We start from the raw sequence: 55,866 nt of genomic DNA on the forward strand, positions 1-55,866 counted from the left end.
AGCTTAATTTACCCGGTCGTCATAACGCGCTAAACGCACTAGCTGCTATTGCTGTTTCAATGGACAGTGGCATTAGCGATAGTGATATTTCCGCTGCATTTAGTCAATTTGAAGGTATTGGCCGTCGCTTTGAACAGCTTGGCGAGTTTGATACTGGCAGCGGACAGGTGATGTTAATTGATGATTATGGCCATCACCCGACTGAAGTGTTAGCAACCATTAAGGCCGCCCGAGCTGGCTGGCCTGATAAGCGTTTAACCATGGTATACCAGCCGCACCGTTATACTCGAACGCGCGATCTGTACGAAGACTTTGTTGACGTTTTATCGCAAGTTGATGGTTTAATTTTATTGGAAGTCTATAGCGCTGGTGAAGAGCCAATTGCAGGCGCCGATAGCCGGGCGTTATGTCGCAGCATCCGCGCGCGCGGTAATTTCGAACCAGTTTATGTCGCAAGCCCAGAGTTGTTGCCACCACGTTTAGCGCAATTTATGCAAGACGGTGATTTATTGCTGACTCAAGGAGCCGGTAACATTGGGGTCGTGGCGAAAAATCTTGCTGCGATGGCCTTGAACATTGAAAAAATGGCGCAAGTAGGGGCTGCTGATGAATAATTTTGGCAAAGTAGCAGTGATGTTTGGTGGCACTAGTGCCGAACGTGAAGTTTCGCTTAACTCAGGACAAGCGGTGCTTAATGCGCTGGTTGGCGCTGGTGTTGATGCGCATGCGTTTGACCCGAGTGAACGGGCTTTATCGCAATTGGTTAGTGAGAATTTTTCACGGGTCTTTATCGTATTACACGGTCGTGGTGGTGAAGATGGCACCATGCAGGGGGCGCTAGAGTTACTTGGCATACCTTATACCGGCTCTGGCGTGCTGGGCGCAGCATTAGCGATGGATAAGATCAAAACCAAACAAATTTGGCAGGCAATGGGTTTGCCAACGGCTAAGTATCACGTGGTAAAAGCCCAGCATAGCGCGAAACTTGATTACGCGAACATGTTAGCGGAACTAAATGGCATGGCGATGGTCAAGCCATCACACGAAGGTTCAAGCATTGGCATGGCTAAAGTGACCAATGCCGCGCAGCTCGAGCAAGCAATAACTAACGCCTTTGAATTCGATAGCGAAGTCTTAATTGAGCAATGGATAACCGGCAGTGAATACACGGTCGCGGTATTAGATCAACAGGCTTTACCTGCGATTAGCATGACCACGCCGAATGATTTTTATGATTATGAAGCAAAATATCAAACCAATACAACTCAGTATCATTGTCCTTGTGGTTTGGATAATGTTGAGGAACAAAAGTTAGGTCAATTAGCCTTTGAAGCATTTAATGCGGTTAATGCCAAGGGCTGGGGCCGGGTCGATTTTATGCGCGACGAGCAAGGAAACTGGTATTTATTAGAAGTAAATACGGTGCCCGGCATGACCGAGAAAAGTTTAGTGCCTAAGGCAGCAGAGCAGGCGGGCATTAGTTTTGAGCAGTTAGTGCTTAATATTTTAGCCCAGAGCAAAGTGTAGCAATATGGTTAAAGCTAAACTGACACGAATAAAAGGCCGAGTCCAGCAAGCCGATCATGGTTTTTGGGCGGGCGTATTCTTTTTCTTGTTGGTATTAGCGGGCATTAGTTATTTGGCCAATCAAATGTATGGACATTTGATGAGTACTCGGCAAATGCCACTGTCGTCGTTAACCTTAAGTGGGGAGCGACAATACAGCCGAGATCAGGAAGTGCAGCAAGTATTAGCAACACTGAGCAACCAAGAGAGCTTTTTTTCACTCAACGTTGATCAGGTTAAAACCTTGGTTGAACAGATCCCGTGGATAGCGAAAGCTTCAGTGCGGCGTCAATGGCCCAATGGCTTGCAAATACATGTGGTTGATCAAGTTCCAGTAGCGTATTGGAATGATCGGTCATTACTTAATATTAAAGGTGAAATTTTTAACGCTGATCAAGCACGGCTTAAGCTTAAATTACCGCGCTTTTACGGCTCAGATGAAGAAGCCGCGACGGTATTGGCTGGCTATCGGGCGCTTTATCCGTTGCTGAGCAGTGAAGGGATTTCATTACGTACTATCACTTTGTCACCACGTCAGTCGTGGCAAGTAACAATTAATAACGATCTTAACTTAGTGTTAGGACGCGTTAATACGGTGATCCGCAATGTGCGGGTTGAGCGTTTTTTAAAAGTATATAAACACATGATCAACAAGAAGCGGTTAATCAATTATGTCGATTTAAGATACGACACAGGGTTTGCTGTTAATTGGAAAGTCGTTCCAGGAGAAAAAGCGAATAATGAGCAAGGCTAACGAAAGAGATTTAATTGTTGGACTAGATATCGGTACCTCGAAGGTCGCTGTAATTATTGGCGAAATACTCGATGATGGCGGTTTAAGCATTGTTGGCCTTGGCTCACAACCATCGCGCGGGATGGAAAAAGCTGGGGTTAACGATCTCGACTCGGTGGTTAAATCGGTGCAACGTGCGCTCGATGAAGCAGAGCTAATGGCTGACTGTAAGGTGACCTCGGTTAACTTGAGTATTTCTGGCAAACATATTTCTTGTCAGAATGAAAAAGGTATGGTGTCGATTAACGATGAAGAAGTAACGCAATACGATGTTGATAGCGTTATTCATACGGCGCGCTCGGTTAAAATATCGGACGAGCGACGGATCTTACATGTGATGCCACAAGAATATGCCATTGATGTACAAGAGGGCATCAGGTCGCCGATTGGCATGTCAGGCATGCGGATGGAAGCCAAGGTTCATATGGTGACCTGTGCGAGCGACATGGCTAAGAATATTGAAAAGTGTGTTGAGCGTTGTGGACTTAAAGTTGATGAGCTGGTGTTTTCGGCGATTGCCTCGAGCTATAGCGTGTTAACCGATGACGAAAAAGATCTTGGCGTGTGTTTGGTCGATATGGGCGGCGGTACGATGGATCTGGCAGTTTACACCAATGGTTCATTGCGTCATTGCGCAGTGATTCCGGTGGCGGGATCACAAGTGACTAATGACATCGCCAAAATTTTTAGAACGCCATTAACCCATGCTGAAGCGATAAAAACCCAACATGCCTGTGCGTTAAGCCAGTTAGTTGGTCAAGAAGATAACATCGAGGTGCCTTCGGTTGGAGGGCGACCAATGCGTACTATGTCGCGCCACACGCTAGCTGAAGTGGTTGAACCCCGATATCAAGAATTATATGAGTTAGTGCTAACCGAACTCAAAAATGCCGGTTATGAAGATCAAATCTCCGCTGGCATTGTGATTACGGGTGGCACGTCAAAAATTGAGGGTGCGGTTGAGTTTGCTGAAGCATGTTTTGGCATGCCAGTACGATTAGCGACTCCGCTACCCGTAAAAGGTTTAAATGATTACATTCAAGACCCAAGTTATGCAACGGGTGTTGGTTTATTAAAATTCGGCAGTATAATGCGCGTCAAAGCGCGTGAAGACGGTGCTCAACAAAAAGGCATCGGATTTTTAGGCCGTATTCAAAGTTGGATTAAAGGTGAGCTCTAACTTACATCATACCTAGTGAGTTAGTGTTCAGAGTAAAGCGAAATGGAGAGTAAATATGTTTGAATTAATGCCCGATCATAGTGAAGAAGCAGTTATAAAAGTAATTGGTGTTGGTGGCGGTGGCGGTAACGCGATTGAGCACATGGTGTCACGCTCGATTGAAGGCGTGGAATTTGTGGTCGCTAATACCGACTCGCAAGCGCTGCGTAATTCATCAGCAGAAACAACGATTCAAATTGGTAAAGAAACTACCAAAGGACTAGGTGCCGGTGCTAATCCACAAGTGGGTCGTGAAGCGGCGATTGAAGATAAAGAAACAATCAAAGCAGCACTTGAAGGTGCTGATATGGTCTTTATTGCGGCAGGCATGGGCGGTGGTACGGGGACTGGTGCTGCACCAGTCGTTGCTGAAATAGCGAAAGAAATGGGGATTTTGACGGTTGCGGTAGTGACTAAGCCATTTAGCTTTGAAGGCAAAAAACGTCTTAACTACGCTGAGCAAGGCATTAAAATGCTTGAAGAGCATGTTGATTCGTTGATTACCATTCCAAACGATAAGTTACTTAAAGTCTTAGGCAAAGGCACCGGTTTGCTTAAAGCGTTCGAAGAAGCCAACGATGTCTTGCTTGGCGCGGTTCAAGGTATTGCAGAATTGATTACCCGTCCGGGTCTAATCAATGTCGATTTCGCCGATGTTAAAACAGTTATGGCCGAAATGGGTACTGCGATGATGGGCACTGGCGTTGCTGTTGGCGAAGATCGTGCTGAAGAAGCCGCTGAATTAGCGATTTCTAGCCCGTTACTTGAAGATGTCGATTTAGCTGGTGCGCGTGGTATTTTAGTTAACATTACCGCTGGCATGGATATTAGCATTGATGAATTTGAAACTGTCGGTAATGCGGTTAAAGACTTCGCGTCTGAAAATGCCACCGTCGTTGTCGGCGCGGTTATTGATCCTGAAATGACTGAAGAGTTGCGAGTTACTGTGGTAGCAACTGGCATCGGCGGCGAAGTACAGCCTGACATTAAGTTAGTTAAACCTGAAGAAGTCAAAGTGTCGGCTCCTGTTCATCACGAATCGGCGTTAAGTGATGAACCAATGGCGGCAGCAGCTAATGGTCAGTCTGCAAGCGGTGCTAATGGTGGCTTAGATTACCTAGATATCCCGGCATTTTTACGTAAACAAGCTGATTAATTACTGACGCAATAATAAATTATCCGTATTTAGAATAACTAAAATACGTGGTTGGTAATATTGAGTTTTGTCGGCTGGATCACTGTCTATTTATGCGTCAACTTGGACGTGGATCTATTAGGCAGCGGGGTTATATGGTATGATCTCCGGCTGAAAATTGAACCGAACGAACATAAGGTTGCTAATGTTATGATTAAGCAAAGAACTTTACGTAAAGAAATCAGCATGGTGGGCATTGGCTTGCACTCTGGTAAAAAAGTCAATATGACATTTTTACCAGCGCCAGTTAACACGGGCATTATTTATCGCCGCGTTGACTTGACCCCTAGTGTTGATATTCCTGCCGATGCTAAGTTGGTACGTGAAACAACTCTTTGTACATGCTTGATCGACGATCAGGGCAATAAAATCTCGACGGTGGAGCATATCTCTGCGGCGTTGGCAGGTTTTGGCATTGATAATGCCATTATCGAAGTCGACGCACCTGAGATCCCGATTATGGACGGCAGTGCTAGTCCATTCGTATTCTTATTGCAATCTGCTGGTGTGCAAGAGCAAAACTCTCCAAAGCGCTTTATTCGGATTAAAAGTAAGGTCCGGATTGAAGATGGTGATAAGTGGGCGGAATTTGTCCCTTATAATGGCTTTAAAGTCGATTATGCCATCGATTTTGCGCATCCAGAGATCATCAATACTCAGCAACACTTAATAATGGATTTTTCAAATTCATCGTTCGTTCATGAAATATCACGTGCCCGTACCTTTGGTTTTATGCGTGACATTGAATTATTGCGTGCCAATAATCTTGCCTTAGGCGGCAGCATGGAAAATGCGGTAGTGCTTGACGAATATCGTATTTTGAACCCAGATGGTCTGCGGGTTGAAAACGAGTTCGTTAAACACAAGGTGCTTGACGCGTTAGGTGATTTGTATTTAGCTGGTCATGGTATTATCGGCGAGTTTAGAGCCTATAAGGCCGGCCATGCGATCAATAACATGCTAGTACGAGAGTTACTTGCTCAAACATCCGCCTATGAAATTATCACCTTTGAAGGTGAAGCTAAGTCACCAATTTGTTATGGTGAATTAGCGCTGGCATAATTAACCCAAGGTTAATTATTTGCTTGTTATTTACGCCTGGCTAATTTAGCCAGGCGTAATAGTTTCTCCGCCAGTTCAGGTGGTGCTAGCTCGGCTAATGCTGTTAAATGTTCCGCCGTTTGCGGTGATATTTTACGTGGATTTGGTTTGGGCGGCTGCTCGACAATAAACAATTGTGGGTTAACCTTAATTTCGATACTGATTAAGGCCGATGACACCTGAGTTCGTAATTGATTTAATAAATTAATTCGCATCGATTGCAGCCTTGTGAGCCACGCTCCTGAGGCAACTTCCAGGACTAAAATTCCCCGTCGTAAGTTCGCTACTCGGCAGTACTCTTCGCTGCCAGGCAATAGTTCTTGGGTTAAGATCTGATTGATAACTTGTAATTGGTGCGCTTTTTGTTGTATTTTTGCTAGCTTGTTAGGGCCTTGGTTGAGCAAGTCACTTAACGAATTGGGTACGTGTCGCTGATTCATAAAGCGCCTGACCATCTATGATAGAGAATAATTAAATGAGTGTAACAACTAACAGTAACGGTGACAAAGTAAAACACCAAATCACCCTTACTGGCCGGCGGCTATTGAGCTTGGCTGCGTTGCAAGGGCTGTTATTAGGCGCTTGCGGCTTTTTAACTTACCACTTTGCTGTCGTGCCGACGCAATTGGCCAATTCTATCGCTGCCAAATCTTTTGTGATGGCTAAGCAGCAGCAACAAGTTGAGGCAATCGCTGGCCAAGCACGCGGCCAAATGTCGGTGTTAGCTCAGCGGATGGGTATTTTAACGGCCCGGATGAACAGAATCGACGCATTAGGTCAGCGTTTAGCAACAACTGCAAAATTTGATGAGTTTGATTTTTCGGCGATTCCGAGTGTTGGCGGACCCGAACAATATAGCGCGATGCCCGACAATTCGGAGTTTACGGCCTTGTTTAACCAGATGGATCAGCTATTAGTTCACCTCGATGATCAACAGCAGCAACTGTCGGTACTTGAAACTGTGATGTTAAGTCACCATATAGAAGAAGACAGTCGCATTACTGGGCGTCCGGTCCAAAAAGGCTGGTTGTCTTCTTATTATGGTATGCGAAGCGATCCGTTCACCGGAAGAAGCTCGATGCACAAGGGTGTTGATTTTGCCAGTAAGGAAGGTTCCGCTGTTATTGCAACGGGCGCTGGCGTGGTTAGCTGGGCCAGTAAGCGTGCAGGTTACGGTTTGCTGGTTGAAATAGATCACGGCGCTGGCTTGAAAACCCGTTACGGTCACTCTAAGCAACTATTAGTTAAAGTGGGTGATGTGGTGACTAAGGGTGAGGAAATTGCGTTAGTAGGCAATACAGGGCGCTCTACCGGTCCACATGTTCACTATGAAGTGTTAAAACGAGATCAGACGATTGATCCCCGTAAGTATATTTATCGCTAATAACAAATGCAGAGTTAATTTATTGAAAGATAGTGATTAAGGCTATCAAATCGAGATTAAATCTATAATAATGAGCGTCGAATATATTCATTATAACCGCAGGATGCTGCACAGATTAAATGGCCAATTAGATGTTTACAAAGATCTTCACTTCAATATTTGGTAGTAAGAACGATCGTACTATCAAACAAATGCGTAAAGTTGTCGCATTAGTTAATCAATTAGAGCAAGAAATAGAAGCACTTTCGGATGATGAACTAAAACAAAAATCGGTCTATTTCAGGGAGCAGCTAGACGCTGGTAAAAGCTTAGATGACATTCTGCCAGAAGCATTCGCTGTTGTACGCGCAGCGAGCAAGCGGGTGTTCGAAATGCGCCACTTTGATGTTCAGATTATCGGTGGCATAGTATTACAATCTGGGCGCATTGCTGAAATGCGGACCGGTGAAGGTAAAACCTTAACCGCGACTTTACCCGCTTACCTTAATGGTATCAGCGGTAAAGGCGTGCACGTCATTACAGTTAATGACTACCTAGCAGCCCGTGATGCCGAATGGAATCGTCCGTTGTTTGAATTCTTAGGCATGACGGTTGGTGTTGCTGTATCTGGTTTATCACACGAGCAAAAGAAAGCGGCTTATGATTGTGATGTCACTTACGGGACCAATAATGAATTTGGTTTTGATTATTTACGTGACAACATGGCCTTTTCACCGCAAGAGCGGGTTCAGCGTCCATTGCATTATGCGATTATCGATGAAGTAGATTCAATCTTAATTGATGAAGCGCGCACGCCATTAATTATTTCTGGTGCGGCCGAAGACAGTTCAGAATTATACCGCAAAATCGACAAAATTATTCCGCTGTTAAACAAACAAGAAGAAGAAGATACGGAAGATTTTACCGGTAGTGAACACTACACGGTCGATGAAAAAGGCAAGCAGGTTCATTTAACTGAAACTGGTCAAATTTATGTTGAGCAAGTCCTGCAAGAGCGCGAGCTGCTTGATCCGATGGACTCGTTATTCTCAGCAACCAACATCAGTCTGTTGCACCATGTCAACGCCGCATTGCGTGCACATGTGCTGTTTGAACGCGATGTTGATTATATCGTTAATAACGGTGAAATCGTTATTGTTGATGAGCATACTGGGCGCACGATGCCTGGGCGTCGCTGGTCTGAAGGTTTGCATCAGGCGATTGAAGCGCGCGAAGGGGTTAACATTCAAAATGAGAACCAGACGCTAGCTTCTATTACTTTCCAAAACTATTTCCGCTTATACGAAAAACTATCAGGTATGACCGGTACTGCTGATACTGAAGCGTTCGAATTCCAGTCTATTTACGGCTTAGACACTGTGGTATTACCGACCAATAAAGAAATGCTCAGAAATGACATGGCCGATTTAATCTATCTGTCGACTGCTGAAAAATATGAAGCGATTATTGCTGATATTAAAGCGTGTCAGGAACGTGGGCAGCCCTCATTGGTTGGCACAATTTCGATTGAATCGTCTGAGTATCTTTCAACCTTGCTAACCAAAGAAAAAATTAAACACCAAGTGCTTAATGCTAAGTTTCATGAAAAAGAAGCCGACATTATTGCTAACGCTGGTGTTGCTGGCACGGTGACCATTGCCACTAACATGGCTGGTCGTGGTACTGATATTGTATTAGGTGGCAACTGGCAAGCTCAGATCGATAAGTTAGACAATCCAAGTGAGCAACAAATCGAGCAGATTAAGCAAGATTGGCTAGTAGCGCATGACAAAGTGTTAGCTGCTGGTGGTTTGTATATTTTAGGCACCGAACGCCATGAGTCGCGCCGGATTGATAACCAGTTGCGTGGTCGTGCGGGTCGTCAGGGTGACGCGGGTGCATCACGTTTCTATTTGTCGATGGAAGATAGTCTGATGCGAATTTTTGCCTCAGAACGCATGACCGGCATGATGAAAAAGCTGGGCATGGAAGAAGGCGAAGCGATTGAGCATCCGTGGGTAAATCGCGCGATAGAAAACGCTCAACGTAAAGTAGAAGGTCGTAACTTCGATATTCGTAAGCAATTGCTAGAATATGATGATGTCGCCAATGATCAACGTAAAGTTATTTATGAACAACGTAATGATTTAATGGAAACGGATGATATTTCAGAAACTATCAGTCATATCCGCACCGATGTTGTTGATATTATGATTAGCCAATACATTCCAATGCAGTCGTTAGAAGAGCAATGGGACGTACCAGGGTTAGAGCAATGTTTACGTGACGATTACTTACTGGATTTACCTGTAGCTCAGTGGTTAAAAGACGATGAAAAGCTGCACGAAGAAAATCTACGTGAAAAGTTACAGCAATCAATTACCGATGCTTATAGCCTTAAAGAAGAACTAGTTGGTAGCGATGTGTTACGTCAATTTGAAAAAGCGGTCATGTTGCAGACACTTGATAGTCTGTGGAAAGAACATTTAGCCGCGATGGATCATTTGCGCCAAGGCATTCATTTACGTGGTTACGCGCAAAAGAATCCAAAGCAGGAATTTAAGCGTGAATCATTTGAATTGTTCCAAGGTTTACTTGATGTGCTTAAAAGCGATGTTATTTCACTGCTCAGCAAGGTCCAAATTCAAGCTCAGTCCGATGTTGACGAAATGGAAGAACAACGACGTCAGTCAGCGCCTGCACAGCATAGCTATCAGCATGATGATGTTGAAGCTATCGGCGGCGACGCTCCGGCCCATGACGAGCCAGCCGTTAGAACTGAAGCTAAAGTGGGTCGAAATGAACCTTGCCCATGTGGTTCAGGTAAAAAATACAAGCAGTGCCATGGCAAGTTAGTTTAAACTCAACTTGGTGTAACTGAAAAATCCGCTGAGTGCAAACTCGGCGGATTTTTTTTTGCTAAATTTTAGTCTTGTAAATTCGTTTCATTTGGCTTCTAAAAGTCAAAGACTCTTGCGAGTAGATTAACAAAAAGGCGATAGCGACCATGCCCATAGCGTGACGGCGCGGGACTAAAGTCGACATGTCTTGTTCAGCCTCTGGAGTGAGTAAAGCAAACTGATGTATCACATTCAATTGGGCCCATTGGTCAGGCATAACTTCAATCATCGAATTTAGTTCTTGAGCAAACCTAGCCACTATTTCTTGACCAAACGGCCCCTTAGCGTTGACCACTAATATTGAGCCCTCCAGCATTATTTGGTATTAACAACATTTCACACACTCCTTGATTGCACTTGCACCTGATAGACCAGTAAAGCCAGTACAACTAAAACAATCTTACCAGTAACCGATTTATTATTAGCGATGTATTGCGCAAATGATCACGCATTATCGATATTACCTTGCATATCCCCAAAGTCCAAAATAGAACATTCCATTAACATGTCGCACCGTAATGGTGCTTTTTTAGTGTTCAAATTAATGTCAGTATAACTTAAACGTATATTAAACAATCTGTTGAGATGTGTGGCATGACAATTGAAACAGTTGGCTTAATACTACATTTAGGGGAATGCAAGATGAAAATGATTCATGCGATTATTAAGCCGTTTAAACTTGATAGTGTCCGCGAAGCTGTATCTGAAGTCGGAGTTGACGGTTTGACCGTTTCTGAAATACGCGGCTTTGGTCGGCAAAAAGGCCACACGGAACTTTATCGTGGTGCTGAGTATCAAGTAGATTTTTTACCAAAAATTAAAATTGAAATTGCCTGTAAGGCCGAAGATGTTGATCGCATTATTGATGCGATCACTAGCGCGGCACACACCGGAAAAATTGGTGATGGCAAAATATTTGTATTTGATCTTGAGCGGGCGCTGCGTATTCGCACCGGCGAAACTGATTTTGAAGCGCTGTAATTAAGAGAGTAGGAGAGAAAAAATGGAACAAATAGCGAGTTTAACTACCACCGTATCAGAGCTTAGGTTTGCGCTTGATACTTTTTATTTTTTGATTTCGGGCGCCTTGGTGATGTGGATGGCTGCCGGTTTTGCAATGCTTGAAGCAGGTTTAGTCCGTTCTAAAAATACCACTGAAATATTAACCAAAAATATCTGTTTGTATGCCATTGCTTGTACCATGTTCTTGTTGGTTGGTTATAACATTATGTATGTTGATAATGTTGAAGGTGGCTGGTTGCCAACTATTGCTGGTTTCATTGGTGAGCAGGCTAGTGACGCTGACCATGCCTTAGAATCAGATTTCTTCTTTCAGGTAGTATTTGTTGCTACTGCGATGTCAATCGTGTCTGGTGCGGTTGCTGAGCGAATGAAATTATGGTCATTCTTACTGTTCTCTGTGGTACTGACTGGATTTATTTATCCGGTTGAAGGTTACTGGACTTGGGGCGGCGGTTTTATTTCTAAGTTAGGCTTTGTTGACTTTGCCGGCTCTGGCATCGTGCATATGGCTGGTGCAGCTGCCGCAGTTGCTGGCGTCTTATTGCTAGGTGCTCGTAAAGGTAAATACGGTAAAAATGGTCAGATTAATCCAATTCCTGGTTCAAACTTGCCAATGGCAACTTTGGGTACCTTTATTCTATGGTTAGGCTGGTTTGGCTTTAACGGTGGCTCGCAGTTGTTAATTTCAGATGCAGAAAACGCATCAGCGGTTGCTAAAATATTTGTTAATACCAATACCGCAGCAGCTACTGGCGCACTAAGTGCATTATTAGTTTGTCGATTTGTTTGGGGCAAAGCTGATTTAACCATGATCCTTAATGGTGCATTAGCTGGTTTGGTAGCGATTACTGCTGACCCATTATCACCTTCATTACAGTTTACCGCGATTATTGGTTTGCTTGCGGGTGGTTTAGTGGTGTTGTCTATCGTGATTTTAGATAAAGTTAAATTCGATGATCCTGTTGGTGCAGTTTCGGTTCACGGTGTTGCAGGTTTCTTTGGCTTGATGGCGGTACCATTTAGTAACGGTGACGCGACCTTCTTTGGTCAGCTGCAAGGTGCAGCGATTATCTTTGCTTGGGTATTTTCTACGAGTTTTGTTGTTTGGTTTGCGTTGAAAAAGACCATAGGTATTCGAGTAACCGAAGAAGAAGAATATTTAGGAATGGATATCGCTGATTGTGGTGTCGATGCTTATCCTGAGTTTGTGAGCGTTAAAAGTAATTAAACGACATTAATTAACTGACCAGCAAAGGGCTACTTTATGTAGCCCTTTTTGCGTTTAGTCTAAAATGCTCGTGAGCTGGCAAAGAGTGACTATATTCAGGATGATTGGTATGTAACGATGCTACGGATGGCAAAGAGTGACGAGGGTTATCTTAGCTGGTAAGATATTTCCGATTTCAGTTCTCTGGGATATCTAGGCCCATTGTTTAAAAAGAGTAAAATAAATAGATGAAAACACAGGTAATTAAAGTCGTTGTCGGTTCTCGAAATCCGGTTAAAATTAATGCTGTACGCTTGGCACTGACGACCTTATTGGTCGGTGAGCAAACTGATGTTTCACTCGAATGCCTCGGCATTGACGCCCCATCTAATGTGGCAGATCAGCCGATGACCGCTGATGAAACTCGTTTGGGCGCGATAAACCGGGTTAACTATTGTCAGCAGCATCATCAAGCCGATTATTACGTGGCGATTGAGGGTGGAGTTGATAACTTTAGTGATGGGCCGGCAACGTTCGCTTATATTGTGATTGCCGACAAGCTAAAGCGGTCAATTGGTCGCAGTGCAATTTTGCCGCTACCGCCAGTGGTTTATCAGGCCTTGCAAGCTGGAGAGGAGCTAGGACATGTGATGGACCGTTTGTTCAATACCTTAAATATTAAACAAAAAGGTGGCGCAATCGGCCTGTTAACTCAGGGCGCAGCAACCCGTCAGAGTAATTACACCGAGGCATTGCTGCTGGCGATGGCACCGTTTATTTATCCTGAGCTTTATAGCGATTAGCTGAACCAATTAATTTTACTCAACAGATTAGTCTATGCAATCAACATTAGATATTAGCTGGTGGCAATTAGCCGGCTTTATGCTGGTGCTGTTTATACCAGTAATGATCAATCAACGCTTCAAATTAGCCTTGGGCCCCGACATCGCCATGGCTGTCGTGCGAATGACTTGCCAGTTAATTTTGGTGGGGCTTTATCTGCAGTATTTATTCGAACTTAATAATCCGTTAGTGACCTGCTTGTGGTTGCTTGTGATGTTATTGGTTGGCGCTAGCTCGATTTTAGGTAGCGCGAAATTACCAAAAAAGCGGCTTTATTTACCGGTACTTGCTGGGTTGGTGATCGGGCTATTGCCGTTGTTGCTGATTCTTCTGCTTGTTTTGCTGCGACCTAGCCCCGTATATAGCGCTCAATACCTCATCCCATTGGCTGGCATGTTATTAGGCAATAGTCTGAGTGGAAATATTGTGGCGCTCACTCGACTCTTTAGTAGTTTTAGTGATAAAAAGCCACAATACGAGGGGGCTTTAGCGTTGGGGGCGACCCCGGTGCAAGCAGCAGCACCTTTCGTACAGTCGGCATTGCAGCAATCATTAGCCCCGATTTTGGCGTCGATGACAACAACAGGATTAGTGACTTTGCCGGGCATGATGACTGGGCAAATACTTGGCGGTACCGACCCTATGATCGCGATAAAATATCAGTTGGTTATTATGGTCGCTATTTTTGTGATGCTTAGTCTTTCGGTTGTGACTACATTGGTGCTGGCGACCCGTCATGCGATTAATGATGCCGGACTCATTTTGATTCAGATCAGACCTTAGCATAAAGAAAAAATATTTTGTGGCACAGCTGGCGATAACCTTTGCTATGATGTTAATAGTCTTAATAAATTATAGAATTTCACATGAAACACATTCATATTTTAGGTATTTGCGGCACCTTTATGGGCGGCATTGCGATTTTAGCCCGAGAGTTAGGCTTTCGGGTTACTGGCAGTGATGCCAATGTTTATCCGCCAATGAGCACCCAGCTTGAGCAAAGTGGCATTGAATTGGTTGAAGGTTATGATCCTTCTCAGCTTGATCCTGCGCCTGATTTAGTGGTGGTTGGTAATGCAATGAGCCGGGGTAATGAATGTGTCGAATATATGCTTAATCGCAATATTCCTTATACCTCGGGTCCGCAATGGTTACTGGAAAACTTGCTCAAAGATCGGTGGGTGATTGCCCTTTCAGGTACGCACGGTAAAACCACCACCGCCAGCATGGTGGCATGGATCTTAGATCAAAATAATCAGCAGCCAGGCTTTTTAATTGGCGGTGTGCCACAGTGCTTAGGGGTCTCTGCTCGATTGGGTGAGGCGCCATTTTTTGTGATTGAAGCCGATGAATACGACACGGCCTTTTTTGATAAACGTTCTAAATTTGTCCATTACCGTCCCCGCACTTTAGTGATCAATAATCTTGAGTATGATCATGCCGATATATTTCCTGATCTGGCGGCTATTCAGCGCCAATTTCATCACTTAATTCGGATGGTGCCAGCAAACGGTTTAGTGATTTCTGAGCAAGGCGATAAGGCTGTTAGCGAAGTGTTAGAGCAGGGTTGTTGGAGTGAGCAGCAGTATTTGCAGGGCAAACACGGTGAAGACACCAGCCAATGGTCTTCTAAATTAGTCAAACTAGACGGCTCTGAGTTTGAGGTCTATTTCGAGGGGCAGTTGCAAGGCGCAGTTAAATGGTCGCAAATTGGTCAGCATAATGTCCACAATGCTTTAATGGCGATTGCTGCCGCGCGCCACGTCGGTATTTTACCCAAAGATGCGATTAAAACTTTAGCCAGTTTTGAGAATGCCAAACGTCGCTTGGAGCTAAAAGGCCAGGTCAACGAGGTGGTTGTTTATGACGATTTTGCCCACCACCCAACCGCGATCCATACTACGATTGCTGGTTTACGGGCCAACGTAGGCCAGCAGCGAATTTTTGCTATTTTAGAGCCCCGTTCGAACACCATGAAACAAGGAGTGCACCAACATACCTTGTTTAATTCGATGAGTGAGGCCGACGCAATATTTTTATACCAGCCCGATGATATAGGTTGGGATATGCACGCGGCTGTTAATGGTAGTCAACTGCCAGTGCGAATTGAACATGAGTTAGACGTATTGATTAAACATGTGGTTGAGCAGGCGCGGCCTGGCGACCAGCTATTGGTGATGAGCAATGGCGGTTTTGGTGGTATTCACCAAAAATTACTCGATGCTCTGGCAATCAAATTTAAGGCGCAATCATGACTGATACAAGTCTGAAATCAGATAATGACTTTGAACAAGCGGTGACCTTAGCGCTTACTGGCGCCTCGGGCGCGCCATATGGGTTAAGATTATTGCAACAGCTAGTTGCGGCAAATTGCCAAGTGGTGTTGTTACTGTCCGATGCCGCAAAGATCGTGCTGGCGACCGAAGTGGATATAAAATTGCCAGATAGCTTAGAAGATTGCCAGCAGTTTTTAAGCCAGCGTTTTAACGCCAAACCTAACCAAATTCAACTGCATAGTCAATATGATTGGTTTTCAACTCCAGCATCGGGTTCGTCTTCACCCAAGAAAATGGTGATTTGTCCCTGCTCAATGGGCACCTTGTCATCAATTCGTCATGGCGCCAGTAATAACCTAATTGAACGGGCTGCCGATGTTATTTTAAAAGAGCGTGGTCAGTTGATTATTGCTTGGCGTGAAAGCCCACTATCAACTATTCACCTTGAGAATATGCTGGGCTTGTCACAAATGGGGGTAACCCTAATGCCGTTAGCACCGGGGTTTTATCATAAGCCAACAGAAATACATGAGTTAATCGACTTTATGGTGGCGCGGGTTTTGGATCATTTACAAATTAAGCAATCGTTAGTATTGCCGTGGATGAAATAAAAATTGTGACGATGATCATATTGTTGTTGGCTTGAATTAGCATCTGACCGGTTTAATGACTAGGATCGCAGCCAGTTTACTCTTAGTTACTGCCTAAACGGATACGTTATGAAACATACCACTGAAATTATGATCTCACAGCAAGAAATTGCCGATAAAGTTGCTGAACTTGGCCAGCAGATCCAAAGCCATTATCAAGACTCGGACAGTTTAATTCTGGTGACGCTATTGCGTGGTTCGGTAATCTTTATGGCTGATTTATGCCGAGTAATTGATGTGCCAATGTCATTAGATTTTATGACGGTATCTAGCTATGGCTCGAGCATGGAAAGTACCCGCGATGTTAGAATTTTAAGCGACTTAAGAGACGATATTAAAGGGCGTGATGTCTTAATCGTTGAAGATATTATTGATACGGGCAATACCTTATCGAAAATTGTTGAAATACTGGCATTGCGCGGCCCGAGCTCGCTAAAAATCTGTACTTTGCTTGATAAACCATCGCGCCGTGAAGTTGAAGTTAAGGTTGACTGGGTTGGTTTTGGTATTCCTGATGAGTTTGTAGTGGGTTATGGCATTGATTACGCACAGAAGTATCGTAATTTGCCATATATTGCTAAAGTTGTCCCACTAGATTAATTTTCTATCTAAATTACAGTATCTTAATCAACGCCTAGGTGAGTAGCCTGAGGCGTTTTTTTATATTCAAGATGAACGCAATACGCCAATGCTGCTCACGCACGAGCGCGGAGTGGTTTTTATAGTAAAAATCTTGTGATTATCATTTGATCGAAACGCCATTCTAATAGACAATATGCGCCCATAAAATTTATCCTAAAACAAGACCTAGTAGTCAGGAGTTTGTATGCCGTCACGTAAAGATTTAGCCAATGCGATCCGCGCCTTGAGTATGGATGCTGTTCAGCAAGCCAACTCAGGTCACCCGGGTGCACCGATGGGAATGGCTGATATTGCCGAAGTATTATGGCGTGATTTCTTAAAGCACAATCCAGCGAACCCTAATTGGGCCGATCGCGACCGTTTCATTTTGTCTAATGGCCACGGTTCAATGCTGTTGTATTCTCTATTACATCTTTCTGGTTACGAACTATCAATTGACGATTTGAAGAACTTCCGTCAAATGGATTCTAAAACACCGGGTCACCCTGAATACGGTTATGCACCGGGTGTTGAAACAACGACTGGACCTTTAGGTCAAGGCCTAACCAATGCGGTAGGTATGGCTATTGCTGAGAAGACACTAGCAGCGCAGTTTAACCGCGCGGGTCACGATGTTGTTGATCACTTCACTTATACCTTTATGGGTGACGGTTGTTTAATGGAAGGTATTTCTCACGAAGCCTGTTCACTAGCCGGTACTTTAGGTCTAGGTAAGCTAGTTGCATTTTGGGATGACAACGGTATTTCTATCGACGGTAACGTTGAAGGTTGGTTTACCGACGACACCGTTAAGCGTTTTGAAGCATACGGCTGGCATGTAATTAGCGATGTTGACGGTCACGATAGTGCCGCGATTAAAGCCGCTATTGAAGCCGCGCAGCAAGATACTAAGCGTCCAACGCTAATTTGTTGTAAAACGACCATCGGTTACGGGTCACCAAACAAAGGCGGGACTCATGACTGTCACGGTGCCCCATTAGGTAAAGACGAAATCGCCGCAACCCGCGAATTCCTTAACTGGCCACACGCGGCGTTTGAAATTCCAACCGATATTCAAAACGATTGGAATGCTAAAGAGCAAGGTGCAAACCTTGAAGCGAGCTGGAATGACAAGTTTGCAGCTTATCAAGCGGCACATCCTGAACTGGCTGCTGAATTACAGCGTCGTTTAAGCGGTGAATTACCAGCTAACTGGTCACAAGAAATGGATGCTTACATTAGCGATTTACAAGCTAATCAAGGCAACATTGCGTCGCGTAAAGCGTCACTAAATACCTTAAACAAAATTGGTCCAATGTTACCAGAACTACTTGGTGGCAGTGCCGATTTAGCACCGTCTAACCTGACTATGTGGTCAGACACTAAAGCGATTACAGCTGACGATGCATCAGGTAACTACTTACACTACGGTGTTCGTGAGTTTGGTATGTCTGCAATTATGAACGGCTTAGTATTGCACGGTGGCTTTAAGCCATACGGCGCTACATTCCTAATGTTTATGGAATACGCTCGTAACGCGCTACGCATGGCTGCATTGATGGGCCAACCATCAATCTTTGTTTATACTCACGACTCAATTGGTCTGGGTGAAGATGGTCCTACGCACCAGCCAGTAGAGCAAATAGCATCATTGCGCTTAACACCTAACATGTCGACTTGGCGTCCATGTGATGAAGTGGAATCTGCGATTGCTTGGCGTCATGCGGTTGAACGTACCGATGGTCCAACCACGCTAATTTTCTCGCGTCAAAACTTAGCACCACAAGCACGTGATGCCCAGCAGGTTAAAAATGCTGCGCGCGGCGGTTACATCTTAAAAGATTGTGAAGGTACGCCTGAGCTAATCTTAATCGCAACAGGTTCTGAAGTCGGTCTAGCTCATGATGCACTTAATGAATTAGTTGCGGCTGGTCATAAGGTTCGTTTGGTTTCTATGCCTGCAACTGACGTGTTTGAAAAGCAAGACGCTGCTTACAAAGAATCAGTGTTACCTGCGAGCGTTGCAGCTCGTGTTGCTGTAGAAGCCGGCATCGCTGATTATTGGTACAAGTACGTTGGCCTAAACGGTAAAGTTGTTGGTATGACTACATTTGGTGAGTCGGCTCCAGCAGGTGACTTGTTTAAGCACTTTGGCTTTACGGTCGAAAATGTTGTCGCTACCGCGAAATCGGTAATGTAATCTCCCGAGGCCGCATTTAGCGGCCTTTTTTTTCGTGGGTGCTCAGGAAAAAGTCCGATGTCAAAATTAAGAGTCGCAATTAACGGCTATGGTCGAATTGGTCGTAGTATCTTGCGCGCTTATTATGAATCCTGCTGCACGGCAGGCATTCATGTTAATAACCAACCTTGTTTTAGCGATCTCATTGAAATTGTCGCGATCAATGAATTGGCTGGGTCAGAGGGCATTGCTCATTTGACCCAATTTGATAGTAGCCATGGTCGGTTTATTCATCCGGTTGCTGTTGATAATGAAACGCTGTGTATTCTCGATGACCGTATTGAGCTACTGCATATTGCAGACCCTGCATTGTTACCTTGGCAAGCGCTGAATATTGATGTGGTGTTAGAGTGCAGTGGCGTATTTAGTTCGCGCAGCGACGCCCAAAAGCATCTCGATGCTGGTGCAGGCAAGGTATTATTTAGCCACCCAGCCGATCCGGATGTTGATCGCACGGTAATTTTTGGAATTAACGATCATTTGCTCGAACCTTCGGATCTTATTGTGTCCAACGGCTCATGCACCACCAACTGCGTAGTGCCAGTGATTGAAGCGCTAGATCGTCATTTTTGTGTCCGTAGTGGCACTATAACGACAATTCACTCATCGATGAATGATCAGCAAGTAATTGATGCTTATCACCCCGATTTACGCCGAACTCGCGCCGCTAGCCAATCAATTATTCCGGTTGATACCAAGTTAGCGCAAGGTATAGAGCGGATTTTGCCAACATTGAAAGGTAAAATGGAAGCCATTTCAGTTCGCGTGCCGACCATTAATGTCACGGCAATGGATTTGAGCGTAACGCTTGAACGGCGGGTTGAAATAAACGATGTCAATCAGATGTTAAAGCAGGAAGCAACAAGCAGGCTGGCGGCTATTTTGGATTACACCGAAATGCCATTAGTGTCTTGTGATTTTAATCATGACCCTCATTCGAGCATTGTCGATGGCACGCAAACAAGGGTCAGCGATGGCCACTTAGTTAAGCTGCTGTTGTGGTGCGATAACGAGTGGGGATTTGCCAATAGAATGTTAGATACCTGTTTAGCCATGAGCAAGTCGGGTAACCATTAAAAATTAAGGAAAGGTAATGTCTGTAATCAAAATGACCGATTTAGAATTAAGCGCACAACGTGTCCTAATTCGTGAAGATTTAAATGTGCCAGTCAAAGATGGCAAAGTAACATCTGACGCGCGACTACGCGCGGCATTACCGACCATTAAACTGGCTTTGGCACAGGGCGCTGCTGTGATGGTTATGTCACATTTAGGTCGCCCGACTGAAGGTGAGTTTAATAGTGACTACAGCCTTAAACCCGTCGCTGATTACCTTAATGAGGCGCTTGATGTCAACGTGCGTTTAGTGACTGACTACCTTGACGGCGTCGAAGCCGTTGCTGGTGAAGTGGTGATCTTTGAAAATGTCCGCTTTAACATTGGCGAAAAAAGTAACAGCGACGAGCTAGCTAAAAAAATGGCTGCTTTGTGTGATGTCTTTGTAATGGACGCTTTTGGTACCGCGCATCGCGCACAGGCATCAACCCACGGCATTGCTAAATTTGCACCTATCGCTTGTGCTGGGCCTTTATTGTCAGGTGAGTTAGAAGCCTTAGGTAAGGCATTAGATAATCCAGCGCGGCCGATGGTTGCAATTGTTGGCGGCTCAAAGGTATCGACTAAGTTAACGGTATTAGAAAGCTTGTCAAAAATTGTTGATCAATTAGTGGTCGGTGGTGGCATCGCCAATACATTTATTGCTGCGGCAGGCCATCAAGTTGGCAAATCACTTTATGAAGCCGATTTAGTCGGTGATGCCAAAACATTAACCGCTAATGCCCTGGCCAATAATGGTGATATTCCGGTACCGACCGATGTCGTGGTGGCAACTGAGTTTGCTGAAACGGCAACCGCAACGTTGAAGCCCGTTAGTGAAGTACAAGACCACGAAATGATTTTTGATATTGGCCCTGATTCAGCCGCCGCGTTATGCGAAATCATTAAAAACGCTGGTACCATCGTCTGGAACGGCCCCGTTGGCGTATTCGAATTTGACCAGTTTGGTCAGGGTACCGAGACTATCGCGCGTGCGATTGCCGACAGTGATGCATTCTCAATTGCTGGTGGCGGCGATACGCTAGCCGCAGTTGATAAGTATGATATTGCCGATAAAATTTCGTATATCTCAACCGGTGGTGGTGCGTTTTTGGAGTTCCTTGAAGGTAAAAAACTACCCGCAGTTGAAATATTAGAGCAACGCGCAAAGTAATAAGAAACTGCCTAGCTGGTTAATCAGCTGTGCAGATTAGTATAACATTCTACATCGGGATAAATTCGGCTATAATTTAGCCAAGCATCCCTTTATTTTATGGCAAAAGTTTTTTTTGCCCAACTATTTAGACAGGAATAGTAAAAATGGCCTTAATTTCATTGCGTCAGCTATTAGATCATGCAGCAGAATACAACTACGGTATTCCAGCGTTTAACGTCAACAACCTTGAACAAATGCGTGCAATTATGGAAGCTGCTGACAGAACTGACAGCCCGGTGATTGTGCAGGCTTCTGCCGGAGCACGTAAGTATGCTGGTGCGCCATTCTTAAAAGCAATGATGGCGGCGGCGATTGAAGAGTTCCCACATATTCCTGTGTGTATTCATCAAGATCACGGCACATCACCTGATATTTGTCAGCGCTCAATCCAGCTGGGTTTCTCATCAGTAATGATGGACGGTTCGTTGAAAGCCGATGGTAAAACGCCATCAGATTACGATTACAACGTTGATGTTACTAAAACTACCGTTGGATTTTCGCACGCTTGTGGTGTTTCTGTTGAAGGTGAAATCGGTTGTCTCGGTTCACTTGAAACGGGCATGGCTGGCGAAGAAGACGGTGTTGGCGCTGAAGGCGTTTTAACTCAAGAGCAAATGTTAACCAGCCCAGAAGAAGCAGCGAGCTTTGTTAAGGCGACTAATTGTGACGCTTTAGCGATTGCAATCGGTACTTCACACGGCGCTTACAAGTTTACGCGTAAACCAACGGGCGACATTTTAGCGATTGACCGCATTAAAGAAATTCATGCCCGTATTCCTAATACCCACTTAGTAATGCATGGTTCTTCATCGGTGCCACAAGAGTGGTTAGCGGTGATTAATGAGTTTGGCGGTGAAATTCCTGAAACTTACGGTGTGCCAGTAGAAGAGATTGTTAAAGGCATTAAGTTTGGTGTGCGTAAGATTAACATCGATACCGATTTACGTTTAGCTTCAACCGGTGCGATTCGTCGTTTCTTAAGCCAGAACCCTTCAGAATTTGACCCGCGTAAATTCTTTACCGTGGCGCAAAAAGCGATGGAAGCTATTTGTATTGACCGTTACGAAGCTTTCGGTTGTGTTGGCATGGCCAGCAAAATTCAGCCATTAACGCTTGACCAAATGCATCAGCGTTACCTGACTGGTGAATTGGACGCTAAGGTACTTTAATTAAGCTACTTTAATTAAGGTATGTTAAATAAAGCAGTTTAAATCAAGTACAGTAAGTAATAGATTATGAATGCTTTATTGGTTATAAATTGGTTGTTTTCTCCTGTAATAAAATGAACGATAACTGAATTTAATAGTTTAAAGGCGCCTTTTGTGAGCGCCTTTTTTTATTTGTAAAAAATCATTTTTTTTGCTGTTTGCTACGCCAGTTTTTGCGTATCCTAACTGCCACTTGCACATTTTTACCGCTGTGAACTTTCGTTTATCTCATGACTTTCGCCGTTGATGGCTGACTTGAACAACGATAATTTGGACTTAATAAGGAAATACAATGGAAATGATCCAAAACTGGTATGACTCAAATGCTGACATATTTATTAATTACGCGATTGCACTGGCGCTTGCGGTATTAATTTATCTGGTTGGCTCTAAAATCGCTAAGGGCATTAGCAAAATCATTGGCAAGCTAATGGAGCGACGTAAATTAGATCCAATTATCGTGTCTTTTGTTTCAAGCTTAAGTTATGGCTTGTTAATGGCTTTTGTCATTATCGCTGCACTAAGTCAACTTGGGGTGCAAACCGCTTCATTTATCGCCGTCATTGGTGCGGCTGGTTTAGCGGTTGGGCTGGCCCTGCAAGGCTCGTTATCTAACTTTGCTTCTGGTATTTTGATTATTGCCTTTCGTCCGTTTAAAGCTGGCGATTTCATTGAAGCGGGTGGCGTTGCTGGTGTAGTAGAATCGATTAAGTTGTTTTCAACCATTATTCGCTCGCCTGACAATAAAGAAATTATCATTCCTAACTCTGGCGTGGTTGGTTCGGCTATTGTTAATTATTCTTCTAAACCAACGCGCCGGATTGATCTAGTGGTTGGTGTTAGTTATGACGCCGATGTGAGACACGCCAAAAGAGTATTAGAAGAAATTGTTAATAATACTGACTTGGTGCTCGACAACCCTGAGCCATTAGTCGCGGTGCATGAATTGGCCGATTCATCGGTTAACTTTGTGGTGCGTCCTTGGGTTAAAACCAATGATTACTGGCCGGTTTATTTCGAATTAATGGAAAACATTAAAATTCGTCTTGATGAAGAAAATATTGGTATTCCTTACCCGCAGATGGATCTTCATATTATGAAAGACCAAGCACAGGATTAATTGCTAGTCTGTTATTCCTAAGGATTTTATAAAGCCAGTCATTTGACTGGCTTTTTTTATATAAAAAATTCGCTTATCCGGTACTCAGGTTATTTAAGTTTAACTCTTAGTGATGATTGATTTTTAGACGCTATACTTGATCTAGCGACTATAGGAAATGACTAAGAGGGAACTACAAATGACAATTCTTGTGACCGGTGGAGCAGGTTATATTGGCAGTCACACGGTGGTGGAGCTGCACCAGCAAGGGCTTGATGTACTTATATTAGACAACCTGTCTAATTCAAAGATTATGGTGTTAGACAGGATTGAAACAATCAGTGGCAAGCGACCGCGGTTTGTCGAAGGAGATATTCGCGACAGCGCTATTTTAACCGAGATTTTTACTGAGCATCAGATTAGTGCCGTTATTCATTTTGCCGGTTTAAAAGCGGTTGGCGAATCGGTGGCACAGCCATTGTCATATTATGATAACAATGTTGTCGGCAGTTTGCGCTTATTAGAAGCGATGACAGTTGCTGGTGTTTACAATATTATTTTTAGCTCCTCAGCAACAGTCTATGGTGCCCCTGAGCGCCTGCCTATTGATGAAGACTGCGCGCTGCGCACCACCAATCCATATGGCGCCAATAAGCTGCAAATAGAGCAGATGATGGCCGACCTTTGCCATTCTGATCCGTTGTGGTCAGTGGTTGCCTTGCGTTACTTTAATCCAGTTGGTGCCCATCAGTCAGGATTGATCGGAGAAGATCCTCAAGGTATTCCTAATAACCTGATGCCATTTATTACCCAAGTTGCCTCGGGGCTGCGTGAGCAGTTAAATGTGTTTGGCGATGACTACGACACCCCGGATGGCTCCGGTGTCCGTGATTATATTCATGTGGTTGATTTAGCACAGGGGCACGTAAAGGCGCTGGCCCTGCTAGATAGCCCAATCGGCTTTAATCCGATTAACTTGGGCACCGGCAATGGTTACTCTGTTTTAGAGATGGTTGAAAGCTTCGAACGCGTTAATCACGTTAAGATCCCTTACAGTATTTCACCGCGACGCCCCGGTGATATTGCCGCTTGTTATGCTCAGCCTGATAAAGCCTTAAAAATAATGGGCTGGCAGGCTGAAAAAGGGCTCGATCAAATGATGAAAGATGCTTGGCACTGGCAATCTCAAAATCCTCAAGGTTATCAATAACTCTGGGGTAGGTTTTTGGCTTATGTAAGCGCTGTCTAACACCCTGTTCGCTAGCGCTTATCTCGGTTTGACCTCTCACTCCTAAAATCTTTACTATCAACAACTGATTTTTGGTTGCTATGACTATATAATATACGGAAAAAAATAACGTATTAATCATTAATTATTGAGCATAGTCATATCATGAACCAACCCCAGATCTTCGATCCTAAAGCACCACAAGCATTGCCAGTTGCCCCCGAGTCTAGATTGTTAGTGCCGATTGAAGTGGCGTCTAATAAAATAGAATTGCTAGCGCCGGCTAAAAATGTGGAATATGGTAAGCAAGCGATTCTCCATGGTGCCGACGCCGTTTATATTGGTGGCCCTGCGTTTGGCGCGCGTACCAAGGCGAGTAATAGCATTGAAGATATTAAAGAGCTGGCGACGTTTGCCCACCAATACCATGCGCAGGTCTTTGTCACACTAAATACCACGATGACCAACGATGAGCTAAAAGATGCCGAAAAGCTGATTTGGGAAATTTATGAAGCCGGTGCCGATGCGCTGATTGTGCAAGATATGGGGGTGTTACAGCTTAACTTACCGCCGATTGCACTACATGCCAGTACGCAAATGGATAATCGTACCCCAGAAAAAGCCGCCTTTTTAGAACAAGTGGGGTTTACCCAAGTGGTATTAGCGCGTGAGTTAACGTTACCGCAAATTCGCGACGTCGCTAAAAAGACCAAAATGCAACTCGAGTTTTTTATTCATGGCGCGTTATGTGTAAGTTATAGTGGTTTATGTAATATTAGTCATTCTTACTCGGGGCGCAGTGCTAACCGGGGTGAATGTTCACAAATGTGTCGTTTGCCGTGTAATTTAACCACCCGTCAAGGTGAGGTTATTGTTGAAAATGAACACCTGTTATCCCTTAAAGATAATAACCAAACGGATAATCTCGATGCCTTAATCGATGCCGGTGTGCGTTCGTTTAAAATTGAAGGGCGACTCAAAGATTTAAGTTACGTTAAAAATGTCACGGCGCATTACCGTCAGCAGCTTGATGCTATTTTAGCCAAGCGCACAGATTTGGTCAGTGCCTCGCAAGGTCGTTGTGAACACAACTTTACCCCCGATCCTGAAAAAAGCTTTAACCGCGGTAGCACCGACTATTTTGTTAACGAACGCACCGACGGTGTGAGTGACTTTAGAACCCCGAAATACCTGGGTGAAGAAGTTGGCACCGTCAGTAAAATTTCAAAAGATCACTTTGTCGTAAACTCAAACGAGACGTTCAATAATGGCGATGGTCTGGGCTATTTTATTACCAACCATGCCAATGTCGTGATGTCGGATCACAAAACTGCAGGGCTACGAGTTAATCGTGCCGACGGCAACACCTTGTACGTGGTTAAAATGCCAGACAACCTCAAAGTGGGCATGACCTTATACCGTAATCATGACCAAGCGTTCGAAACCATCTTAGGTAAAGAGTCATCGAAGCGGGTGATTGAAGTGGACATGGTCACTAACCTAACCGACAGCGGTTTTGAATTAACAGTGAGCGATCATTATGGCCATCAAGCGACTGTTGTTATCGAATCGGACAAACAACTGGCGCAAGACCGCGAAAAATCATTAAAAACGTTAAACAAGCAACTCGCGAAACTGGGCAGCACTGATTACAAATTAAATAGCTTAGTCACTAATCAGGTAGAAAATTACTTCTTACCGGCGTCAGCCCTTAACGGCTTACGCCGCGACGCCATTGACGCCTTAAACATTGCGCGAATTGACGGTTATCAGCGGCCTAAACCTTGGGAGCGTAACGACAGCGCCGTTTACCCGACCAACAGCTTGAGCTTTTTGGACAATGTCGCCAACGACAAAGCGAAAGAGTTTTATCAGCAGCACGGGGTTATTCATATTGAAGACGCGTATGAGCTTAATACCGTGGTCGATGATGCGCCATTAATGGTGACACGCCATTGCTTACGTTATAACTTTAATTTGTGCCCTAAAGAGGTACCAGGTATTAAAGCCGACCCAATGATACTTGAAATTGGTAACGATACCCTTAAGTTAGTATTTGACTGTGTTAAGTGTGAAATGATGGTGGTAGGTTCGAATAAGCAGGTTAAGCCTGATCATAAAAAAGCTAAGTGAGCCGCTCAATTTAGTTATGGCTATTAAAAATAGCTAAATTCTTGGCTATTTTCTCAAAAGGGACGTTAACGCGTCCCTTTTTTATTGTAACTATTTTAACCGACTATCAGTACCGTACGTTGCGCGACAATTAGTCAGTGCTATGTTTTCAGCACCAGCAAGTTGACCCACAATGCGATAACACAAAAAAATGCTAGCCAGAATACTGCTGTCCGGTGTAGCAAATGATTGTAGGTCAGATGAATATACGAATGTAAATATCGAAAGGCAACAAATAGCCAAGCCAATATAACCGCGAATAAACTATTTACATCTAAGCTGATATAAAGCGTGCACACAACATAAAATAATACCGGAACTTCAAATTGATTGTTAAAATTTCGGGTAGTTTTAGTAATAATTTCAGGCACTTGCTGTCCTGACATTAACTTAAAATATTTGGGCTTTACTTGACCTTGTTTGACACTTGCAAAGCGAGATTTAACCGCGACAGCGCCAACAATCAAGGTTAATAAAACCATTAATGCCATGGGGTATAACAAAGCGAACTCCTGTTTATTCAATCATCAATCATCAATTATCAGATTGAATAATATGATAAAAAGTAACCCTTGCCAAAACAAAAAAACTCCGCCGAGGCGGAGTTTTTTTATACAGCGTTAGGTTGGCTGTTATTTTTTAGATTTCTTCTTGTTAACCTGCTTTTTCGCTTTGGCTTTTTTCTGACCGGCGGTTAGCTTAGGTTTTTTCTTTTTGCCAGCGACCTTGGCTTCTTTGTGCATAGGACGTAATTCTTTAATGAAACGACGCTTAAGTACTTGGTCGGTATAACGCTCAATTTTAGCCAGAATTCGGACATCGTGCGCTTCAACTAATGAAATCGCGGTGCCTTTTTTACCGGCACGACCAGTACGACCAACACGGTGTAAGTATACATCTGAGCTATACGGCATGTCGTAGTTGATAACATGAGTGATATCGTCAATGTCTAAACCGCGGGCCGCGACGTCGGTTGCAATCAAGATACTTAATTCGCCCGATTTAAAACGCTCAAGTGACAAATTACGCTGCTCTTGGGCCATTTTCCCTTGCAGGTAACAAACCTTAATATCAGCACTTTGTAATTTTGCAACCAACGAAGCAAGACGTTCACGGGTTTTTACAAACACGATAGTGCGCTCAAGCTCTGGATCGTTGAGCAACTTAATTAACATGGCTTGTTTGTGACCGATACTGTCAGCCATGTGAACCCACTGGTTTATTTTGCCACTTTCTTTGCGCGGCGGTTGGGCATCGATACGAATAGGATCATTAAGTACGGTATCAACAAAGTGATCAAGGCCCTTGCCTTCAAGGGTGGCTGAGTACAGCATGGTTTGCTTACGCCAGCGGGCTTCATAGGCCACTTTTTCCATTTGAGTAATGAAACCCATGTCTAACATGCGGTCGGCTTCGTCGATAATCAAAAATTCAATTTCGCGCATGTCGAGCTGTTCGGTTTCGATAAACTCCATTAAGCGGCCAGGGGTCGCTACTAACAAGTCTGAATTTTTTTCTAACAGATCTTCATGGATCTGATAGTCGATGCCACCGGTGATTACAATTGGCGTCAACGCGGTGAATTCGGTCAATTTAAGTGCGTATTCATGAATTTGATTGGCCAGTTCACGCGTAGGGGTAATGATAAGAATGCGTGGCGGTCCGGGTTTAATCCGCGGAAAATCAATTAAATGCTGTAATGCCGGTAATAAAAACGCAGAGGTTTTTCCGGTGCCAGTTGGCGCACAGCCAAGAATATCGCGCTGATCCATCGCCGCAGGGATTGCTTCCCGTTGAATGGTCGTTGGTGATTGATAACCCATTTTATCAAGGGCTTGGACCAGTGATGGATCTAAGTCTAATTCTGCAAAGCTCATGTCGCTTGGTATTCCTAATAATTGAAATTGATGCCGCTATTTTGGCGCAAATAAAATTAACACAGCAATTTTGTTCGCGCGGATCGTATTATAGCTAGTTGAGCTAATAACGGCTGATAATTGTTCAGTTTTGTGCTTTGTCGCACGATAATCCTGCTGGCATCACAATGCCAGCAGGATTAAAGGCTGTTAAGCCATTAATTCGGTGTATTGTTCGATAACTTGAGTTAGCCATTCGTTGATCCGTTGTTCGCTTAAATCAAACTGCGATTCGTCGTCTAATGGCAGGCCAACAAAGTGACTCTTATCCGGCGTTAGTGCGCGAGACTCTGCAAAGTCATAACCTTGGTTAGGCCAATAACCGACAAACTGTGGGCCTAAAGGCAATAACTTGTCATGTAACATGCCGATAGCATCAACAAACCAGTCGGTATAACCGAGTTGGTCACCTTGGCCAAATATGGCAATAACCTTACCCTTTATGTCGAAGTTATCTATGTCGTCCCATACGGCTTCCCAATCTTCTTGTATTTCACCATAATCCCAGGTTGAAATACCGAAAATTAGCAGGTCATAGTCTTTAATACGCGCTAACTCTGTTTCTTTGATATTATGTATATCTAACGTCTCGGGACCAATAAATTCTTGCATTTTTTCAGCCGTCATTTCGGTAAAGCAGGTGGTCGAGCCGTAAAATAAACCAATTTTCATCAATAACAATCCGGTTAGTCAAAATAAAGGCGCTATTTTAGCATTTGAGTTAGTGATCAACCATCAATTTGCGCACTATGGCGCAATTTTAGTTACTAAGGACAGGAGCAGTCGTGTGATTAGCACTATCGTGAATAGACAATGGCTAAGTTGAACAGCCCTGAGCGGGGAAACAGCCCTGAGCGAGGAAACAGCCTTGAGCTAGAGAAAAGCCTTGAGCGAGGGAACAGCCCTGATCTAGAGAAACGTCCTGAGCTTATCAATGCCACTGATGAGTCCCAGCTTGGGTTATTTCTCGACATGCTGTGGTTAGAACACGGCTTAAGTGACAACACGCTGGCCGCTTATCGCAGTGATTTACAAAAATACCAAGAATGGTTAAGCCTGCGTGACACTTCATTGCAGGCGGCAACTAGCCTCGACATTAGCGCCTATCAAGGTCATTTAGTTGAACTAAAGCGCGCTAAAGCAACCGCTGCCCGTATTGTTTCAGCACTGCGGCGCTTTTACGCCTATTTGCAGCAGCAACAGCTAATCGCGGTTAACCCGATGGTGCTGGTGGAAAGTCCGAAAATTGTGCGCAAGTTACCAACTAGCTTGTCACTGCAACAAGTAGACGATTTGTTGGGCGCGCCTAATAGCGAAGATCCGCTCGAGTGCCGTGATCAAGCAATGCTCGAATTACTGTATGCCACAGGCTTACGAGTCAGCGAGCTGGTTTCTTTGCGACTCGATCAAGTCAGCTTAGAGCAGGGAGTTATTCGAGTTACTGGTAAAGGTAACAAAGATCGGTTGGTGCCGATGGGTGAGCAGGCCATTGAGCAGCTTAGAATATATCTTGCTCAAGCGCGGTTTCAATTATTAAAGCAATCAAGTGATGTGTTATTTCCCAGCCGACGTGGCCGGCAAATGACCCGGCAAACATTTTGGCATCGTATAAAATACTATGTGCAGCTAGCGGGGATCAGCGGTGATATTTCGCCTCATACTTTGCGCCATGCCTTTGCCACTCATTTAGTTAACTTTGGGGCTGATTTACGGGTAGTGCAGTTGCTGCTGGGACACAGTGATTTGTCGACTACCCAAATTTATACCCATGTCGCCAAAGCAAGATTGCAAGAGCTGCATCAAGCGCATCACCCGCGTAGTTAATTACTACAGCTTGAGCTTAATTTTAAGTAGTTTTACCAATTGTGGCCATGCCTGCTGTGGCCACAATATTTGATATTTTAGCGTTAAGTTGCGCCAGCCACGCAGTTGATATTTACGGGCGCTGGTGGCTAAAGCGCTGTGACAACGCACCAGCTTAAGGTCATGATGTTTGGCCTGCCATACCAATAAATGATCTTCGCCAAAGGCTGCTTGCTCATCGTAGCCGCCTAATCGTTCAAATGCCGTTGTACTAAGGCAAAGTCCCTGATCGCCAAAGGGCAAACCAAGCCAGTTTGAACGTAATTTGGCGCCCCACTCATTAATGATTAAGCGCCGCTGTGCCTTGTCATGAAAAAACAGATCAAAATAAAATAAGCTTTCTAGGCTCGTTGGCTCAGCTAATCGTTTAAGCAATTGACTAATATTGTGTTGATTTAACAAAGAGTCGGCATGTAAAAACCAAATAAATTGGTTGCTTGCTCGCTGTGCCCCGGCATTTAGCTGGCGTGCTCGTCCCGCTAAGCTCGCCGGATTAAGCCAGCTCAGCTGCGGAAACTGCTGTTGCAATGCTGCAAAAGGCTCGCTGATATCCTGGCTGTTAATAGTCACAATAATAATCTGGGTGCCCGCAGGCAGCAGATCGAAGTTTTGACACAAGCTTAGCCACTGATCTTCATCAGTGGCTAACGGGATCACAAGTGAGATCGTCTGCGGCATAGCTGTTATGTTGATAACACAGCTAATAACGCTTTATTATCAGCGTTTAGTGCCTCAGGCGGGGTCATTAGGGCGGAGGCTAGGCTAGTGCGACAGCTGCAATCACTATGATCTTGATGGTGATGGGCCAAGTAAGCGGCCAGTAAACGCTTAGCTTGTTTAAGACTGCTACCGTAACGTGAAATCACTTGTTCGACCGTGACATGATGAGCCGGATCGTCTTGCCAGCAGTCGTAGTCGGTTGCAATCGCGATAGTGATATAACAAATTTGTGCTTCGCGGGCTAAAAATACTTCGGGCACATTGGTCATGCCAACCAAATCAGCCTTCATCGAATTTTTAAAGAACAAGCTTTCTGCTTGCGTGCCTAATCTTGGGCCATCAACACAAACATAACTTTTGTCGCGGTGCAGTTTTATATCTAACGCATTGGCCGCTGCGGCCATGTCTTCACTAATGCTGTGACAAGTCGGACGGGCAGTGGAAACGTGAGCCGCAATGCCACGACCAAAAAATGATTTTTCGCGCTGGCCTTTAATATAATCAATATATTGTGAGGGCAGCGATAAGTCACCGGGTGCTATTTCTTGTTGCAGTGAGCCGGTGGCCGACAAACCAATAATTTGAGTAACCCCCAAACTTTTTAGCGCCCAGATATTAGCGCGATAGTTAACTTCGTGCGGCAATAGCTGATGTTGTTGGCCGTGGCGCGGTAAAAAATAGAGAGTTAAGTCGCCAAACTTGCCTTCGATTATCTCTGCCGATGGCGCGCCAAACGGAGTACTGACTTGGTGTTGCTTAATCACTTCTAGGCCGTCAAATTGATAAATTCCGGTTCCACCGATAATTGCGAGCATGGATCTTCCTTAAGGTATAAATGTTAATCGTAAGCCGCTTTTACGGCGCTAGCGAGTTTAATTGGCTTGGCATTAACGCAATCCAAGCTTTTATTTGATCTCGGACTTGGCGATAACAGTCGAGTGCCTGTTGCTCGGTTACTGCGTCTTTGGCGAGCGCGGGCGGATCATCAAATTGATGACAGATGATAAGCGGCGCACCACTGACCGTTGGGCAATTTTTATTGGCGTGATCGCACACGCTAAAAATAACATCGAAACTTATCGTATCAAATTCGCTAATCAATTGTGATTTATGATCACTAATGTCGATGCCAGCTTCAGCCATTACCGTAATAGCATGGGGATTAACGCCGTGAGTTTGAATGCCAGCGGAATAAAATTCGACGTCGGGCAAAGCTAAAGCGTTAGCCCAGCCATGGGCCATTTGGCTGCGGCAGGCATTGCCAGTACATAAAAATAATACGCGTTTGGTCATTGGTTCTCCTTAACGTTCGCTACAACTTGAGCCATAAGCAAAGCAGCTATAACAGCGATGATGTTTCATGCTGATTTTTTGCTGCTGGCTTTGGCGTAAATCGCTGCCGAGTTCATATTCAAGATCATCATCAACTAAGGTGCAGGCATACACTTTCATTTGGCGATCGCGCTTGACCACCATTTTTGAAGAATGACACATGAAATGGCTGCGACTGGTTTGATCCTGATAATGCGTCATGCAGTGCTCACTAATATGAGGCACATGTGGCAATGATCCCGGGGTTAAAAAATCAGGGAAAGCAACAATGGTTAGATCATCGGGCAAACCGTTAAGCTTAAACAGATCATGAAATCCTTGTTCAATCTGCTGTTTATTTTCGTCTTTTTCCATATGGCGGGCTAAGGAAACATGAAAGCCGCGTTGATGTAATGCTCGCATGCCGCTAATGGCCGTGGCAAAAGTACCCAAACCACGATGCGCATCATGGCTGGCAGGATCTAGGTGATCAAGACTTATCCGCAATGAGATCGGGTACGGGTTATCGACTAAAGCACTGAGCTTGTCCAGTCGTTTAAACAGCGGCTCGGTGCCATTGGTTAAGATCAAGACCGGTTTATGCTGTGAGGCATAATCGATCATCTCGATGATCTCTTTAACTAAAAATGGTTCACCGCCAGTAAAAGAAAACTGTTCAACGCCCATGGTTAACGCTTGATCGATATAAGGTTTAATCTCCGCAAGTGTCGGGCTGCCTAATCGCTTGTCGGCAGGGTTTGAACCCTCAAGACAAAAATCGCAGGCCAAATTACAGCGAGTACCAGTATGAAACCATAATTCAGACAGTTGACCCGGCTCAATGTAACCGCGAGGATCGCCAGTTGGGGTCACATACCAATCTTGAGATTTGTCTGTATTTGTCATGATCACTCCTTATCGCGCCCTAATTGAGTTAATAGATGAGTTAACATATGTAATTAACAACAGCCACCGCCAGAGTCGGCTGAGGTAGTGGTGGCACTAAAGGGCAGTTCGGTGCCACAGTTTTCATAAATACCGTAATGCTGATCGAAATTACCAATAAACTCAAAGTGTGGTTTAAAGCGCGTATCGTGGAGCATTCGCCAAGTATTACCACAAACAGGGAATACTTTGCCGGTCTCGATACTGTGGTGAGAATCAAGATTAAAAACCTGCGGTAAATGTTCGATGGTGCCTTTATAAATAACCGCTTGGCCGTAGTCTTCACAGTGGCTTTCTAGTTCGGGCAACTTAAACAGCCGATAGGTCGCTGAATAAAAACCAATGTGACCAATTTTTTCAATGATCTTTGGGTTGTCGATCGTAATTGGCCGGTCTTCAACTAAACGTGGATCGGCAAAGCCTGCCGCTTTGGCTAAATTGATAAAATCATTCCAATAAAGCGCGCCACTTAAGCATTCGCCGTATAACACAGGATCATCAACCAAACTTGCTGGCACGCGGCGATCGGCATAGACATCGCTAAAATACAGTTCACCACCGGGTTTAAGTAAATCAAAGGCTTGCTTGAGTACAGCGGCCTTATCTTGGCATAAATTAATTACACAGTTAGAAACGATAATGTCGAAACTCGCCGGTTCAAAACCCAAAGTATTAAGCTGTTCAAGGTAACCTTTATGAAAAGAAGTATTAGCGGCGGCATAACCAAATTTTTCGCGATGATATTCAATGTGGTTATTAGCAACTGCAAGCTGCTCGTCAGTCATATCAACACCAACCACCTGACCAGTTTCACCAACCATTTGGGCTAGCGCGTAACAGTCGCGACCAGAACCGCTGCCTAAATCGAGAATTTTAGTACCGCTTAGTTGCTCAGGACAGACTAAACCACAGCCGTAATAACGCATCATCACTTCGTCGTGAATATTGCTCAAAATCGGTTTTAAAAATTCGGGCATTGCATCATCGGTGCAACAAGCATTGGTTTGTAGGTCTTGTGAACCCTGCAGGGTTTTACCGTAATATTCCTGAACTTGGTTATGCATATTTGGATGTCTCATTGCTTGACGCTGATTGCGTCATATATTGTTGTATTTGTTTGAGTAGCGCCTGACGAGCGGGGCGTAAGTCGCCGACGAGATCTTGACTTAATTGGACGAGTTGTTGCTGGTGGTCAACATCGTAAGTCAGTTCAGTCGCGGCGGTACTAAGTTGCTGTTCTTGACACAGTTGGGCTAAAGCGGCGCCTAATTGGTCGGTGCTCCAGGGTAGGTTGGTCATTGTTGGCCAAGCTTGCCGGTTGGCCATAATGGTAACGCCACCGTCTTGCGCTGGTGCCAGTGCGATGTCGGCATGGGTTAATGCATCACAGATAGCGCGGTAATGGCGGGGGCTGAGCATAGGTGCATCACTGCCGATATATAAAATGCGATCATGACCTTGTTGGCGTAATTGTTGATCTAACCAATTTAAGCGCTCGCCTAAATTACCGGCCTGTTGTGGCAAGACCAAAGCAGGTTTACCAAGTAGTTTACCCGCCCACGGGCCGTCGCACTCACTGGCAGGGGAGATCACTAACTTGCCCGGCCATTGATTTAGATCCTCTAACGCGCAAGCCAGAAAATGCTGGGCGAAGTTAAGCGCTAGCTCGGGGCCTATGGTCGCAGCCAAGCGTTGTTTGCCGTGGTGCAGCGCTGGACGTTTACACAACAATACTAAGGTACAGTTAGTCGCTGGGTTAATTAGGGGATCGATTATATTTGTCATTAATTGTTATATTTTTTAGTGTGACTTAAAACACTAGACCTTGGGTTAACACAATTAATTTCAGTATGAGATAAAAAGACCTAATAACCAAGCAAATAACGGTGCAACTAAGGCGGTAAGCACGCCGCTAATGACTAAAGCCAATGAACTAAAAGCCGCTTGTTCTGGGCCAACCTCAATCGCCTTGGCTGTGCCAATAGCATGAGCGCTGCAGCCGATAGCTAACCCTTGCGCTTGGGCATTGGTAATATTGCAGCGCTTAAGAATGCTAAAACCTGCCAGTGCACCAAACAGACCGACGCCAATCACCACCGCAGCAGCGAGTGAAGCCAGCCCGCCAGTTTCATTAGCGACCGCCATCGCAATTGGGCTGGTCACAGATTTTGGTAGCAATGACAGTAACAATACCCGGTCATCGGTGAACAATAAAGCAATGGCTAAGCAGCTTGAAATCGCGATAATGACGCCGCAACTGCAGCTGATAAAAATAGCGTTGGCATTGGCTTTTATTTGATTGATCTGACTAAACAGTGGAATAGCTAACGCGACTACTGCCGGCTCTAACAACCAAATAAAGGGTTGGTTGGCGAGTGCATAGTGTTGATAATTTAAAGGCGACAAACTAAATAAGGCAATAAAAAATACAATAGCGATCAGTAAAGGATTAGCCAAAGGACTATTAAATTTAGCGCTAATTGTTTTAGCACCAAGGAATACCGCAATAGTGGCGAGTAAATAAAGATAAATCATCACGAGTTGTCAGCTCGGTTAGTTAATTTTTGATAACACCAGCCGACACTAATTAATACCGCTAAGGTGCTTACCACACTGCTAAACACAATCGCAGGCCAAAACTCGGCCAATAAGTTGGTATATTGTAATAACCCGACGCCGACCGGGACAAAAAACAAGGTAATGTAATTGAGCAGCAAGCTGGTAGTTGGCTGCAAATAACTCAGCGGCACTAGGCGCAGGCTTAGGGCAGTAAATAACAATAATAACCCGAAAATGCTGCCTGATATCGGCAGCGCGGTAAGGTAGCTGACCCCTTTGCCCAGATAAAGGCAGCTCAGTATAATCAGCGCACTGCGCGCTAATTTTGCGCTAGAGACCAAAATTTGGTTAATTTTAGCTGATTTATACCGCTTCAAAATAATGTCCTTTGTTATAAAACATACGCCAAGGTTAATGACAGACTCACGAGGCTAAACATATTGCCAATTAAAACAATCGCCGCTACCTTGGTCGGTTGCTGGTGGTATTTGTCGGCCAAAATGTAATTGAGTACTGCTGGCGGCATCGCGCCAAACACCAGTAAAATAGCATATTGCTGTGGCGGTAATTGAATCAGCTGCTGAACCATCACCGCGAGAATAATCCCAGATAAAGGGCAAAGAATTGCGCCAAGTACCCCTATTTTCCAGTCTGAAAAATCGACATCGGTCAGTCGTGCCCCCAGGGTAAATAACATCAATGGAATCGAAATTTGGCCGATCATTTCAATTGATATCATTAAACCCTGCGGCACAGTAAATTGAGTGATGCTGATGATTAGCCCCATGATAGTGGCAATCATAATCGGCATGCCAAGCAGTTTATAGAGCTTGGTTTTATGATCTAAAATGTAAATTCCGAGGGTGAAGTGCCAGATCATGCTAATTAAGAAAATAATCACAGCCGCCGGTAAAGCTTGCTCACCAAAGGTTAAAACAATTAATGGAATGCCCATGTTGCCAGTATTATTAAACATCATTGGCGGCAAGAAGGTTTTTAAATTGACCCCTAAAAAGTGCAGCGGTAATAAAATAATGCCGGAGCCCAAGATCACGACGGTCGTTGCCAGCGCTAACCCCTGATATTGAAATAAATCGAACGATTTGGCTGCTAACACTGAAAATATCAGCGCAGGCAGAAATACATCCATATTAATCGTATTCGAAAAACTTAGGTCAGGTTGATACTTTTTGGTGTATGCAAAGCCAATCGCGACAATAAAGGCGATTGGAAATAAAGTAATCAGCAAGCGTTCGATCAGCATAGTAGAGGGCCATTGATCATAAAATAACAAATCCTAGGTGATTATTATCGCAATTAGTAGTACGCAATAGTCTATAGGTAAAATTAATCGGTATACTAGCCCAAGTATTTAGATTGGCTATCAAAGGTATCCCCAGATAATGAACGCATTAAAGATAACAGGGCTGACAAAAACCTATAAAGGTGGTTTTGAAGCATTAAAAGGCATAGATCTCACCGTTGAGGCAGGCGACTTTTATGCATTGCTTGGGCCTAATGGCGCAGGTAAGTCGACCACCATTGGTATTATTTCGTCTTTGGTCAATAAAACCCAGGGCCAAGTTGAGGTGTTTGGGTTTAATATCGATACCGACTTAGTGCAAGCAAAACAACATATTGGTTTAGTGCCGCAAGAATTTAACTTTAATCAGTTTGAAACCGTGTTAGAAGTGGTGATGATTCAAGCCGGTTATTACGGGGTGCCGCGAGTCGAAGCGCTTAAACGCGCCGAGATCTATTTAACCCAGCTAGAGTTGTGGGATAAACGCAATGAAAAATCACGTGAATTATCAGGCGGCATGAAACGCCGTTTAATGATTGCGCGTGCGTTAATGCATCGGCCTAAATTATTAATTCTTGATGAACCAACAGCCGGGGTTGATATTGAACTGCGTCGTTCAATGTGGGACTTTTTACGCCAATTAAATCAAGACGGTGTGACCATTATTTTAACTACCCATTATCTTGAAGAAGCTGAAATGTTATGCCGTAATATCGGGATTATTGATCAGGGTAAAATGGTCCAAAATACCAGCATGAAGTCATTATTGGCCAAGCTGCATCTTGAAACGTTGGTGCTAGAAATCGTTGCTACTGATCGTGCTTGTCAGCTCGATGGTTTTACGGTGCGCACCATTGATGAGCATACGCTTGAGGTTGATGTTGAGCGCGGCCAGACCATCAATTTATTGTTTAGCCAATTGAGCGAGCAAGGCATTGATGTGGTGAGCATGCGCAGTAAAGCTAATCGACTAGAAGAATTATTTATCCGTATTGTTGAACAAAATCGTTAGGAGGCCTCGTGTCATCACTTTATTACATTGCATTAAAAAGCCTTATTACCAAGGAAGTTAATCGTTTTACCAGAATTTGGCTGCAAACTCTGGTACCGCCGGCCATTACTATGAGTTTGTATTTTGTTATTTTTGGTAACTTAATTGGCGAACGTATTGGTCAAATGTCTGGGGTGAGTTATATCGAATTTATCGTGCCGGGCTTAATCATGATGTCGGTTATCACCAACTCATATTCCAATGTTGCCTCGTCATTTTTTAGTTCTAAATTTCAGCGTAACGTTGAAGAACTGATGGTCGCGCCCGTACCTACCTGGATTATTATTACCGGTTATGTGGGTGGTGGCGTTATCCGTGGCTTGCTCGTCGGCACCATAGTGACCTGTCTGTCACTGTTTTTTGTACCGTTACAAATTTTTAACTTGCCGGTGTTAATGGTCAGCGTGTTGGCGACCTCAATCTTGTTTTCTTTAGGCGGCTTGATAAATGCGGTACTGGCGAAAAGTTTCGATGATATTAGCATTATTCCAAACTTCATTTTGACCCCGCTAACCTATCTGGGTGGCGTATTTTATTCACTGACGATGTTGCCTGATTTTTGGCAAGGGGTATCACAGGTTAACCCCATTGTTTATATGATTAATACCTTCAGATATGGTTTTTTGGGTATTAGCGATATTCCATTACTGTATTCTTTTTCGATGATTTTTGGTTTTGTGGTGGCGTTATATAGCATTGCGCACTGGATGATCTCGCGTGGTATAGGTCTTCGTTCTTAAAGTATTCGTTAAGGTTTTAGTTAAGGTTAAAAATCATGTCTTTTGCAAACTCGCACCAAATTGTTACCAATCAGCCAGGGGTGCACGAAAAACTGGCTGACATCGTTGAAAAGCATTTAAAGCATGCCTTTCAAAAACCATATCAACAGCATTCTATTGATGGCTTTAAGCAAGTCGAACTAGAAGTGCAGCGCAGTGGTAAGCCAATTATTTTCGACTCGTGCTGTGGCGTTGGTGACAGTACGATAAATTTAGCTAAAATGTATCCGAATCATTTAGTGATTGGTATGGATAAGTCAGGGCATCGGTTAAATAAAAATGAAGCTTACGAGCAGCACGGTATCGATAACTTCATGTTGTTACGTACCGATCTTAATGACTTTTGGCGCTTGGCACTTGACGCCCAAATGTTGCCGGAAAAACATTTTATTTTATATCCGAACCCATGGCCTAAAGCCAAACATGTGCAACGACGTTGGCATGGCGCTGCGGTATTTCCTAGCTTAGTTGCCTTAGGTGGTGAGTTAGAAATGCGCAGTAACTGGCGTTTGTATTTGGAAGAGTTTTCTGCGGCGTTGGCTATCACCAACCATAGCAGCGAGGTGGCTGAATTTGTGCCACAGCCATGCATTACCCCGTTTGAACGTAAGTACCAAGCCAGCGGTCAGCCCTTGTTTAAATTAAACGCGAGCTTGTCTGTTAAAACCTAACGAGAGTTTTATCACAGAGCCATAATCACCACATGGGTGGTTATGGTTATATTGCCCCGAAACATTACGACTGCTGTGGTATTTGCTTCGCCTGTTCTTTCTTTTGTTGTTCTTGCTTCTCTTCTAATTGCTCTTGCTTTGTTTTTTCTGTGGCTTGTCCGCCACAGGCGCCGCAACATGAACCCATTATATAACCCTCTTTTTTGTTGTTTTTATAAACGAACTTTATTGTATCTTATTGTTATAATGATTAAATTGATTAATGTCAGTTGAGATTGATGATGTTCGATAGTTCAGCGGCACTAATCAGTGTTTCAATGGCGAGTTTCAGGTTACAATAGACGAAAGTAGTAACAACTGTAATTATAATCATAATAATGAATTTACAAGAAATCTCGATCAATGAATTGACCCTCGGTATGTATCTCGTCGGTTTAGCGGATAAGCGAAAGAAAATCGTCGTTACTAACCCTGGTTTAGTAAAAAATCAAGCGGTATTAGAGCACCTATTCAGTAAAAATATCCTTCAGGTTACGATCGACATCGACAAATCACAGATCAACGACTTTGATGCTAGCATGGTCAATAGTGTTTCTTTTAATCAAGAAATCCACCGTGCCACAAGGTTGTTTGCTGAATCCAAACAAGTAGTCAACAAATTATTAATCTCACTTGCGCAAGGCAATGGCGTTGATATTGGCCCGGTTAATAAGATTGCGGATCAATTAGTTGAATCATTATTGGCTAACTCAGATGCGCTGCAGTCGTTAAGCGCGCTGCGCACCAAAGATGCTTACTTACTCGAACACTCGATTAATATTGGAGTATTATTGGTTTCTTTTGGCCGTCACCTTGGTTTTAACCACTCAATGTTAAAGAAGCTCATGGTGGGTGGCATCATCCATGACATTGGTAAAACCCAAGTCGATCTGGCGGTGTTAAACAAACCAGCACGGCTGACAGCAGATGAATTTACCCACATGAAACAACATCAGGTTCTGTCTATTCCACTGCTTGATGCTATTGAGGGATTATCACCAATCGCCCGCGATGTTAGTACTATGCATCACGAGAAACTTGATGGTACTGGATATCCGTTAGGTTTAAGTGGCGATCAAATTTCATTAGTCGGACGCATGAGCTCTATTGTTGATATTTATGACGCGCTAACCGCCGTGCGAGTTTATAAAGCCGGCATGAGCCCAAGCCAAGCCTTTAAAATAATGAACACCTTAGTGCCTCATCATCTCGATGGTGATTTACTGCGGAAGTTTATGATCAAGATGGGGTTTTTTCCCGTGGGATCACTAGTGGCTTTAAGTGATGGCATGGCAGGTTTGGTGTGGCAATCGAATGCCGACGATAACAAATCGCCGATCGTTAAAACCTTTTATTCGGTAAAGTATAAGAGCTACCGAGACGTTAAATTTATCGACTTAGCCAAATCGTCAGTGAGGATTGCCAAAGGGCTATCTCCGAGCGACTTTCCGACTGATATTAGTGGTTACCGTCAATACTAAATAAATCTGCTTTCGTTTAAACTCATGACTATAAGTTTTAAATTATGACTATAGTTTTAAAATCATGGCAATAGGTTTAAACGTTCGGATTAAATACCATATTATCAATTAATCGAGCCTTACCAAGATAAGCGGCTGCTAAAATGACTAAATTTTGATCCGCAGCCGTTACTTTTGATAAATCATTAGCATAACGTACTTTAATATAATCAGTAATAAAGGGCGATGCGTTAAGTTTGTCGGTTGCTAGCGCAATTTGTTCAACAATAGATTCACCATCAGTTATTGCCAGTGCTAACTGCTGCATGGTTTCAAACAGTAATGGTGCGACACTCATCTCTTGTTCTGTTAGGTAATTATTACGCGAACTTTTGGCTAAGCCCGTCGTTTCTCGCACCGTTGGAACACCAACAATTTCGGTGCCAATCGATAGATCCGTTACCATGTTCTTAATGACTTGCAGCTGCTGATAATCTTTAGTACCAAAACATGCGACATCTGGAGTAACCAAGTTGAAAAGCTTGGCAACAATAGTCGCAACGCCACGAAAGTGACCAGGGCGGCTGGCACCACATAAAATATCACTTATGCCAGGCACTTCAACATAGGTTTGCGCGTCTAGCCCCTTAGGGTAAATGAGAGCAGGGGTCGGGGTGAACAGTAAATCAGTTTGACGATCGATTAACTTATCTTGATCTTCTTGCAAGGTCCGTGGGTAATTTGATAAATCATTTTTGTTATCAAATTGCATTGGATTGACAAAAATACTGACCACTACTTTACTGGCGCGTTTTTTTGCTTCATCAACCAAGGTTAGGTGGCCTAAATGAAGATTGCCCATAGTTGGGACAAAAGCAATGGTTTCGCCAGCTAAGCGCCATGCTCTAATTTGAGCCCGCAGCTGTTTACTATCTGAAATTGTTTTCATTTTAACCGCCAATCTTACTCGAAACTATGTTCAGGACCGGGGAAAGTGCCGGCTCTTACTTCTTCAACATAGCTGGCAATTGCTAAATGAATATCACCAGTTTGTTTAATGTAGTTTTTCGAAAATTTAGGGATGTAACCGCTCGAAATGCCCAATATGTCGTGCATCACTAATATTTGGCCGTCACTGTGAGGACCAGCACCAATACCAATAACAGGGATAGTCAACGCATCACTAATACGCTTGGTTAACAAGCTAGGCACACATTCAATCACCAATAACTGAGCACCTGCGCCTTGCAGCGCTAAAGCTTCGTCAATCATTTTTAGTGCTTGTGCTTCTTCACGACCTTGAACTTTATAACCGCCAAAGACATTAACCGACTGTGGGGTTAAACCGATATGGGCACATACCGGAATGCCGCGTTCGGTTAGACCTGAAATTGATTCAAGTAGCCACTTGCCGCCTTCTAGCTTAACCATATTGGCACCCGCGCGCATCAAGGTCGTCGCATTGGTCCAGGTTTGTTCTGGCGTCGCGTAGCTCATAAATGGCATATCAGCGATCAGCAATGAGCCTTGGTTGCCGGCGTTAACGCATCGGACATGGTAAGCCATCTCATCGACAGTAACAGGTAAAGTTGAATCGTTACCCTGTAAAACCATGCCTAGAGAATCGCCCACTAGGATAATGTCGACACCTTGGCTCGAAAATACCCCTGCGAAACTCGAATCGTAGGCAGTAATGGCAGTTATTTTATCGCCTTGCTGCTTCATTTGAATTAGCTTGGTGCCAGTCATATTCTTTTTCATAATCTTCACTTGCCCTAATACTTACACCAATTGGAATAAGTTCATGATCGAAGTCTTCGATCTAAATTTATCAAAGATACTATTTTACAATGATATTATCGCAACTGCCTTAGCAAAGAGATGCTGCGATAGGACTATAGTATCTGGTTGTTTATTCTGATTGGTATCAGTTGCCACAATATACTTGTAAATCGTTCAAAGGACAATTCTTTACCACTATTGATAACATTTCACCGCAAGGTAACCGTAAATTAGCCGCAATATCGAATAATGGATACAATACAAACTCACGTTGTTTCATCCCATAATGCGGCACTGTCAGGCGATCACACTCGATGATTTGCTCACCAAACAGCAATAAATCCAAATCTAGGGTTCTGGGACCCCAGCGATCTGCTTTTCTGGTACGGCCCTGTTGTTGCTCAATCTGTTGAAGTTGGTCAAGCAGCGCCAGTGGTGCCAGAGATGTCTTTATTGCAGCGACAGCATTAATGTAATCAGGTTGATCGCTTGGCCCCATCGGCTTACTGCAATAAAGCGGTGATACCGCAATAAATTCTGATTGTGGCAATAACTTTAGGGCGGCTATTGCCTGTTGTGCTTTTTCTACAGGCTGCTCTAAATTGCTGCCGATGCCAATATAACAAGTATTCATGGTGATTTATTCTGGTTGTGATGGTTTGGTTTTCGATTGACGCGGCGCGCGGCGACGTTTGGTTGGCGCGCCTAATTTACGGACCATGTCACATTGCACTTTTTCACCGGCATGTTGGAACGTTGTCCACCACTGGGCTAACTCTTGGGTTTCGCCGCCTTCAATTTCGCCACGGATTAACAGTAAATCATAACCAGCGCGGAATTTAGGGTGAGTCATTAACTTAAATGCGCGCGCGCCACTGCGGCGCGGTAAACGCAATTGCAGGTTCCAAACATCGCGTGCCATGCTAGTGAAGCGCTTTGGAATTGCGACCGAGCGACATTGGTTATCGCAAACGTCATTCATCGCGACCATGATTGCGTCGTAATAACTTAAGCCACCATCGGTCATTATTTCTTGAGCGCGCACTTCAATTGGGTACCACAAAAAGGCGGCAATGATGAAGGCTGGGGTTACTCGTTGATCATTGGCTAATCTTAGATCGGTATTTTTACAGACTAAGCGATTAAGCGCAGCTTCTTTACCTTGTTCATTGTTGCTTAGCAACTCGGCACAAGCTGGGAATAAATGCTCGAATAGTCCGAATTGGTTTAACATTTCATAGTTAGCCAGCGCTTTTCCTGACAGAAAAAGCTTCTGATATTCTTCAAATAGACGTGGCGCTGGGATAGATTTTAGCAAGGGAGCCAAGTCTTTAATTGGTTGCTGGGTGTCATCAGCTATGGTCATATCGAGTTTGGTTGCAAAGCGAACCGCTCTTAACATCCTGACCGGATCTTCTTTATAACGGGTCGCTGGATCGCCGATCATCCGTAAGATGCCATCGTCTAGATCGTCTAAGCCGCCGCCATAGGCGCGAATGGAATAGTCAGCCACATTATAATATAGGGCGTTAACGGTAAAATCGCGGCGCTCAGCATCTTCGTCGATGGTGCCATAAACGTTATCGCGCAATAACATGCCTTTGTCGCTTTGTTTGGCGAGTTGCTCGGTATCTGTTTCTTGATGATGACCGCGTAAGGTTGCCACTTCAATCACTTCACGGCCAAATAGAATATGGGCAAGTCGAAAGCGACGGCCAATTAAGCGGCTATTTCTAAATAAGTCCTTGATTTGCTCTGGTGTCGCATTGGTGGCGACATCGAAATCTTTCGGTTGTTGATCCAATAACAAGTCACGGACTGCACCGCCGACTAAATAGGCTTCAAATCCGGCGCGGTTAAGACGATGCAATACTTTGACTGCATTGGGACTCATGTGTGACCTTGAAATTGAATGCTCAGCGCGCTCAACTACTTCGACCGCTAATGCGCTCTGTTCGACTTTTTTCGACTCGACAGCAACACCGCGGATAACTTGGCGGCATAGCTTAATAACTTTAGAAAAGATAACTCACCTCTATTGAACAGGTTAATCCAGTATTTTATTACTGACTAACGATTAATCGTTGCGCGAATTTTTCGTGCAACGTGACTCCTACATTATGTAAATAGCCCTTGATATTTTACTTTTTTAACCACTATTGGACACAAACGATTAAAATTTGGGGGGCAATAGTACATCACGATGCGTCAAAATATAAGCCTAACTTGGGATCAATTGCTAATGATTTCAGTTAGTGGTGGCACAGCTAATGGGATCTGAGAAATTTGCCAGTTGTTTGTCGCACTAATTAATAATTGTTCTATCGTATAGTCTTGATATTGTTCGTGAATAGTCTGACCTAAAAACGCTAAGGCTTTAATGAGTTGTTGTTTAGGTTTTTTTAAATCGAGCGCCATTGCATGGTTTTGCTTACTTAATTTTAAGCCTTGAGCATTAATAGCCAATGGTAAATGCAGATAACGAATTGGCGATGCCTCCAAATACTGTAGCAAGGTTAATTGGCGGCTGGTGACTTCAAGTAGATCGCAGCCTCGAACTACGTCGGTTATTTGCTGCTCAATATCGTCAAGTACCACCACAAGTTGGTAAGCAAATAAACCATCTTTGCGTTTAAGAATAAAATCTTCAGTCGCAAAATCACAGCTAACCTCGGTTGTTCCCTGCAGCCGATCAATAAACTGACTAATACCGTTACTGTTTGCAAAGCGGGTTGAGTGCGGCGTACTTAATTGGGTTTTGTGGGCGCACTGTCCTAAATATAATCCGCCAGCTTGCATGATCATTTTTCGGGTACAGTCGCAACCATAAGCTCGGTGTTTATTTAAGATTAAGTCAAGTTGGTGTTGGTAAAACTCGTGACGTTGGCTTTGGTAGACAATTGGGCCGTCCCACTGCAGTCCAAACTGTTCAAGGGTATTGATAATGGCATGACTGGCGCCAGGTACTTCTCGCGGCGGATCAATGTCTTCAATTCGCAATAGCCATTGGCCTTGATTGCTTTTTGCGTCAAGATAACTGCCAAGAGCGGCAATAAGAGAACCAAAATGAAGATCGCCTGATGGCGATGGGGCAAATCGCCCACGATACGATGGTGTGTTGGTCATTAGTACTATTGTGTCAAGTGATGATCTAATTCAGAAAAGACGGCGCTTTTCTGAATTAGATTCAAACGAAATTAACTCGCCATTTGGCGTTCTTTAATTTCAGAAAGTGTTTTACAGTCAATGCATTGATTAGCTGTAGGACGAGCCTCTAAACGACGGATCCCAATTTCAATTCCACAGGTATCGCAGAAACCGAAATCATCTTCCTCGATTAACACTAAGGTTTTTTCTATTTTCTTAATTAACTTACGCTCACGATCGCGGGTGCGTAGTTCTAGTGCAAACTCTTCTTCTTGAGCTGCACGATCAACCGGATCTGGAAAGTTTGCTGCCTCATCTTGCATGTGATGCAAGGTGCGATCTACTTCTTGGCGTAATTGATTGCGCCAAGCCCCTAAGATCTTCTTAAAATGATCTAATTGCGCTTCGTTCATGAACTCTTCACCAGGTTTTAACTGATAAGGTTCAACGTTGGCAATTGCCATTACTCCAAGTTTTTTAGCATTTGCTGTAGGCATTTTGCTTCTCCTGTACTCGCCAACATTTGCGAATTTTATCTTGCTTAAATTTTAGGGCGATATCTATAGCAAAATAAATTTACGATGGCAAATTATAATCATAAAAATAATGGCTTATATATGGGGAATTGATAACTATATTTCAACCCCTAACTGAAAAATTAAGCATATTTATCTTTAATGTTTATCTCGAAGTATAACATCGTTCCTAGGCTTAATGGGGCATAGAGACAACGATATGGTAAATTCTAAGGTAACGCCTTTTTATTTAATAATGTAATTATTTATTAGAATTTAACCAAATTTAACTTTGCTAAGATAATAATACGTCATGTTAAATATTGACGGGCGTCGAGTGTGACGACAGTTCGATGAACCTACTATTAATATTGGCTTTATAATAAATAACCTCCACCCCGGCGTTTTTTGCTTGGCTTAACAACTGGGCATATTTAGGATCAATATGCTGCGCCGCTTGGACGCTATTGATGCCAGTATGCAATATTGCAAAGAGCAACACTGCACGATGACCGCTCTGCGCTATGGTCATTAATTCACGTAAATGTTTTTGGCCGCGGACGGTTACTGCATCAGGAAAGTAGCCTTGGCCATTTTCTAGCAGGGTCGCGCTTTTAACCTCAACGAAAGCATCTGGCTGGTCGCCATCACTTAAAATAATATCAATCCGGCTGTTTTCATTGCCGTATTTTACTTCTCGTTGCAGCAGCTTATAACCTACTAGCTCGCTGATAACACCTAGCCTGATTGCGTCTTCAGCTAATTGATTTGCTCTAATGGTGTTAACGCAAATAAAGTGGCCTGCTGCGGTTTGGGTCAGCTCCCAGCTAAATGGGTATTTACGTTTGAGGTTGCTAGAGGTGCTATACCAAATAATATCACCGGGCTGCGCGCACCCTGACATTGCGCCGGTGTTAGCAACGTGGATGGTGGTTTGGCTACCATCTTCCAAAATGACATCAGCTAAAAAGCGCTTGTAGCGTTTAATTAAGGTGGCCTGTTGCAGTGCGGGCTCAAATTTCATTGGGACTCTCTTTCACAATATTATTGATAGATAGCGTGAGGGCATTACACCTTCATCAGATTGCTGATTTATTCATTGACCATAAGTCATTAGCACAAAGGGAGATAGGTTCAAATATTAGCGGGCAAGCCGCCACCACTGCAACGGCTGCAGTAGTGACAAGGTTAAAGCAATGACTAACGTTATTTAGTTAGCTGGGTTGGAAAGTTTAGCGCTAATACCTTAGCTGTTTTATCGGCCAGCTCAGGCTGCTGTAAGGCCTGATAGCTCGTTATCATGACTTCCAATGCACCTTGGGTATATTGGGTGTCATTAAAGCGCGATAATAGCAGTTTTGCTCGGTTGATTGCTGCAACATAAATTCCACGCTCAAGGTAGTAGTTGGCTACTGACAGCTGATGACGTGCTAAGCGATTTTTTAACGCGACCATTCGTTGTCTAGCGTCTGGCGCATAATGGCTGTTAGGTTTGGCGGTTATCAGTTGTTTAAAATCTTTAAAGGCTTGAATAGAAAATTGCGGGTCACGATCGCTGCGATCTATATCAAACATGTCATGAAACATGTTTTGATCCGATTGCATATTACTTAAACCACGCATATAGAGCACATAATCGATGTCTGGATGGGTTGGGTTTAAACGTAAAAAACGATCAATGCTAGCCAAAGCTTGCTCTAAATTACCTTGGCGATAGTAAGCCGATATTAAATCAAGTTGAACTTGAGTCGCTTGCGGATCAAACGGATATCGCGATTCCATGGCTTCGAGCAAGGTAGTCGCCTGAAGTAAACTGCCATCGTTGAGTGATTTTTGAGCATTCTCGTACATTTTTTCGGGCGTGTCTATCGTGACTGGTTTCGGTGATGGTTTACTGGCACAGCCAGATAAAACAACGGCTAATACCAAAGATAGGCCGAGCAGGGAACTTCTTTTAGTCATAATTTTATTCATTATTCTCACAGAATTGATAAGTATCTATTAAGCTGAAGCAAAATTAAAGCTACAATACGCTCTAACGTGAGTTTTTTTGAGTATTAATGGGGCAATAAGTTTCCCTTTAAGAAGAATTATTAATGAATCAGCAAATAGAGTTAGCAGGTGAGTTGTCTCCTGAACAATGTAATCTACGATTAGATCAGGCTATGGCCGAGCTATTTAGTGAGTATTCTCGCAGTCGATTAAAAGAATGGATTGTAAATGGTAATGTCGTAGTCGATGGTGAAGTAATGACCAAGGCGCGAACTAAAATGCGCGGCGATGAAACTATTGCAGTGAATGTTACTATCGAATTAGACGAACGCTGGATTGCGCAAGATATTGAACTTAATATCGTCTATGAAGATGAACATCTACTAGTGATTAACAAAGCGGCCGGATTAGTCGTACATCCCGGTGCAGGTAATCCTGACGGCACAGTATTAAATGCGTTATTGCATCATTGTCCTGATATTGAGCAAGTACCTCGTTGTGGTATTGTTCACCGTCTTGACAAAGATACGACGGGTCTGATGGTGATTGCCAAAACAATTGCGACGCAAACCAAGCTAGTACGGATGATCCAAAAGCGTGCGGTAACGCGTGAATACGAAGCCATCGCGATTGGAAAAATGACTGCCGGTGGCATTGTTGAAGCACCTATTGCACGTCATCCAACCAAACGAACTCATATGGCGGTTGACCCAATGGGTAAAGAAGCCGTTACCCGTTACCGTATCGCCGAAAAGTTTAGAGGCCATACCCGTTTACGCTTACGCCTAGAAACAGGCCGTACTCACCAAATTCGCGTTCATATGTCTTACTTACGCCATGCGTTATTAGGTGATCCGGTTTATGGTGGTCGTCCTCGTCCATTGAAAAATTCATCAGATGAGCTAATGACCGCAATGCGTAGTTTTAAACGCCAAGCGTTGCACGCGGTAAAACTGCAATTGATTCACCCAATCACCGGTGAGCAAATGAGATGGCAGGCGCCAATACCGCAAGATATGGTCGATATGACCGAATGTCTGCGCGAAGATACGCTTAACAATCCTGATTTTTACTAAGGTTTAGCCACCAATGATTGCTGCCAACTGGCAGGCGCCGCCGCATATTAAAGCCTTTACCACCATTCGTGATGGTGGGGCTAGCGGCACGCCTTTTGTTAGCAACAACTTTGGGCAACATGTTGGTGATAATCCAGAAGCAGTCGCTGCTAACCGCGCTTTGTTGCGCCAGCAGTTACCTAGTGAGCCTTTGTGGCTTGAGCAGGTGCATTCGACGATTATTGTCAATGGTGATAAAACCAATAGTACAGCAGTGATCCCAACTGCTGATGGCGCGATAACTCAAGTGGCTAATCGGGTGATGGCGGTGATGACCGCTGATTGTTTACCCTTGCTGATTTGTGATAGTCGTGGCCAGCAGGTGGCTGCAGTTCATGCTGGTTGGCGTGGCTTAGCCAACGGCATTATCGAACAAAGCGTGGCGAAATTTAAGGTAGCACCGCAAGATTTAATGGTGTGGTTAGGACCAGCGATTGGTGCTAATGCGTTTGAAGTCGGTCAGGATGTCGTCGATTGCTTTGTCAAAAAACGGCCACAAGATCTTGAGTGTTTCACCAGCGTTGGTGAAAAATATCTAGCAAACTTGTACCAGCTTGCCCGAGCTCGGTTAGCTGATTTGGGCATTAAACAAGTCAGTGGTGGCGATTATTGTACCTACACGCAACAAGAGTTATTTTTTTCTTATCGTCGTGATGGTCAAACCGGTCGAATGGTTAGCTTGATTTGGATTGAATCAATTTAATAACACGCTCGATTGCGATGATTATTGCTTGAAAAATAAAAAAATGTCCCCAATTCTATAAGTAATAGTTTAGAAGGGAATTACTTATGCGATTAGATCGGCTCACCAATAAATTTCAACTGGCGATTTCAGACGCTCAATCCTTAGCGCTAGGACGCGATCACCAATATATTGAACCCATTCATTTATTTTCTGCCTTGCTTGCTCAAGAAGGCGGCAGTACCCGAAATTTATTAAGCTCTTGCAAAGCAAACATTAGCACCATCCGTTCTCGGCTGGCGCAGGCGCTTGATCGGCTGGCTCAAATCGATGGTATTAGTGGTGATGTTCAGCTTTCTAATGCGATGATTTCTTTGCTTAATATTTGTGATAAGTTGGCGCAAAAACGCAAAGATCGCTACATTTCCAGTGAGCTTTTTGTGCTCGCTGCGCTTAATGATAAAGGCGCACTCGGTGAAATATTAAGAAAAGCTAACTTAACCAGTGCCATCGTTAGCGACGCGATTGAAACCTTACGTGGAGGCCAAAAAGTCGAAGAACAAAACGCTGAAGATAATCGTCAAGCGCTCGACAAATATACCGTTGATTTAACCGAACGAGCCGAACTCGGCAAACTTGATCCAGTGATTGGTCGTGATGATGAAATTCGCCGAACCATTCAGGTGCTACAACGTCGAACCAAAAATAATCCGGTATTAATTGGCGAACCTGGTGTGGGTAAAACGGCTATTGTCGAAGGCTTAGCCCAGCGAATTATTAACGGTGAAGTACCTGAAGGCATTAAAAATAAACGTGTTTTGTCACTTGATATGGGATCATTACTTGCCGGTGCCAAATATCGCGGTGAATTTGAAGAGCGCTTAAAAAGCGTGCTTAACGAATTGGCCAAAGCCGAAGGTCAAATTATTCTGTTTATCGATGAACTTCATACCATGGTCGGTGCGGGTAAGTCAGACGGAGCGTTAGACGCTGGTAACATGCTAAAACCAGCGTTAGCACGAGGTGATCTCCATTGTGTTGGCGCGACTACGCTCGACGAATACCGTCAGTATGTTGAAAAAGATGCGGCGTTAGAGCGACGTTTTCAAAAGATATTGGTAGAACAACCTAGCGTCGAAGACACTATTGCGATATTACGCGGTTTAAAAGAGCGTTATGAGCTCCATCATGCCGTTGAAATAACCGATCCTGGCATTGTTGCTGCGGCGACTCTTTCGCACCGTTATATCAGCGACCGTCAACTACCCGACAAAGCGATTGATTTAATCGACGAAGCTGCTGCAGGCATCCGCATGGCGATAGATTCTAAGCCTGAAGCGCTGGATCGGTTAGAGCGAAAAATTATTCAGCTTAAGCTTGAGCAGCAAGCGCTGAGCAACGAAGAAGATGATGCTTCTAAAAAGCGTTTACATAAACTGGAAAGTGATTTGGCCAGTTTAGAGCTACAATTTTCTGAGCTCGACGAAATTTGGAAAGCGGAAAAGGCTTCATTATCAGGCGCTCAGAATATTAAATCGACGTTAGAACAAGCGCGTCAAGATTTAGAAATAGCCACCCGCGCCAGCGATTTAAGCCGAATGTCTGAATTGCAATATGGCAGAATTCCGGAATTGGAACACCAACTCGATTTAGCCTCGCAAGCCGATATGCAAGAGATGACGTTGCTTCGGCATAAAGTGACCGCCGACGAAATTGCCGAAGTGCTATCTCGTGCCACCGGCATCCCAGTAAATAAAATGCTTGAAGGGGAAAAAGCCAAGCTATTAGCGATGGAGTCTTATCTTCATCAGCAGGTGGTTGGTCAAAAAGAGGCGGTTACGGCTGTGTCCAACGCTATTCGTCGTTCTAGGGCTGGTTTGTCTGATCAAAACCGGCCGATTGGATCCTTTTTGTTTTTGGGGCCAACCGGAGTTGGGAAAACCGAATTGTGTAAAGCACTGGCTAATTTTATGTTTGATAGCAACGACGCCATGGTTCGCATTGATATGTCGGAGTTTATGGAAAAGCATTCCGTAGCGCGGTTAATTGGTGCTCCTCCGGGGTATGTTGGTTATGAAGAAGGCGGCTATTTAACCGAAGCGGTACGCCGTAAACCTTATTCAGTGATCCTGCTCGACGAAATTGAAAAAGCCCATAGCGACGTTTTTAATATTTTACTGCAAGTATTAGATGATGGCCGGCTCACCGACGGGCAAGGGCGCACGGTCGATTTTAGAAATACCGTGATCATTATGACCTCTAACTTAGGATCCGAAGTGATCCAAAAGCAATTAGGCACTAGCAGCCCTGCTGAGCTCAAACAGGCAGTGATGGCGGTGGTTAAGCAGAGCTTTCGTCCTGAATTTATAAATCGACTCGATGAAAGTGTGGTCTTTCATGCTTTAAGCCAACAAAATATTGAGTTCATCGCTAAGTTACAATTGCAATTACTGGCGCAGCGATTAGAGGCGCAAGATTACCAACTGAGCGTGACAGATCAAGCATTGCAGCAACTTGCGATTAATGGTTTTGATCCAACCTATGGGGCCAGACCTTTAAAACGTGCAATCCAGCAGCTAGAAAACCCATTAGCACAATTGATCTTAGCGGGCAGATATGGCCCTGGAGACACAATCAAAGTAGATGTTGTCGATGGGGAATTAAGCTTTAACTAGCAAAAAGCTGTTGCTGCGCCGCTCTGGCTATTGGCAAGTTAGCTTATCCGGTGATTAGGTTATTTAGTACAATAAATTTCGGCTTGCTTACGGGTTAAGTCAAGTTGTTGCGCCTTTTGCTCAGGTGTTAGGGTAATCTCGTTACCGTTTGAGTCAACTTGAGTGATGTTGGCAAATGAATTTAACATTTTTAAATTGTTATTTGCGATGTCGCAGTTTCGCTGTGACATTTTAACGAGGTCTTGCTGCTGCTGTGAAATAGTCTTATCTTGCTCTTTAGCGATTTGCTTGACTGTTTTAAATGAACTATTAGTACGGACATTTATTTTTTTTAAGTCTCCGGGATCAACATTAACTGGTACTTTATCACTAAATTTGGCACTGCCATTTTTATCGGTCCAGCTATAGATGACTTGCGCAAATATTGCGCTGGAAAATAACGAAAAACTAACAAGCAGAATAAGAAAGAGGTGGATGCGCACAATGAGCTCCTTTAAATGACGGTGATAATAATTTCCTAAATTTAATCATAGCCTGAGTTGGGCGCATACTACAATCGACATTTGCTTAGCATCGGTCTGTCGATACCGCATTTATCACCCTGGACGACCATCAATACGCGCTTTGCTTAGAATAGGGCAATAGACCCAAACAAAAATGCTATAGCTGACTATCCATAAAATCGCGCTTACTTGATAACATAAAAAGCTAAATTGGGGTAATAATGAAGGGATGATAGCTCGGATCACTCCGGCGGTTAAAATCAACGAAAACGCGACAACCATCTGTGGCTTTATCACCAAAGGTCGTCCTGAGTGGCCAAGAGATACACGTGCCATCATTGCCATAATTAAACCGCCCATGGCGCCAGCGGTCAAAAAATGGATCGCGGTAGACGTTTTAATGAGGCTTGGTTCAAGCAACGAAATGCCAAATACTATTAAGCCCAATGGAATAAAGAGGTAGGCACCGTGAAGAGACCACAATAGTGGCACTTTAACTACAAGCCAAGGGCGCCAACGAATTAAGCGCAGTAAATTGGCAAAGCCTGCAACTAATAGACAAGTCGCGAGTAAATAACTTTCTAAGCTAAAGAAACTATTGATAATTGATAGCACAATATAGCCCACGAGTGGGATCAGCGCTAAACACTCGATGGTAGTAATGGGGGCTACTTTGTCAGTGCCAGTACCACGAGCGGTAAAAAATGGAATAACACGACCTCCGATCACACACATAATTAATGTAACTAGCATAACCATGGTTGTTACCGATTGATTAGCAAGCTGGGGTATGTTTTCGATTAAACTAATATGCATTAACGCGTTCGACCAAGCGAAAATAAACATAACGACAACAAAGATTACATTACGCCACTGTTTTACCGCCGCAATGCTACGCCAGAGAAAATACCCAGCAAGTAGTGCTGGTGATATATCTAAGGCTAAAATCCAATAGGACGGGGTAAGATTAAATAATAAAGCCAGCCGGGCACAGAGCCAAACGCTGAACAATATAAAGAGTGGCCAACTCCTAATGCCTGGAATGCCGGTCCAATTCTCAATGGCCGTTAATAAGAAACCACAAATGACCGCGAAAGTGAAACCAAACAGCATTTCGTGGCTGTGCCACCACAAAGCATTACCATAAGGTTCAAACATAAATAACCCTGAGAGCATACCCACCCATAAACCGATCGCTAAAATACTGAATAAGCTGGCGAACAGAAAGAATGGTCGAAAACTTAGTCTAAAAAGTGGCACAATAGATTGTTGTTTGGTGTTGTCGGTAATTTGCATGGTGCTTTCCTACTATAACGGCAGCTATTAACTGTAACTGACGCATGTCGATAGATAATGTAGGACTATTATCAAGTAATGCCAACATGTCGCCCTGATATTAATCAATGATCACGGTATATTTCAAATTACCAAGCTAATTAAAGAGATTGCTCGGCGTAGATCGTTATCTATCAAAGTAAATGGGCGATAAAAAGTGATTTAGATCGCATTTAGTCTTCATTGTGCTTCATAAGTAACCAAACGAAATTAATCTGTAAAAAAGCCCTTGCCAACGTCAAGAACTTCCCTATAATGCGCCTCACTGAAACGGGAAAGCAGCTTACGAAAGCAAGTGCTGAAGCGGGTTAGAGAAGAAAATAGATTGGTTTAACTTCTTGTTAAAAGAAACTTAAATTAAACGTTGACTTCGAAATGGGGAAGCGTATTATATGTCTCCCAACGCAACGAGCCACAGGGTTCCAAGCGCTGCTCCTAACCATCGAGTTAGTTGAGCTAAAACGTTCTTTAACAATTAGTATTCAAATA

Annotated in this window: 54 protein-coding genes (1 of these 54 only partly in view); 30 read left to right on the forward strand and 24 right to left on the reverse strand. The window is 43.9% G+C overall.

What is annotated here, in order from left to right:
- From murC to lpxC, 6 genes are all read left to right on the forward strand, one after another.
- On the forward strand, window positions 1-614 hold the 3' portion of the coding sequence (gene murC / locus HRU23_01845; GenBank protein NRA52863.1) for a UDP-N-acetylmuramate--L-alanine ligase. It extends 862 nt beyond the left edge of the window; only the last 614 of its 1,476 coding nucleotides appear in the window; the start codon falls outside the window, past its left edge; its stop codon occupies window positions 612-614.
- On the forward strand, window positions 607-1,527 hold the full coding sequence (locus HRU23_01850) for a D-alanine--D-alanine ligase (protein NRA52864.1): 921 nt from the start codon (window positions 607-609) through the stop codon (window positions 1,525-1,527). The genes murC and HRU23_01850 overlap by 8 nt, the downstream gene beginning before the upstream one ends.
- Before the next feature lie 4 nt (window positions 1,528-1,531).
- Window positions 1,532-2,320, forward strand: coding sequence for an FtsQ-type POTRA domain-containing protein (locus HRU23_01855; GenBank protein NRA52865.1), 789 nt, complete (start codon window positions 1,532-1,534; stop codon window positions 2,318-2,320).
- On the forward strand, window positions 2,307-3,539 hold the full coding sequence (ftsA, locus tag HRU23_01860; protein ID NRA52866.1) for a cell division protein FtsA: 1,233 nt from the start codon (window positions 2,307-2,309) through the stop codon (window positions 3,537-3,539). Before HRU23_01855 ends, ftsA begins: the two co-directional genes overlap by 14 nt.
- Before the next feature lie 55 nt (window positions 3,540-3,594).
- Window positions 3,595-4,734, forward strand: coding sequence for a cell division protein FtsZ (gene ftsZ / locus HRU23_01865; GenBank protein NRA52867.1), 1,140 nt, complete (start codon window positions 3,595-3,597; stop codon window positions 4,732-4,734).
- A gap of 189 nt (window positions 4,735-4,923) precedes the next feature.
- On the forward strand, window positions 4,924-5,835 hold the full coding sequence (lpxC, locus tag HRU23_01870) for a UDP-3-O-acyl-N-acetylglucosamine deacetylase (GenBank protein ID NRA52868.1): 912 nt from the start codon (window positions 4,924-4,926) through the stop codon (window positions 5,833-5,835).
- 26 nt (window positions 5,836-5,861) lie between these two features.
- Here the strand turns inward: lpxC and HRU23_01875 are convergent, their stop codons facing one another.
- Entirely contained in the window at window positions 5,862-6,314 is a 453-nt protein-coding gene (locus HRU23_01875; GenBank protein ID NRA52869.1) for a DUF721 domain-containing protein, read from the reverse strand.
- Between the two features lie 35 nt (window positions 6,315-6,349).
- Here HRU23_01875 and HRU23_01880 point away from each other — a divergent pair, with 35 nt between their 5' ends.
- On the forward strand, window positions 6,350-7,258 hold the full coding sequence (locus HRU23_01880) for a M23 family metallopeptidase (GenBank protein ID NRA52870.1): 909 nt from the start codon (window positions 6,350-6,352) through the stop codon (window positions 7,256-7,258).
- A 131-nt stretch (window positions 7,259-7,389) separates the two neighbouring features.
- Window positions 7,390-10,098, forward strand: a complete 2,709-nt coding sequence (gene secA, locus HRU23_01885) for a preprotein translocase subunit SecA (protein ID NRA52871.1) — start codon at window positions 7,390-7,392, stop codon at window positions 10,096-10,098.
- Between the two features lie 58 nt (window positions 10,099-10,156).
- Here the strand turns inward: secA and HRU23_01890 are convergent, their stop codons facing one another.
- Window positions 10,157-10,432, reverse strand: a complete 276-nt coding sequence (locus tag HRU23_01890) for a hypothetical protein (GenBank protein NRA52872.1) — start codon at window positions 10,430-10,432, stop codon at window positions 10,157-10,159.
- A gap of 347 nt (window positions 10,433-10,779) precedes the next feature.
- On the opposite strand from HRU23_01890, the gene HRU23_01895 reads away from it, so the two are divergent.
- The 14 genes from HRU23_01895 to HRU23_01960 all read left to right on the forward strand — a co-directional run bounded on the left by HRU23_01895 (window position 10,780) and on the right by HRU23_01960 (window position 26,975).
- On the forward strand, window positions 10,780-11,118 hold the full coding sequence (locus tag HRU23_01895) for a P-II family nitrogen regulator (GenBank protein NRA52873.1): 339 nt from the start codon (window positions 10,780-10,782) through the stop codon (window positions 11,116-11,118).
- Between the two features lie 22 nt (window positions 11,119-11,140).
- Window positions 11,141-12,388: an ammonium transporter gene (locus HRU23_01900; GenBank protein NRA52874.1), complete on the forward strand. Its 1,248-nt coding sequence runs from the start codon at window positions 11,141-11,143 to the stop codon at window positions 12,386-12,388.
- Window positions 12,389-12,615: 227 nt separating this feature from the next.
- Window positions 12,616-13,170, forward strand: coding sequence for an inosine/xanthosine triphosphatase (gene yjjX, locus HRU23_01905; protein NRA52875.1), 555 nt, complete (start codon window positions 12,616-12,618; stop codon window positions 13,168-13,170).
- A 34-nt stretch (window positions 13,171-13,204) separates the two neighbouring features.
- Window positions 13,205-13,993: an iron export ABC transporter permease subunit FetB gene (fetB, locus tag HRU23_01910; protein NRA52876.1), complete on the forward strand. Its 789-nt coding sequence runs from the start codon at window positions 13,205-13,207 to the stop codon at window positions 13,991-13,993.
- An 83-nt stretch (window positions 13,994-14,076) separates the two neighbouring features.
- The gene (mpl, locus tag HRU23_01915; GenBank protein NRA52877.1) at window positions 14,077-15,465 is read left to right on the forward strand and encodes a UDP-N-acetylmuramate:L-alanyl-gamma-D-glutamyl-meso-diaminopimelate ligase; all 1,389 of its coding nucleotides are present in this window, start codon (window positions 14,077-14,079) and stop codon (window positions 15,463-15,465) included.
- Window positions 15,462-16,097 (forward strand): UbiX family flavin prenyltransferase, encoded by a 636-nt coding sequence (locus HRU23_01920; GenBank protein NRA52878.1) that lies wholly within the window; start codon window positions 15,462-15,464, stop codon window positions 16,095-16,097. The genes mpl and HRU23_01920 overlap by 4 nt, the downstream gene beginning before the upstream one ends.
- A 108-nt stretch (window positions 16,098-16,205) precedes the next feature.
- Complete coding sequence (gene hpt, locus HRU23_01925) at window positions 16,206-16,736, forward strand: hypoxanthine phosphoribosyltransferase (GenBank protein NRA52879.1); 531 nt, start codon at window positions 16,206-16,208, stop codon at window positions 16,734-16,736.
- A 226-nt stretch (window positions 16,737-16,962) separates the two neighbouring features.
- Window positions 16,963-18,957 (forward strand): transketolase, encoded by a 1,995-nt coding sequence (gene tkt, locus HRU23_01930; GenBank protein ID NRA52880.1) that lies wholly within the window; start codon window positions 16,963-16,965, stop codon window positions 18,955-18,957.
- Window positions 18,958-19,014: 57 nt separating this feature from the next.
- Entirely contained in the window at window positions 19,015-20,073 is a 1,059-nt protein-coding gene (gene epd / locus HRU23_01935) for an erythrose-4-phosphate dehydrogenase (GenBank protein ID NRA52881.1), read from the forward strand.
- 16 nt (window positions 20,074-20,089) lie between these two features.
- A complete protein-coding gene (locus HRU23_01940; GenBank protein NRA52882.1) occupies window positions 20,090-21,265 on the forward strand; it encodes a phosphoglycerate kinase in 1,176 nt (391 codons plus the stop codon).
- A 146-nt stretch (window positions 21,266-21,411) separates the two neighbouring features.
- On the forward strand, window positions 21,412-22,476 hold the full coding sequence (locus HRU23_01945) for a fructose-bisphosphate aldolase class II (protein ID NRA52883.1): 1,065 nt from the start codon (window positions 21,412-21,414) through the stop codon (window positions 22,474-22,476).
- Window positions 22,477-22,807: 331 nt separating this feature from the next.
- On the forward strand, window positions 22,808-23,635 hold the full coding sequence (locus HRU23_01950; GenBank protein ID NRA52884.1) for a mechanosensitive ion channel: 828 nt from the start codon (window positions 22,808-22,810) through the stop codon (window positions 23,633-23,635).
- 178 nt (window positions 23,636-23,813) lie between these two features.
- Window positions 23,814-24,824, forward strand: coding sequence for a UDP-glucose 4-epimerase GalE (gene galE / locus HRU23_01955; protein ID NRA52885.1), 1,011 nt, complete (start codon window positions 23,814-23,816; stop codon window positions 24,822-24,824).
- A gap of 183 nt (window positions 24,825-25,007) precedes the next feature.
- Window positions 25,008-26,975 (forward strand): U32 family peptidase, encoded by a 1,968-nt coding sequence (locus HRU23_01960; GenBank protein NRA52886.1) that lies wholly within the window; start codon window positions 25,008-25,010, stop codon window positions 26,973-26,975.
- A gap of 140 nt (window positions 26,976-27,115) precedes the next feature.
- On the opposite strand, the gene HRU23_01965 is transcribed toward HRU23_01960, so the two are convergent.
- The 3 genes from HRU23_01965 to fldB all read right to left on the reverse strand — a co-directional run bounded on the left by HRU23_01965 (window position 27,116) and on the right by fldB (window position 29,602).
- Window positions 27,116-27,517 (reverse strand): MAPEG family protein, encoded by a 402-nt coding sequence (locus tag HRU23_01965; protein ID NRA52887.1) that lies wholly within the window; start codon window positions 27,515-27,517, stop codon window positions 27,116-27,118.
- 129 nt (window positions 27,518-27,646) lie between these two features.
- Window positions 27,647-28,891, reverse strand: coding sequence for an ATP-dependent RNA helicase SrmB (gene srmB, locus HRU23_01970; GenBank protein NRA52888.1), 1,245 nt, complete (start codon window positions 28,889-28,891; stop codon window positions 27,647-27,649).
- A 189-nt stretch (window positions 28,892-29,080) separates the two neighbouring features.
- On the reverse strand, window positions 29,081-29,602 hold the full coding sequence (fldB, locus tag HRU23_01975) for a flavodoxin FldB (protein ID NRA52889.1): 522 nt from the start codon (window positions 29,600-29,602) through the stop codon (window positions 29,081-29,083).
- 141 nt (window positions 29,603-29,743) lie between these two features.
- Between fldB and xerD the strand changes: the two genes are divergently transcribed.
- Complete coding sequence (gene xerD / locus HRU23_01980) at window positions 29,744-30,754, forward strand: site-specific tyrosine recombinase XerD (protein NRA52890.1); 1,011 nt, start codon at window positions 29,744-29,746, stop codon at window positions 30,752-30,754.
- A gap of 3 nt (window positions 30,755-30,757) precedes the next feature.
- Here xerD and HRU23_01985 read toward each other — a convergent pair whose 3' ends face one another.
- Genes HRU23_01985 through HRU23_02025 form a run of 9 tightly spaced genes read right to left on the reverse strand, consistent with a single transcriptional unit; the run spans window position 30,758 to window position 37,592 of the window.
- Complete coding sequence (locus HRU23_01985) at window positions 30,758-31,471, reverse strand: glycosyltransferase (protein ID NRA52891.1); 714 nt, start codon at window positions 31,469-31,471, stop codon at window positions 30,758-30,760.
- A 5-nt stretch (window positions 31,472-31,476) separates the two neighbouring features.
- The gene (locus tag HRU23_01990) at window positions 31,477-32,328 is read right to left on the reverse strand and encodes an MTAP family purine nucleoside phosphorylase (GenBank protein NRA52892.1); all 852 of its coding nucleotides are present in this window, start codon (window positions 32,326-32,328) and stop codon (window positions 31,477-31,479) included.
- Window positions 32,329-32,368: 40 nt separating this feature from the next.
- Window positions 32,369-32,806, reverse strand: a complete 438-nt coding sequence (locus tag HRU23_01995) for an arsenate reductase ArsC (protein NRA52893.1) — start codon at window positions 32,804-32,806, stop codon at window positions 32,369-32,371.
- A gap of 9 nt (window positions 32,807-32,815) precedes the next feature.
- The gene (locus tag HRU23_02000) at window positions 32,816-33,730 is read right to left on the reverse strand and encodes a radical SAM protein (GenBank protein NRA52894.1); all 915 of its coding nucleotides are present in this window, start codon (window positions 33,728-33,730) and stop codon (window positions 32,816-32,818) included.
- Window positions 33,731-33,783: 53 nt separating this feature from the next.
- Complete coding sequence (locus HRU23_02005; GenBank protein NRA52895.1) at window positions 33,784-34,833, reverse strand: methyltransferase domain-containing protein; 1,050 nt, start codon at window positions 34,831-34,833, stop codon at window positions 33,784-33,786.
- A complete protein-coding gene (locus HRU23_02010; GenBank protein NRA52896.1) occupies window positions 34,826-35,554 on the reverse strand; it encodes a DUF2064 domain-containing protein in 729 nt (242 codons plus the stop codon). Before HRU23_02010 ends, HRU23_02005 begins: the two co-directional genes overlap by 8 nt.
- Before the next feature lie 60 nt (window positions 35,555-35,614).
- The gene (locus HRU23_02015; protein NRA52897.1) at window positions 35,615-36,307 is read right to left on the reverse strand and encodes an LrgB family protein; all 693 of its coding nucleotides are present in this window, start codon (window positions 36,305-36,307) and stop codon (window positions 35,615-35,617) included.
- A complete protein-coding gene (locus HRU23_02020; GenBank protein NRA52898.1) occupies window positions 36,304-36,705 on the reverse strand; it encodes a CidA/LrgA family protein in 402 nt (133 codons plus the stop codon). Before HRU23_02020 ends, HRU23_02015 begins: the two co-directional genes overlap by 4 nt.
- Before the next feature lie 14 nt (window positions 36,706-36,719).
- Window positions 36,720-37,592, reverse strand: a complete 873-nt coding sequence (locus HRU23_02025; protein ID NRA52899.1) for an AEC family transporter — start codon at window positions 37,590-37,592, stop codon at window positions 36,720-36,722.
- Between the two features lie 139 nt (window positions 37,593-37,731).
- Here HRU23_02025 and HRU23_02030 point away from each other — a divergent pair, with 139 nt between their 5' ends.
- The 4 genes from HRU23_02030 (at window position 37,732) to HRU23_02045 (ending at window position 41,652) form a co-directional block, all read left to right on the forward strand.
- Complete coding sequence (locus tag HRU23_02030; protein ID NRA52900.1) at window positions 37,732-38,643, forward strand: ABC transporter ATP-binding protein; 912 nt, start codon at window positions 37,732-37,734, stop codon at window positions 38,641-38,643.
- 8 nt (window positions 38,644-38,651) lie between these two features.
- Window positions 38,652-39,422: an ABC transporter permease gene (locus tag HRU23_02035; protein NRA52901.1), complete on the forward strand. Its 771-nt coding sequence runs from the start codon at window positions 38,652-38,654 to the stop codon at window positions 39,420-39,422.
- Window positions 39,423-39,457: 35 nt separating this feature from the next.
- Window positions 39,458-40,132, forward strand: coding sequence for an SAM-dependent methyltransferase (locus tag HRU23_02040; protein NRA52902.1), 675 nt, complete (start codon window positions 39,458-39,460; stop codon window positions 40,130-40,132).
- A gap of 377 nt (window positions 40,133-40,509) precedes the next feature.
- The gene (locus tag HRU23_02045) at window positions 40,510-41,652 is read left to right on the forward strand and encodes an HD-GYP domain-containing protein (GenBank protein NRA52903.1); all 1,143 of its coding nucleotides are present in this window, start codon (window positions 40,510-40,512) and stop codon (window positions 41,650-41,652) included.
- A gap of 76 nt (window positions 41,653-41,728) precedes the next feature.
- Here HRU23_02045 and HRU23_02050 read toward each other — a convergent pair whose 3' ends face one another.
- The 8 genes from HRU23_02050 to HRU23_02085 form a co-directional block, all read right to left on the reverse strand.
- Window positions 41,729-42,580 carry a pantoate--beta-alanine ligase gene (locus HRU23_02050; GenBank protein NRA52904.1) on the reverse strand — a complete coding sequence of 284 codons (852 nt, stop codon included), beginning with the start codon at window positions 42,578-42,580 and terminating at the stop codon, window positions 41,729-41,731.
- A gap of 14 nt (window positions 42,581-42,594) precedes the next feature.
- The gene (gene panB / locus HRU23_02055; GenBank protein ID NRA52905.1) at window positions 42,595-43,380 is read right to left on the reverse strand and encodes a 3-methyl-2-oxobutanoate hydroxymethyltransferase; all 786 of its coding nucleotides are present in this window, start codon (window positions 43,378-43,380) and stop codon (window positions 42,595-42,597) included.
- Between the two features lie 178 nt (window positions 43,381-43,558).
- Window positions 43,559-44,047 (reverse strand): 2-amino-4-hydroxy-6-hydroxymethyldihydropteridine diphosphokinase, encoded by a 489-nt coding sequence (gene folK, locus HRU23_02060; protein NRA52906.1) that lies wholly within the window; start codon window positions 44,045-44,047, stop codon window positions 43,559-43,561.
- A 6-nt stretch (window positions 44,048-44,053) separates the two neighbouring features.
- Window positions 44,054-45,307, reverse strand: coding sequence for a polynucleotide adenylyltransferase PcnB (pcnB, locus tag HRU23_02065; GenBank protein NRA52907.1), 1,254 nt, complete (start codon window positions 45,305-45,307; stop codon window positions 44,054-44,056).
- 338 nt (window positions 45,308-45,645) lie between these two features.
- Complete coding sequence (gene gluQRS / locus HRU23_02070; protein ID NRA52908.1) at window positions 45,646-46,539, reverse strand: tRNA glutamyl-Q(34) synthetase GluQRS; 894 nt, start codon at window positions 46,537-46,539, stop codon at window positions 45,646-45,648.
- A gap of 71 nt (window positions 46,540-46,610) precedes the next feature.
- Complete coding sequence (gene dksA / locus HRU23_02075; GenBank protein ID NRA52909.1) at window positions 46,611-47,057, reverse strand: RNA polymerase-binding protein DksA; 447 nt, start codon at window positions 47,055-47,057, stop codon at window positions 46,611-46,613.
- Between the two features lie 334 nt (window positions 47,058-47,391).
- The gene (gene sfsA, locus HRU23_02080) at window positions 47,392-48,099 is read right to left on the reverse strand and encodes a DNA/RNA nuclease SfsA (GenBank protein NRA52910.1); all 708 of its coding nucleotides are present in this window, start codon (window positions 48,097-48,099) and stop codon (window positions 47,392-47,394) included.
- A gap of 182 nt (window positions 48,100-48,281) precedes the next feature.
- Complete coding sequence (locus tag HRU23_02085) at window positions 48,282-49,037, reverse strand: outer membrane protein assembly factor BamD (GenBank protein ID NRA52911.1); 756 nt, start codon at window positions 49,035-49,037, stop codon at window positions 48,282-48,284.
- A 134-nt stretch (window positions 49,038-49,171) separates the two neighbouring features.
- On the opposite strand from HRU23_02085, the gene rluD reads away from it, so the two are divergent.
- The 3 genes from rluD (at window position 49,172) to clpB (ending at window position 53,539) form a co-directional block, all read left to right on the forward strand.
- On the forward strand, window positions 49,172-50,143 hold the full coding sequence (rluD, locus tag HRU23_02090; GenBank protein ID NRA52912.1) for a 23S rRNA pseudouridine(1911/1915/1917) synthase RluD: 972 nt from the start codon (window positions 49,172-49,174) through the stop codon (window positions 50,141-50,143).
- A gap of 13 nt (window positions 50,144-50,156) precedes the next feature.
- Window positions 50,157-50,885 carry a peptidoglycan editing factor PgeF gene (gene pgeF / locus HRU23_02095; protein NRA52913.1) on the forward strand — a complete coding sequence of 243 codons (729 nt, stop codon included), beginning with the start codon at window positions 50,157-50,159 and terminating at the stop codon, window positions 50,883-50,885.
- Between the two features lie 86 nt (window positions 50,886-50,971).
- Window positions 50,972-53,539, forward strand: coding sequence for an ATP-dependent chaperone ClpB (gene clpB, locus HRU23_02100; GenBank protein NRA52914.1), 2,568 nt, complete (start codon window positions 50,972-50,974; stop codon window positions 53,537-53,539).
- 59 nt (window positions 53,540-53,598) lie between these two features.
- On the opposite strand, the gene HRU23_02105 is transcribed toward clpB, so the two are convergent.
- Window positions 53,599-54,021, reverse strand: coding sequence for a DUF4124 domain-containing protein (locus HRU23_02105; protein ID NRA52915.1), 423 nt, complete (start codon window positions 54,019-54,021; stop codon window positions 53,599-53,601).
- A 114-nt stretch (window positions 54,022-54,135) separates the two neighbouring features.
- Window positions 54,136-55,338: an NnrS family protein gene (locus HRU23_02110; GenBank protein ID NRA52916.1), complete on the reverse strand. Its 1,203-nt coding sequence runs from the start codon at window positions 55,336-55,338 to the stop codon at window positions 54,136-54,138.
- Between the last annotated feature and the right edge of the window lie 528 nt (window positions 55,339-55,866).

This window comes from Gammaproteobacteria bacterium, from assembly GCA_013214945.1.
Taxonomy (GTDB): domain Bacteria; phylum Pseudomonadota; class Gammaproteobacteria; order Enterobacterales; family Psychrobiaceae; genus Psychrobium.

Bases quoted from the DNA above. Each gene is read 5' to 3' on its own strand.
- HRU23_01850 (NRA52864.1), top strand. From the start codon at position 607: ATGAATAATTTTGGCAAAGTAGCAGTGATGTTTGGTGGCACTAGTGCC.
- HRU23_01855 (NRA52865.1), top strand. From the start codon at position 1,532: ATGGTTAAAGCTAAACTGACACGAATAAAAGGCCGAGTCCAGCAAGCC.
- ftsA (NRA52866.1), top strand. From the start codon at position 2,307: ATGAGCAAGGCTAACGAAAGAGATTTAATTGTTGGACTAGATATCGGT.
- ftsZ (NRA52867.1), top strand. From the start codon at position 3,595: ATGTTTGAATTAATGCCCGATCATAGTGAAGAAGCAGTTATAAAAGTA.
- lpxC (NRA52868.1), top strand. From the start codon at position 4,924: ATGATTAAGCAAAGAACTTTACGTAAAGAAATCAGCATGGTGGGCATT.
- HRU23_01875 (NRA52869.1), bottom strand. From the start codon at position 6,314: ATGAATCAGCGACACGTACCCAATTCGTTAAGTGACTTGCTCAACCAA.
- HRU23_01880 (NRA52870.1), top strand. From the start codon at position 6,350: ATGAGTGTAACAACTAACAGTAACGGTGACAAAGTAAAACACCAAATC.
- secA (NRA52871.1), top strand. From the start codon at position 7,390: ATGTTTACAAAGATCTTCACTTCAATATTTGGTAGTAAGAACGATCGT.
- HRU23_01895 (NRA52873.1), top strand. From the start codon at position 10,780: ATGAAAATGATTCATGCGATTATTAAGCCGTTTAAACTTGATAGTGTC.
- HRU23_01900 (NRA52874.1), top strand. From the start codon at position 11,141: ATGGAACAAATAGCGAGTTTAACTACCACCGTATCAGAGCTTAGGTTT.
- yjjX (NRA52875.1), top strand. From the start codon at position 12,616: ATGAAAACACAGGTAATTAAAGTCGTTGTCGGTTCTCGAAATCCGGTT.
- fetB (NRA52876.1), top strand. From the start codon at position 13,205: ATGCAATCAACATTAGATATTAGCTGGTGGCAATTAGCCGGCTTTATG.
- mpl (NRA52877.1), top strand. From the start codon at position 14,077: ATGAAACACATTCATATTTTAGGTATTTGCGGCACCTTTATGGGCGGC.
- HRU23_01920 (NRA52878.1), top strand. From the start codon at position 15,462: ATGACTGATACAAGTCTGAAATCAGATAATGACTTTGAACAAGCGGTG.
- hpt (NRA52879.1), top strand. From the start codon at position 16,206: ATGAAACATACCACTGAAATTATGATCTCACAGCAAGAAATTGCCGAT.
- tkt (NRA52880.1), top strand. From the start codon at position 16,963: ATGCCGTCACGTAAAGATTTAGCCAATGCGATCCGCGCCTTGAGTATG.
- epd (NRA52881.1), top strand. From the start codon at position 19,015: ATGTCAAAATTAAGAGTCGCAATTAACGGCTATGGTCGAATTGGTCGT.
- HRU23_01940 (NRA52882.1), top strand. From the start codon at position 20,090: ATGTCTGTAATCAAAATGACCGATTTAGAATTAAGCGCACAACGTGTC.
- HRU23_01945 (NRA52883.1), top strand. From the start codon at position 21,412: ATGGCCTTAATTTCATTGCGTCAGCTATTAGATCATGCAGCAGAATAC.
- HRU23_01950 (NRA52884.1), top strand. From the start codon at position 22,808: ATGGAAATGATCCAAAACTGGTATGACTCAAATGCTGACATATTTATT.
- galE (NRA52885.1), top strand. From the start codon at position 23,814: ATGACAATTCTTGTGACCGGTGGAGCAGGTTATATTGGCAGTCACACG.
- HRU23_01960 (NRA52886.1), top strand. From the start codon at position 25,008: ATGAACCAACCCCAGATCTTCGATCCTAAAGCACCACAAGCATTGCCA.
- srmB (NRA52888.1), bottom strand. From the start codon at position 28,891: ATGAGCTTTGCAGAATTAGACTTAGATCCATCACTGGTCCAAGCCCTT.
- fldB (NRA52889.1), bottom strand. From the start codon at position 29,602: ATGAAAATTGGTTTATTTTACGGCTCGACCACCTGCTTTACCGAAATG.
- xerD (NRA52890.1), top strand. From the start codon at position 29,744: ATGGCTAAGTTGAACAGCCCTGAGCGGGGAAACAGCCCTGAGCGAGGA.
- HRU23_01985 (NRA52891.1), bottom strand. From the start codon at position 31,471: ATGCCGCAGACGATCTCACTTGTGATCCCGTTAGCCACTGATGAAGAT.
- HRU23_01990 (NRA52892.1), bottom strand. From the start codon at position 32,328: ATGCTCGCAATTATCGGTGGAACCGGAATTTATCAATTTGACGGCCTA.
- HRU23_01995 (NRA52893.1), bottom strand. From the start codon at position 32,806: ATGACCAAACGCGTATTATTTTTATGTACTGGCAATGCCTGCCGCAGC.
- HRU23_02000 (NRA52894.1), bottom strand. From the start codon at position 33,730: ATGACAAATACAGACAAATCTCAAGATTGGTATGTGACCCCAACTGGC.
- HRU23_02005 (NRA52895.1), bottom strand. From the start codon at position 34,833: ATGCATAACCAAGTTCAGGAATATTACGGTAAAACCCTGCAGGGTTCA.
- HRU23_02010 (NRA52896.1), bottom strand. From the start codon at position 35,554: ATGACAAATATAATCGATCCCCTAATTAACCCAGCGACTAACTGTACC.
- HRU23_02025 (NRA52899.1), bottom strand. From the start codon at position 37,592: ATGCTGATCGAACGCTTGCTGATTACTTTATTTCCAATCGCCTTTATT.
- HRU23_02030 (NRA52900.1), top strand. From the start codon at position 37,732: ATGAACGCATTAAAGATAACAGGGCTGACAAAAACCTATAAAGGTGGT.
- HRU23_02040 (NRA52902.1), top strand. From the start codon at position 39,458: ATGTCTTTTGCAAACTCGCACCAAATTGTTACCAATCAGCCAGGGGTG.
- HRU23_02045 (NRA52903.1), top strand. From the start codon at position 40,510: ATGAATTTACAAGAAATCTCGATCAATGAATTGACCCTCGGTATGTAT.
- HRU23_02050 (NRA52904.1), bottom strand. From the start codon at position 42,580: ATGAAAACAATTTCAGATAGTAAACAGCTGCGGGCTCAAATTAGAGCA.
- panB (NRA52905.1), bottom strand. From the start codon at position 43,380: ATGACTGGCACCAAGCTAATTCAAATGAAGCAGCAAGGCGATAAAATA.
- folK (NRA52906.1), bottom strand. From the start codon at position 44,047: ATGAATACTTGTTATATTGGCATCGGCAGCAATTTAGAGCAGCCTGTA.
- pcnB (NRA52907.1), bottom strand. From the start codon at position 45,307: ATGAGTCCCAATGCAGTCAAAGTATTGCATCGTCTTAACCGCGCCGGA.
- gluQRS (NRA52908.1), bottom strand. From the start codon at position 46,539: ATGACCAACACACCATCGTATCGTGGGCGATTTGCCCCATCGCCATCA.
- dksA (NRA52909.1), bottom strand. From the start codon at position 47,057: ATGCCTACAGCAAATGCTAAAAAACTTGGAGTAATGGCAATTGCCAAC.
- sfsA (NRA52910.1), bottom strand. From the start codon at position 48,099: ATGAAATTTGAGCCCGCACTGCAACAGGCCACCTTAATTAAACGCTAC.
- HRU23_02085 (NRA52911.1), bottom strand. From the start codon at position 49,037: ATGACTAAAAGAAGTTCCCTGCTCGGCCTATCTTTGGTATTAGCCGTT.
- rluD (NRA52912.1), top strand. From the start codon at position 49,172: ATGAATCAGCAAATAGAGTTAGCAGGTGAGTTGTCTCCTGAACAATGT.
- pgeF (NRA52913.1), top strand. From the start codon at position 50,157: ATGATTGCTGCCAACTGGCAGGCGCCGCCGCATATTAAAGCCTTTACC.
- clpB (NRA52914.1), top strand. From the start codon at position 50,972: ATGCGATTAGATCGGCTCACCAATAAATTTCAACTGGCGATTTCAGAC.
- HRU23_02110 (NRA52916.1), bottom strand. From the start codon at position 55,338: ATGCAAATTACCGACAACACCAAACAACAATCTATTGTGCCACTTTTT.